The sequence below is a fragment of the Bacillus sp. cl95 genome, assembly GCF_900115925.1.
GTDB lineage: Bacteria > Bacillota > Bacilli > Bacillales > Cytobacillaceae > Neobacillus_A.
In genome coordinates this window covers 1-57,671 of sequence record NZ_FOYF01000008.1, presented here as the reverse complement: position 1 = coordinate 57,671, position 57,671 = coordinate 1, and the positions used below count along the sequence as shown (strand labels likewise).

The window sequence follows — 57,671 nt, the reverse complement described above, 5'->3', positions numbered from 1 at the left end:
ATGGGCTAGAAAAACGGGCTGTCCCATTTGTCGGCAGTACATGGTTTGGTCCAGCGAAATAATCGCCGACAGGTTCTGAACTGTATCTCCCGATAAAAATCGCTCCTGCATGGCGAATACTCCCAAGCAGCTCCATCGCGTTTTCGGTGATGACCTCCAAATGTTCAGGTGCGAGCTTGTTGATGGTATCGATTGCTTCTTCTATGGTTGAAGTCACATAAATGATGCCGTAATCGCGTATGGATTGAGCTGCGATTTCTTGTCGCGGCAAACTCTGCAACTGTTTTTCCACTTCAATCGCAACTTGCTCGGCAAGGGATTGGGACGGGGTAACAAGAACGCTGCATGCTCTTGGATCATGCTCGGCCTGCGACAATAGGTCTGCCGCTATTTCGTCTGCGAATGCAGAATCATCCGCTAAAACCGCTATCTCACTAGGTCCGGCAATCATATCAATGTCGACATCACCAAATACTTCACGCTTCGCGAGTGCCACATAAATATTCCCTGGACCGACAATCTTATCGACCGGCATGACTGTTTCGGTACCATATGCCAACGCTGCGACCGCTTGGGCTCCGCCAACTTTATAGATTTCTTTCACACCTGCCTCTTTCGCAGCTACCAGCACACCTGCCGGCAGTTTCCCTGTTTGATTAGGTGGTGATACCATGGCAATCCGTTCTACGCCGGCGACTTGTGCCGGAATGACATTCATCAGTACCGATGATGGATAAGCTGCCGTTCCACCAGGCACATAAACGCCGACAGAATCAAGAGGAGTCAGTTTTTGACCGAGCATTGTGCCGTTCTCTTCTGTTGTCATCCAAGAAGGGCGAAGCTGTTTCTCATGGAAACGACGGATATTTTGGGCAGATTCACGGATAATAGAGACCGCATTTTCATCGATGCTTTGGTAGGCCTCTTCTATTTCACTTTCGCTTACCAACAGAGTCTCAAGCTGACAACGATCAAATTTTTCCGTGAAATCAAATAAGGCTCTATCCCCTTTTTGGCGGACTTCCGCAATAATGTTCTTAACCGCGCTCTGCTGCACTAACGTCCCTGTTTCAATCGACCTTTTGATCGAAATAGCCTCACTCACTTGCAGTATTTTCACAACATTCATCCTTTCAAGCTTCAGCTACAACTTTGCTCAATCTATCAACCATTAATTCAATTCGTTCGTCCTTTAAACGATAACTGACAGGGTTCCCGATTAACCTTGAGGTAATTTCTACAATATGTTCATACTCAACCAATCCATTTTCACGTAACGTGCGACCCGATGAAACGATATCGACAATTCGATCGGATAGCCCGATTAGTGGCGCAAGTTCAATGGAACCGTTTAGTTTGATAATCTCTACCTGCTCACCCTGTTCTCTAAAAAAAGCAGCCGCCACATTCGGGTATTTCGTCGCAACTTTAGGTGCCACTTCGTTCATTTTCGTATTCGGTAAACCAGCCACAGCAAGATAACAACGGCTGATGTTCAAATCCAACAGTTCATAAACGTCTCGTTCTTCTTCCAGCATGACGTCTTTCCCTGCAATGCCAAGGTCAGCGACACCATGCTCCACATACGTCGGAACATCCATTGGCTTCGCTAAAATAAAACGCAATTTTTCTTCTTCCACATCAATAATCAATTTCCTTGAATCATCGAATTCGGGAGGCAAATCATAACCAGCCTTTCTAAGCAGATCAGCGGCTTCTTCAAAAATGCGCCCTTTTGGCATGGCGATTGTTAACCAGTCATTCATTGTCAAAGCCCCTTTCCTGCTTCCCGACTAAGAAAGTAATCTCATCATATTGGTCTGTGCATGCATCAAGATTGTTCACGCCATTAATGTCTTGCAGAACGACACTCTTGCCTTCTGCCCTCATCTTTTTCGCGTATTGAAACGCTTCTTTGCGCCGCTCTCCACTAAAAAGGATGCAGTATACCGGTTCGTTCGTTGCATCATCGCTTAGTGCTTCAAGCAAGCGGTCCAAACGAATAGCAAATCCGGTTGCACTAGTGTCTTTTCCAAATTTCGCAAGTAACCCGTCATATCTGCCACCATTGGCAATCGGAAATCCAACCTGCCCCGCATACATTTCAAAAAGAATGCCCGTATAATAACTCATATGGCTAACAAGCGTTAAATCAAACTTGATTCGCTGTTCTTCTTCATAATCAGCGAGAATGTCCCATAGCTCTTGTAATTGAACGATGGCTTCCCTGCCCTTTTCGTTCTCCATGATCGCTTGCGCTTTTTCGATGACCTCGACTCCCCCTCTTAAATCCAGGAAATCAAGGAGTCTTTGCTTATCAATGGATGAGAGCTGCAACGACTTTACATGCTCTCTATATCCAACGTAATTTTTTTCATATAAAAATTTTCTTAAGGTATTCGCACGCTCTTCTGTCCCGAGAATCTGCAAAAACAATTCCTGAACGAACGCCATGTGACCTATCGAAAGCTTGAATTCCGATAAACCAGCTTCCTCAACAGATGCAATGAGTAATGAAATGACCTCACCATCGCTCGATACCGTTTTGTCACTAATACATTCAACACCAACCTGTTCAAACTCTGCAGGACGTCCACCTTCTCGCTGTTGCGCCCGATAGACATTAGCTGAATACGCGATGCGTAGCGGAAGGTCTTGATCCATCAATCTTGAGGCCGCAACACGTGCAATCGGCGCTGTCATATCAGGTCTCAACACGAGTGTGTGACCTTGCTGATCGAGCAATTTAAACAATTGTTGATCTAGAATGGCAGATGCTGCTCCGACGGTTTCATAATATTCAAGAGTCGGTGTTTCAATATATTGATATCCCCACTTCCGAATGGCGTTTTCCATTTTCGTACGGATCTTATGTTTTGTTTCATATAATTTCGGCAACGTATCTCTCATCCCGAGAGGCTTTTCGAACATAAATAATCGGCTCACATGATCACCCTTAAATTCAGAATCCTTTAGTTTGCTAATATGGTAGAGAGTTGAAGTTATTAGTAGTTTACCCCTCGGCTATAACTTCGTCAACCGTTAAGCTTGTAAAAGTTAAATTTGCAGGCACAAATTTTTCTTCAAAAAAATGCCCATAAAAACAATATACCCCTCATTCCGAATCAACTATCAGAATGAGGGGTAATTTTCATTTTTAGGGAGAAAATCATAATTTCTATATGAAAATTTTAAATCAATTCTTCCAAGGGAGATGAAAGTTACGATTTTAGGTGAAAAAATGCTTAACTTGGTCTTCATGTAGAATGCTCAGATGTAAATAAACCAATATAGAGAACAATTTTGAGCACTTCTTAAATAAAGGAGGTTATAGGAGAATTTCTATTTGTGTCACTGTATGGTTCATTTGTGTGACTGTACACTTACCCGTTTTCTTTTGTGAATGCGCTTTTCAAACAAAAATACGTTTTTATTTTTACATTCTTATCTTTCAAAAAAGCCTGGTTCTACATGAACCAGGCCTACTTTAATCCATATATCGGGTCATCTGCCCATCTTTGCTGCAATTCTTCTTTTGTATAAATGACCCTCATTGGATTGCCTCCAACAAAAGAACCCGCGGGCACATCCTTATGAACCAGTGTACCTGCTGAAACGATTGCGCCGTCTCCAATCGTTATTCCTGGCAGGATCGTTGTGTTCGCTCCGATCATGACTTCGCTCCCGATTTTAACATCTCCGAGCCTGTATTCACGGATGAGATACTCATGCGCGAGAATCGTCGTGTTATATCCGATGACCGTATTGCGGCCAACGCTTATTTTTTCAGGGAACATGACATCAAGCATGACCATGAGCGCAAACGATGTTTGCTCCCCTACCTTCATTCTTAAAAAATTGCGATAAAGCCAATTTTTCATCCCTAAAAATGGCGTGTAGCGTGCCATTTGAATGACGACGAAATTTTTAACGACCTTCCAAAAAGGAACCGTCTTATAGACGTGCCAAAGCGAGTTGGCACCCTCAACCGGAAACCGGCTAGTTTTTCTCATCAAACCCCACTCCAACAATATCAAGTAAATCAGCCATATTCTCCAGGATATAATCCGGCTCGTAGCTGGCGATATGCTGGCGACCTTTTATGCTCCACGATACACCTGCTGTCTTCGTACCGGCATTCTTGCCGCCGAGGATATCATGATGATTGTCGCCAACCATAATCGCTTCTTCCGGATTCGAACCAAGCAACTTCAATGCCGCAAGTATCGGCTCGGGATCCGGTTTCGGCTTTTCCACATGGTCAAGAGCAACAACGACATCGAAGAATTCATCGAGTTTCGTCAATTTTAATCCCTTCAAAGCGACTGGCAAAATTTTCGTTGTAACAATCGCTAACTTAAAGCCGTTCTCTTTTAACGTACGCACTGTCTCGTAAACACCATTAAATTCGGTTACAAGCATATCGTGATTTTCTAGATTGTAAGCCCTGTATGTCGTAATCATGTCTTGAACCATGTTCGGGTCAATCGCAGAAAATGTCTCCGTTAAGGTAGGACCGAGGAATGGCAGCACATCTTGACGCTGGTATTCCCCAGGACGATAATGCTCAAGCGTATGTAAAAACGAGCGGATAATTAATTCATTTGTATCAATTAAAGTTCCATCAAGGTCGAACAGAACTGTTGTTATGTTATTATTCATAGATGACATCCTCTCTTATCAGAAAAGCACAAGCGCAGTCATTTGCGCTTGAGCTAAACGGTTAACTATGCTTTCATTTTGCCATTAAATTAAGCACTTTTATTCAGCGGGACAACCTGACGATTCCAGATGGTCGCTACGACTAACGTCAGCACGATGGCTGTGACAAGCCTGATCAGAAATAACGGCCAGACTGGAATGCCCAGCGGGATGAAAATCAACGTATCTTCAACCGCAGCGTGGCAGGCTACCAAGAAGATAAAAGCGAGTGTCACATCTTTCTTGCTGACTCCGTCCTCTTTCACCGCTTGAATCATAACTCCCGCTCCATACGCAAGACCAAACAGCAGACCGGCAGCGAGAGTCGTCGAGGTATTTTCTTTCATGCCCAACGACCTTGTCACAGGAGCCATCCATCTTGAGAAGACAGCGAGCCATTGCAGGTCTTTCAGAATCTGAATCACGATCATGAGCGGAATGACGATAATCGCCAACTGCAAAATGCCCAAGCCAGCTTTCTCAAAGGCATCGAGTAAAATGGGACCAACACCGCCGAGCTCTTTATCATCTGCTGAAATGAGTCCATAAACCGCCTTTTCACTTCCGCCCTTCCATACTAAGTGAATGACAGCTGCCGAAAAGATAGCAAGTCCAAATCTGACGGCAAGGACAACCCAAAGTTTAACGCCCACCTTTAATGCGACACTTGTTTCAATCAGCACGTTATGAGAAAAGGAAAGCATGATGGCAATGATAAAAACTTCTTTAACCGAAAAATCAAGCGATAATATCGCACCGATGGCCGCATACAAATTAAGAAAATTACCTATGACCAAAGGGATTGCCGCGTCACCACGCAAACCGATTACATTCATGGCAGGCGAAATGAAATCCATCAACCATGGTAACACAGGAGTGTACTTCAAAAGTGCCACGATGAGTGTCACCGGAAAAATGATTTTCCCGAGCGACCAAGTCGTTTTCAGACCATTTCTAAATCCACTTTTAACTGATTTCCCCCAGTTGATCTTTTCCATTAAGCGCCCGCAACCGGTTGATCTAAATATCTATTTTCAGCCAAACCTTTTTTCCTGCGGAAGAACAGGATCATAAGTGCGCCGACAACCAACACGATCGAAATCATTTGCGCCATTCTTAATGATTCTGTCAACATCAGGCTATCTGTACGCATTCCTTCAACGAAGAAGCGGCCGATTGAGTACCAAATGACATAGGATAGGAACATTTCTCCGCGACGTAAATTCGCTCTTCTTAATAGAACTAACAATCCAAAGCCGACGATGTTCCAAACGGATTCATATAAGAATGTTGGATGATAATAAACGCCATTGATGTACATTTGATTGATGATAAACTCAGGTAGATGAAGGTTTTCTAAAAAGCTTCGCGTCACTTCGCCGCCGTGTGCTTCCTGATTCATGAAATTTCCCCAACGGCCAATGGCCTGTCCGAGGATGATGCTAGGTGCAGCAATGTCAGCAAGCTTCCAAAAAGATAATCCTTTTGATTTTGCAAAAAAGTAAGTGGTAAGAACGGAACCAATTAAAGCACCGTGTATCGCGATTCCACCATTCCAAATCTTAAAGGCCTCACCAATATTGTTTGCATAGTAGTCCCATTCAAAAATGACATAATAAATGCGGGCAGAAATAATGGCAATAGGGATTGCCCAGATCAATAGATCAGGGAATACCTCACTCGACAATCCTCTCTTAACACCTTCTCGGACAGCAAGCCAAAGCGCCAAAGCTAAACCGCATCCAATGATTACTCCGTACCAGTGAACATCGATTGGCCCCAAAGAAAACGCTATCGGGTCCAGCGGTTGAATATTTTCTTCCATTCCCATTCTCCTTCACAAGTTTATCTCTGTATAAGTAATGCTAAATTCCCCAAACAAACATCTAATTGATGTCGTGGTCGCCATCTTCAATGACATCAGAAAGGCGCTCAGTAAACTGTTGAGCCGCATTTACACCCATTCGTTTCAAACGGAAGTTCATTGCCGCCACTTCAATGATAACAGCCAAGTTTCGTCCTGGTCTTACTGGAACTGTCATCCTTGTGATTTCCGTATCGATAATCTTCATTTTTTCTTCATCAAGACCTAGTCTGTCATATTGCTTGTTCTGATCCCATAACTCAAGATTCATAATCAGTGAAATCCTTTTATAACTTCTGACCGCACCCGCACCGAATAGCGTCATGACATTTATGATGCCTAGACCGCGAATTTCCAGGAGATGCTCAATCAATTCAGGAGAAGTACCAACAAGTGTGTCTTCATCTTCCTGGCGAATTTCTACACAGTCGTCGGCCACAAGGCGATGCCCTCTTTTTACAAGTTCGAGTGCTGTTTCACTTTTACCAACACCACTCTTACCTGTGATTAATACACCAATTCCGTAAATATCTACTAAAACACCATGAACGGCAGTTGTTGGAGCTAGTTTTCCTTCCAAGTAATTCGTCAGACGGCTCGAAAACTTAGTCGTTTTCTGTTTTGTGCGCATCAATGGTACAGATTGACGTTCGGCTGCTTCCACTAATTCGATCGGTGTTTCCAATTCTCTTGTGATAATGATTGCAGGTGTAATATCCTTACATAATCGATCAGCACGGTCCTTACGTTCTAATGGCGTCAATTTTTCAAAAAAAGAAAGCTCGGTTTTACCTAATAGTTGGATTCGCTCAGCAGGATAATATTCAAAATAACCGGCAATTTCCATACCCGGACGTGAAATGTCACTCGTCGTAATCGGACGATTTACACCTTCTTCACCGCTTATTAATTCCAGTTCAAACTTCTCTAGTATGTCTTTCGTGCGAACTTTAGCCAAACGAGGCCCTCCTTTAATGAATCGCTAATAATTGATTTGTTTCTATTTTAGCATTTTTTGACTGAGAACCAAATGAACAAGATTTTTATTATATAAACATGTATAGACAACCATACTTAAATCGGTAAAAAAACCTGATATTATCATCATTAAGTTTTAATTTTTTATAAATTCCGCGAAGTGGTATAGACAAGTTTGTGATTCCGTTTTAAAATAATTATATTGAGTAAAGTCAGAACGGAGATGAGACTTTTGAAACTCTTAGTTTTAGCATATGGAAAAGTTGTATTGGAAAATGAAACTGTCCAATCAACCTACATTTATATAGAAGATGAGAAAATTATTCACATCGGACCACTAGAAACAGCAAGTGTCCTATATCCCACCCTTTCTCCAATAGTCATTCCAGCCGAACAAACGGTCGTTCCTGGTTTTATCGATATTCACATTCACGGGGCTGGCGGCGCGGACACAATGGATGCGAATCTTCAAGCGCTTGAAACAATGGCCATTGTCCTTCCTGCAGAAGGTACGACCAGCTTTTTAGCGACTACCATGACCCAAAGCAAAGAAAAAATTGAGCATGCGCTGGTGAACACTGCGGATTATGCCGAACATCACAACATGCCTGGTAAAGCAGAAATGCTTGGCGTTCACCTTGAGGGACCTTTTATTAATGAAGAACGGGCAGGAGCTCAGCCTAAAGGTCATATCCTTGACCCTGACATTGAGCTTTTCAAACGCTGGCAACAACTTTCCAACGGAGGAATCAAACTCGTAACCGTCGCACCTGAAAAAGAGCATGGAATGAGTTTGATTCGCTACTTCCGACAAAATGGGGTTATTGCCTCAATCGGGCACTCTAATGCTGTATATGATGAAGTAAAAGCTGCGGTTGAAGCAGGTGCAACTCAAGTCACCCACCTCTTTAATGGAATGAGAGGTATGCATCACCGTGAACCAGGAGTAGCGGGCGCCGCATTGTTGTTTAAAGAACTCATGGTCGAACTGATTGCCGACGGCATCCATATCAATCCGGAAATGCTGAAACTCTCCCTCAATGCGAAAGGAACAGACGGCATGCTTTTGATTACCGATTCCATGCGTGCGAAATGTCTGAAGAATGGTCTATACGATTTGAGTGGACAAGAAGTGACGGTCGCAGATGGGAAAGCACTTTTAGCAGATGGCACACTGGCAGGAAGCATTCTTAAAATGAATGATGCCATAAAGAACATGGTGGAGTTTAGTGATCGCAGTCTTCGCGAAGTCGTAAAAATGGCCAGCGAAAATCCTGCGAAACAACTTCAAATTTTCGATAGAAAAGGCAGCATTGCAGTAAACAAGGATGCCGATTTCACTGTACTAGACGAAAATTTTCAGGTTGTAATGACATTCTGCCGAGGGCAATTAGCATATAGACGAGGTGACAACTAATATGAGAATCATACGCACCCAGAACTACACCGAAATGAGCAATACCGCTGGTCAAATGATTGCGGAGAAGGTACGCACTCATCCGAAAATCACATTAGGACTAGCTACAGGCAGCACCCCAAGTGGCATGTATGACTTTCTAAAAAAGGATTATCAAGAAAACAAAACATCTTACAGAGCAGTGTCGACTGTTAATCTCGATGAATATATTGGACTTTCTAAAGACAACCCGAACAGTTATCATGATTTTATGAAGAAAATCTTGTTCGATCATATCGATATCCCGCTGGATCAGACCCATATTTCGAACGGAATGGCCGCTGACCTGCAAAGAGAATGTGATCAGTACGACCGCCTAATCCAATCACTAGGCGGGGTGGACGTTCAAATTCTAGGAATTGGTCAGAACGGACACATCGGATTTAATGAACCCGGCACGTCTTTTGAGAGCAACACTCATATCGTCTCATTAACTGAAAACACCAGAATTGCAAATTCACGCTTCTTCCCTTCAATTGAAGATGTACCAACAAACGCGATTACAATGGGAATTAGCTCAATTTTAAAAAGCAAAGAAATCATTTTGCTCGCATCTGGGGTCAAAAAGGCGGAAGCTATTTCAAAGCTATTGAATGGAGAAATAGACGAAAGCTTTCCGGCGTCTGCACTAAAGCTTCACCATAACGTGATCATCATTGCGGACAACGATGCCTTATCATTGATATAGAATAAGGGGAATTTAAAATGATTGATAAAAACTCACCTGTTCCAATTTATCATCAGCTTGAAGAATATATTAAAAATCAAATTGAAAGCGGTACATTAGAACCGGAGGCGACCATTCCCTCTGAACGTGAACTTTCAGAGCGCTATCAAATTAGCAGGATGACAGTCAGACAAGCATTGAACAATCTTGTGACAGAGGGTTTCCTATACAGACAAAAAGGTCGCGGAACCTTTGTCAGCAAACGCAAGGTGGAACAACAGCTACAAGGACTGACGAGCTTTACCGAAGATATGCTTGCGCGTGGATTTAAGCCAAGCAATACGCTTATTTCATTCGAAATCATTCCAGTAGATGTTCATGTGGCCCAGCGCTTGAAGGTTGCTGAACACACACCCGTCTACGAAATTAAGCGCGTGAGGATGGCTGACGATGTACCAATGGCATTGGAAACGACATATGTTCCTGCCAACCTAGTCAAAGGCTTGACTGAAGAAATCATCAACCATTCATTATACCGTTACGTCGAAGAAAAACTTTCTCTGATCATTAGTGAAGCCTCACAAGAAATTGAATCTGCAGTCGCAAAGGATTCAGAGGTATTGCACCTCCAAATTCAAAAAGGTGCTCCGGTACTTTTGATTCAGCGTACATCCTATTTGGAAGACGGTACACCATTCGAATTCGTAAAATCTGCATACCGTGCCGACCGCTATAAATTTGTACATTCCATGAAACGAACTGTAAAATAAATAACGTGAGTGAAAAAGGATAGCATCAGTCTATCCTTTTTTGATTAGACTCTGTTAAAGACCACTGTTGATTTATTAGCTTTGTTGATTGTAGCGTAAGGGTGCGAGACTCCTCGAAAATGCTATCGCATTTCCTTCGTGCGTGGGATTATTCGAGGAAGCCTATTCAAAGTCCTGCGGGAAAAGCGGTTCAGGGGAGACCCCGCAGGAGTGAAGCGACGAGGAGGCTCCCGAACCGCCCGAGACGAATTTGCCCTTGAAAAATCCGGCACTAGGGCTTTTTCATAATTCGGCCGCGGAAAGCGAGTGCCCTAGAGCGAAAATCAACAACCCAGTTTAACAGAGCCTTTCATTAAAAAGGAGGAACGGAACATGAGCAATAAAATGAAGATTTCCAAAGAAATGAAAGAAAGCATGATGAATAGCATTAAACATTTTTATGCTACTGAAAAGAATGAAGAGATTGGCGATTTGAAGGCAATGCTCCTGCTCGATTTTTTCACAGATAAACTGGCACCTCATTTTTACAATCAAGGCGTAAGCGATTCACATGCCTACCTGAGCGAAAAATTGGAAGACCTTTTCGAAATACAAAAATAATGATAATCCCCTCGTGGGATTTTTTTCATTTCCGGGGCTTTTGTCCCTATTCTATAAAATTCAGACAACCTTTATTGTATTTCTTCACGTTTAACCATGTCCTTTTAGTCGATAACTACATATGATAAAAGTGAATTTTGAAATGAAAGGAGTGGTAAGATGAAGATTATGCTTGATGCTGGCCACGGTTTCAACACTCCAGGGAAACGAAGTCCAGATGGAATGGCAGAATATGAATTTAATAGAGTTGTTGCCAATTATGCCAAACAACTCTTGGAAACATATCAAAATACTACAGTGTATTTCGCCCATTCAGATAGTCGAGATGTCCCATTACAGGAACGAACGAATTCAGCTAACAAACTCAAGGTGGATTTGTATGTGTCCATTCATGCCAATGCCTATGGTTCAACCTGGAATGATGCAAGCGGCATTGAAACATACGTCTATCCTTCTCGTCCTAAGATTGCTGTAGAGGTGGCTCAAAAAATTCAAAAACACTTAATAGCCGATACGGGGCGTAAAAATCGAGGTGTAAAAACAGCTGACTTCCATGTGCTTCGTGAGACAGACATGGATGCAATACTGATTGAAAGCGGGTTTATGACGAACAGAGAAGAAGCAACCCTCCTCCGAACTGACTCGTATCGTCAGAAAGTTGCGGGTGCGATCGTAAAAGGAATTGCCGAGCAATTTAATTTAGTGAAAAAACCTGTTGCCACGCCCCCTCCTCCACCAACAACTCCGCCGCTAACAAATGGTTTGTACAAAGTTCAAGTAGGTGCTTTTAGTGATCGAAAGAATGCTGATGAGCTCGTTGAACGCCTGAAGAAAGATGGTTACGATGCTTACGTTGATTTCGAACAAAAAAAATAGCGCAGAAATATTCTGCTCTACACGCTTGTGTAGAAAGGTACTATCCTTCTACACAAGCTTTTTTTTATAGAATGGAACCAACTGTTTCCGCTTTTTTGATATGAACCGAACCTGTTTTTGTATCGGCAAAAATCTTCAATTGTCTTTCTGAAGGCATGACAGATTGGAAACGAAGTGCTTTTTGCACAACCTCGCTTTTCTCTTCTGTAATTTGTACACCTTCCACCAAAACATTCAAGCCGCCAAGATTGGTTTTCAAATCTCCATGAAGCGCGACTCCTACAGGTACATAAAGATCAATATTGCCTGTAGCCCCTTTGGCTACGATTGACTCACAACGGTCAGAATTTAAATGACACGTTAAATTCCCATTGAACGTTTGAAGCTCAGCAAACTTAAAGTCGCCATCTAACTTGATTGCGCCGTTAATGGACTCTGCTTCGAGCTTATCGATTTTGCTTCGCTTAATCAGAATTTGGCCATTGGCCGTCTCCGCCTCGAGTCTCTTTCCTGAAATACCCGCAAGCTCGATTTTACCGTTTGCCGTCTTCACACGATAATCGTTCACTGCCAGTTCTTCACCGCTAACAGGACCATTAAACATACGAATACGTACCCGGTCGTATTGAGTTTGAGGAATGTAAAGTACGGCATCTAATTTCATCCATTTTTGCGAAGTATGGAAACGTAGCTTATCACCATCTAAGGCGAAAGAAACATCCTTCATAAAATGATCGCGCGCTTCTTGAGGCGTTTCAACACGATACACCTTGGCATGACACTCGATTCTTACATCCTTTTGATCCCAAGGAATCAGTTTGACTGAACCGTTCGCGACTTCAACATCTAAATCTTTGAAAACCGCATCTGAATGTTGAAAAACATGAGAAACCTCAATGGAGTGACCGAAGTTCAAATCCAAATCTATGTCTTTGATCTTTTTTAACGCTGTATCCACAAAATCAAATATCTTATCTTTGGCCGTCTGGAACTTATGATTAACGGACTCTTCTTTTTTTGCTTCTTCAAACTTTACCGAATCTTGCTCCTTTTTTTCAAAAAAAGAAGCTGGTGCGCCAGTTGGCTTCGATTCCAAACTTTCTAATAATGTAAGAGCCTCATCAACCGACAACTTTCCATCCTCAACCATTTTCAAAATCCTTAATCGTTCTGCCTTCATGTTTCATCCCCCCATCTGAATTTCAGTTAGCATCATGCTGTAAGTCCCTACTATATTAGTTCTCTTTTAAAACCTTAACACCTTTGACGATATTCCAAATTAATACACCAAAGTTCAGAATTACTGCTGCAATTATGGCAACTACAAAAAATATCTGCATCCAACCTACGTCCCAGAATCCATCAATGGCAGCAGCCAAACATACGATTGGAATCGAGATTAACGGTAGTAGATGCGACAAAAATGCCTTTTTCGCGTGATACTTTACCCTTTTATCATCCGTTACAAAAAACACAACGAGAGGAAAAAGAAATCCCGCAAAGAAAATACTAAAATAGCTCAATGACGATAGAATCTTGTTTGTATCCAAAATAAGCAACTCCTTTATTCTACATATGATATTTACGCATCTTAAAGACGAAAGTTTCATCTAATTTTTAAAATAAGCTAGTCTCAGCAACTTATATATTTGTGGACAACTTGATTATACTCAGAACGCAGTTGTTTGGAACTGTGTATAAGTAGTGATTTGTGGATAGCTTGCACTTTATTTGTGCATATCTTATGAATTTTCTGCATCCCACCACGAAATTTGTGAATAGTTTGAGATTTTCAGAAACCCGTTCCCCACAATTGTGCATAGCTTGGGGATTGTTTGCTAACAATTTGGTAGCTTCAGGAGTGATTTGGACTGTTTTTGAAGTTCGGATGCCTGAATTTTGCTTGTGTTGTGAATAGTTTGGGAGTTTTAGCATTAATTCGAGCTGAATATGAAATTTTGCAACTCGAATACTGTCCACGCTGTGAATAGTTTGGGGGTATTTCATTTAAAAGAGGTATTTTCAGAATCGCCGTCTCTAGGCGTGAGTGTATTTTTGCATTTCCACTCAGCCATGGTCGGGATATCGATACGAAAACTCCGTTTATCGATATGAAAAGGTCATTTATCTATATGGTTTTATCATATATCATTCCGAAAATCTGATATCGATATGTCGACACATTACGACTCCAAGATTACCCACAAGGGTACCCACCTATTCAACCTATCCTCTCATCAAAAATAAAAAAGCTGAAACCCCATCCTTGAGGTTTCAGCTTCCTTATATTATGCCTTGCTTGTACTTTTTTCTCTCTCTTCGATTTGTTGGTTCATGCGATCACGATCCCGTTCAAGTACTGGTTTCAAGTACTTACCGGTATAAGAGCCTTCGACCTTAATGACCTCTTCAGGTGTTCCGCTCGCCACAATCGTACCGCCTTTGTCTCCACCTTCTGGACCGAGGTCGATAATATAATCGGCAGCCTTGATAACATCAAGATTATGCTCGATGACAAGGACAGTGTCTCCATTTTCAACAAGTCGTTGCAGTACGACAAGTAGTCTTGAAATATCGTCGACATGCAATCCAGTCGTCGGTTCGTCGAGAATATAGAGAGAACGTCCTGTTGAACGGCGGTGCAGTTCCGACGCCAATTTCACACGTTGCGCTTCCCCGCCCGATAGCGTAGTCGCAGGTTGCCCTAATGTGATATAACCTAGACCCACATCGTAAATGGTTTGCAACTTGCGACTGATTTTAGGAATGTTCTCGAAAAATTCAACAGCCTTTTCAACCGTCATATCTAATATCTCAGAGATGTTTTTCCCTTTATAGCGGACTTCCAATGTTTCACGGTTGTATCGTTTACCATGACATACTTCACATGGAACATAAACGTCCGGTAAGAAGTGCATCTCGATTTTGATGATACCATCGCCACGACAAGCCTCACAGCGTCCGCCTTTTACGTTGAAACTGAAGCGACCTTTTTTATAGCCGCGTACTTTCGCTTCGTTCGTTGAGGCGTAAACATCACGGATATCATCAAATACCCCCGTATAAGTTGCCGGATTAGACCTAGGCGTTCTGCCGATTGGTGATTGGTCAATATCGATAACTTTATCTAGGTATTCAATACCCTTTATCGCCTTATGCTCACCAGGTTTGCTTTTTGCATGATGAAGCTTTTGTGCCAATGTTTTATGAAGGATTTCGTTGATCAATGTACTCTTACCTGAACCGGAAACTCCGGTTACAGCTAGGAACATTCCTAACGGAAATTTCACACTGACATTCTTTAGGTTGTTCTCATAGGCACCCTTGATTTCAATGAAGCGGCCATCTGGCTTGCGTCGTTCCAGCGGAAGCGGAATGAATTTTTTACCGGACAGATATTGACCTGTTAAAGAATTAGGATCATTCATCACTTCTTCAGGTGTGCCGGCAGAGACAATCTGCCCACCGTGGACTCCTGCGCCTGGTCCAACGTCAATCAAATAATCTGCAGCCAGCATCGTATCCTCATCATGTTCGACAACAATCAAAGTATTCCCAATGTCGCGCATGTTTTGAAGCGTACCAATCAAGCGGTCATTATCGCGCTGATGCAGTCCAATGGAAGGTTCATCAAGGATATAAAGGACACCCGTCAGCCTTGAACCAATTTGCGTGGCAAGTCTGATACGTTGCGCCTCACCACCAGATAAAGTTCCTGCTGCACGGCTCAACGTCAAGTAGTCAAGACCAACATTGATTAAGAACCCAAGACGTTCCCTGATTTCACGGAATATCAATTTAGCAATCTGCATTTCTTTTTCCGTCAATGTTAAACCAGCGAAAAATTGGTCTGCTTCTTCAATGCTAAGGGCGGTAATTTCACCGGCATGTCGGCCAGCAATCAACACAGCGAGGCTTTCTTTTTTCAAACGATAGCCTTTACAAGTGGGACATGGATGCTGCGCCATATATTTCTCCATTTGTTCCCGAATATAATCCGAACTCGTTTCCTTATAACGACGTTCAATATTACGGAGAACTCCTTCGAATTGAATATAATTTTCACGGATCTGACCAAAATCATTCTCGTATCGGAAATAAACCTTCTTGCTGTCCGATCCATTTAAAATGATATCAATCTGCGCTTGCGGCAAATCCTTTACCGGCGTATCCATATCGATACCGAAATGATTGCAAACTGCTTCAAGAAGCTGTGGATAATATTGCGAGCTCGTTGGTTCCCATGGTGCAATCGCGTGTTTTCTCAACGTCAAGTCTTTATTCGGAATCACCAAATCGGCGTCAACCTCAAGGGTTGATCCAAGTCCATCACAATCAGGACAAGCACCGAATGGGCTGTTAAAAGAAAACATCCTCGGTTCAAGTTCACCAATGCTAAAACCACAATGTGGACAAGCATGCGTTTCATTGAAAAGAAGTTCTTCTTCTCCCATCACGTCAATAATAACCTTACCGTCGCTCAAGCGAAGAGCTGTTTCAAGCGAGTCGGCGAGACGAGCTGCGACTCCTTCTTTTACGACAATACGGTCAATAACTACCTCAATGTTATGTTTCTTATTTTTTTCTAAAGTAATTTCATCACCGATGTCCTGCATTTCTCCATTTACACGGACACGGACAAAGCCTTGTTTCTTGATATCCTCGAATACTTTCACATGCGTGCCTTTACGTCCGGAAACGATTGGTGCAAGAATTTGCAGCTTCGTACGCTCCGGATATTCAAGGATTCGATCGACCATCTGTTCAATCGTTTGTGAAGTAATTTCGATTTTGTGAATAGGACAAATCGGACGTCCGATTCGTGCATACAAAAGACGCAAATAATCATAAATCTCTGTTACTGTTCCGACTGTAGAACGCGGGTTGCGGCTTGTTGTCTTTTGGTCAATCGAAATCGCCGGAGACAATCCTTCAATCGCATCCACATCCGGTTTATCCATTTGGCCAAGAAATTGGCGCGCGTATGCCGAAAGCGATTCGACATAGCGGCGCTGCCCCTCTGCATAAATCGTATCAAATGCCAGCGAGGACTTACCGGATCCGGAAAGCCCCGTCAAAACCACAAGCTTATCTCTCGGAATGGTGACATCGATATTCTTTAAATTATGAGCTCTGGCACCTTTGACAATCAGTTTATCCATCGCCATGGTTACGTCATCCTTCCGCTTTCAACTCTAGTATTAAATCACGAAGCTCAGCTGCACGCTCAAAGTTAAGCGCTTTGGCCGCTTCTTTCATTTCTTTTTCCATATCGCCTAGCAAGCGTTCCTTTTCTTTCTTTGATAGCTTGCCAATCTTCGCTGCTGGTGTATATTCTTCCTGATCCTCGGCCGCATGCGTGGCACGAATGGAATCACGAATCGCTTTTTGTATCGTCGTTGGTGTAATGCCATGCTTCGCATTGTACTCTTCCTGGATGGCACGGCGACGCTTAGTTTCTTCTATTGCTACAGTCATTGAATTCGTCATTTTATCAGCATACATAATGACATGACCATTTGAATTTCGCGCTGCACGGCCAATCGTCTGGATCAATGAACGCTCTGAACGAAGGAAGCCTTCTTTATCGGCATCCAAAATCGTCACAAGCGATACTTCCGGAATATCAATTCCTTCTCTTAACAAGTTAATTCCGACAAGTACATCGTATTTACCCATCCGCAATTCACGAATAATCTCAATCCGCTCAAGCGTCTTTACTTCTGAATGAAGATACTGAACTTTGATACCAATTTCCTTCAAATAATCAGTCAAGTCCTCGGACATTTTCTTCGTCAGGGTCGTAATCAGCACACGCTCATTCTTTTTCACGCGTTCCTGGATTTCTCCAATCAAATCATCAATCTGACCTTCAATTGGTCGTACTTCAATCGTCGGATCAAGCAATCCAGTCGGACGAATGATTTGCTGAACCATTTCTGGTGTATGTTCAAGTTCATACGGACCAGGTGTCGCGGAAACATAGATATTTTGCGACATATAGCGTTCAAATTCCTGGAATGTCAATGGACGGTTATCCATTGCCGAAGGCAGACGGAATCCATGATCAACGAGAACCTGCTTACGTGCTTGGTCACCATTAAACATACCCCTGATTTGCGGCAATGTAACATGTGACTCATCGACGACAATCATGAAATCATCTGGAAAATAATCAAGCAATGTATAAGGAGTCGCTCCCGCCGGTCTTAATGTCAAATGGCGCGAGTAGTTTTCGATTCCGGAACAAAAGCCCATTTCCCGCATCATTTCGAGATCATAACGTGTACGCTGTTCAAGACGCTGCGCTTCAAGGAGTTTGTTCTGCTCCTTCAGTTCAACGAGGCGTTCTTCCAGCTCTTTTTCAATATTTTCAATGGCAACATTAAGCTTCTCTTCACGGGTTACGAAGTGGGAAGCCGGGAAAATGGCCACATGATCACGTTCACCGATAATTTCGCCCGTTAAGGCGTCTACTTCTCGGATACGATCAATTTCATCTCCGAAAAATTCGACGCGCATGCAATGCTCATCGCGTGAAACGGGGAAAATCTCGACCACATCACCGCGAACACGGAACGTACCACGCTTAAAATCTATATCATTACGCTCATATTGAATATCAACAAGACGATGCAACAACTTATTGCGCTCAATCTCCATACCCGTTCTGAGCGACAGCACCATTTCACGATACTCTTCAGGAGAACCTAAACCGTAAATGCACGAAACACTGGCAATGATAATGACATCTTTCCGCTCAAAAAGAGAGGATGTCGCTGAGTGACGAAGTTTATCAATTTCATCGTTGATGCTCGCATCTTTTTCGATAAAAGTATCTGTTTGCGGCACATACGCTTCCGGTTGATAATAATCGTAGTAGCTTACGAAATACTCGACAGCGTTATTCGGAAAAAATTCTTTAAACTCACTATATAGCTGACCAGCCAGCGTTTTATTATGGGCGATGACAAGCGTCGGCTTTGTCACTTCTTTTATGACATTGGAAACCGTGAATGTCTTACCCGTCCCTGTTGCTCCAAGCAATGTTTGATGGCGCTTGCCTTGACGAATGCCTTCAACAAGCTGACGGATCGCCTCGGGCTGATCTCCTTGCGGCGTATACTTTGACACTAATTCAAATTGTTCCTTCACAAAACAGCCTCCAGTTTTCCAAAACTAATGTTTTTTTGTGGATATGTACATGCTGCCGGACGTAGATGTTTCATTATTCTTATATTTACCATTCTACCACAAACCTCTTAAAACAAACCAACAATATACGAACGTTTATTCTATATATTTTATTCAATACGATTAAAACAGCTAGATTCTCATCTCATATTAGCTAGCACAGGCACCAACTGGAAAATTTAGGATAAAATATTTCTATCTTGCGAAACACGCAGACATTCTTGCGAAAAAAAACCTAATCTTGCGAAAACACCACACATTCTTGCGAAACACCACACATTCTTGCGAAACCATTCTCCGACACTTTCCCTCCATAAAAAAACCTGCCGAATCTCATTCAGCAGGCCACAAGAAAAATCATTCAGTTACATTACCACTAACAGGTTTCGGTTTCCATCTTGCCGCATACCAGAAGCCACCTGTGAGTGAAATAGCATCGAGGATGATCAACATCCACGTATTTGTATATCCTTTATAAGCCGAGGCCGCAATTAAAGCGACCGTCAAAATTAAGCCGATGAAACGATTGTATGTCACCCTTGTAAAAAGGAGGACGAGCAAGCCAGGCAAAAAAAGGGCAGATAAAATTTGAATCATACTTAGCACCCCGCCAAATTCTTATCAGTATATTTTTTCCTTACTCCCTATTTTATGAAACCAGGCCAAGTAAATCAAGGCAGTTCTCCTTTTTGCCTTACTCACCTCTAATTACAGGTACCGTGAGGACTAGGACAGCCGCTCTCTTTCCGTTCCACTTGAATCGTGCTGTGCTCGATTGAAAAATCATCATGCAGCAGTTTTTGAGCTTCATGAAGCACTTCATCATGATCAGCATCCGATATGACCACATGACAGCTAAGAACCGGATAACCTGAAGTAATCGTCCATACATGCAAATCATGTACATCACACACACCAGGCAGATTGGTTAAAGCCGTTTTCACCTTTTCTATTTCAACCTGTTCAGGTGTCCCTTCCATCAACACGTGGAAGGAATCCTTCGTCACCCTCCAGCCGCTGATGATGATTAAGACAGCTACAATCACACTTGCGATGGGATCCGCAATCGTCCATCCGAAAAGTAAGATTAAGAGTCCGGCAACAATCGCGCCAACCGATCCTAGCAAATCACCAAGCACATGCAGGAACGCACTGCGTACGTTCAAATTGTCATCCTTGTCGCCCTTCATCAAAATCCAGGCAGCTACGATATTCACAATCAATCCAATCGTAGAGATGGTTACCATGCCCATACTCTGAACTTCTTGAGGTTCAAAGAATCGATGAATGGCTTCGTAAAAAATATAAGCAGAAATCAAAATGAGCGTAATTCCATTTAAAGCAGCCGCAATGATTTCAAACCGTTTATAACCAAACGTCTTACTTTTCGACCCTTGTTTTTCCCCAAGCTTTAGTGCAAAGAAACTCAAGCCGAGCGCCGCTGCGTCACTTAACATATGTCCCGCATCAGAAAGCAATGCTAAGCTGTTCGTCAAGAATCCGCCAATTACTTCAACAACCATGAAACCGGCAATTAGAAGAAAGGACAGAAACAGCGCTTTTTTATTGCCGCTATGATGATGCCCATGCCCGTGATGGTGGCCATGCGAATGACCATGATGATGGTGATGTCCCATAACACTTCTCCTCCGTGTAAGGTCTATCTATTTTTTCTCAAAAGGATACGGCGATACATTCCTCGAAAAATCACATCTTTATCTTCAAGCAGTTCGAGATTGTTCCGCTGACCTTTAAACAAATTCTCGAAACTGACTCCGATGTCGGTACCTAACAAACCGACAACTGGACGAATCAGCTTCTTACCGATAGATAACCTTTCGCCGCGTTTAGCAAACTTATCAAAAATGATAATCTGTCCACCGGGCTTTACAACCCTCTGCATTTCCGCAAATGCCCTTTCACTATCAGGCACAACGGACACAATCAAACTGGCAATCACATAATCAAACGAATCTGATGCCAATTCCAGCTGCTGCGCATCCATCACGTTGTAAGTAATCGACGCATGTGAAAACCTTTGTCTAGCCCGTTCGAGCATCTCAGGAGAATAATCAATAGCAGTAATGTCTAAATCCTCGACAGGAATATAATCCAAGTCAGCACCAGTGCCAACCCCAACAAACAGAACCTTTTGCCCTTTTTGAAAAGAAAGCGACTGAAAGACATTTTTACGCGCCTTAGCAAATGGCCCTTTGTTGAAAAAATGATCGTAAACCGGCGCCCAACCTTTATACACAAGTCGATTCCATTGATTATTCATCCCCCATGCCCCCCTTACACAATCATCTTGCATGTATTCGCATTGATTGTTGCTTTTACGCAAAAATCAACAACACGTATAGATTCTTATTTCGTTCTCTTTTCCTCAATATAAAATTCTAAACTCTAGAGTACTTATTGTTTTGGCTCTGTTAACAATGTACTTTAACATGCCCATTGTTTTAAAAGCGGCTTCATAACTACAAAGTTACGAATAGGGACTTAATCTTTTACCCTTAACAACCTCAATCCATTTAACGTAACAATCAAGGTTGCGCCCATATCGGCGAAAATCGCTATCCATAAAGTAAGCCAACCTGGTACAACAAGTAGAAGGGCAATGATTTTAATAGCCAAAGAGAAGGTAATATTCTGTTTGATGATCCTCATCGCTTTCCTGCTCAATTTCAACATGAACGGAAGCTTCTGCAAATCATCACCCATCAGCGCGATATCCGCTGTTTCCAGAGCCGTATCCGTCCCGGCACCACCCATCGCAATCCCTACCGTTGCCGACGCCAGTGCAGGCGCATCATTGATCCCATCACCAACCATCGCCACCATACCGTACTCATTACGCAAAACTTTAATTGCCTCTAGTTTATCGGCAGGAAGTAGTTCCGCTCGGATATCCGTAACGCCCACCTGAGTACCAATTGCTTTAGCCGTTCCTTCATTATCACCAGTCAGCATAATCGTCTTCTCAATACCGAGCTGATGCAGCTTCTGAATGACGTCCTTACTGCTCTCACGTACCTCATCAGCCACCGCCACCAAAGCAAGAACGTCCTTCTCTGTACCGAAAATCATCACGGTATTTCCCATATCTTGAAGCTCTGCCACCCTAGTCTTAAGTTCAGTTGAAATCCCCTCAAACAACCTCAAATTACCGACCAAATACTGCACACCATCGATTTTTCCCGTTAACCCTTTTCCAGTAATAGAAGTGAACTCTTCCACTTCCATGCTTTTAAAATCAACGTTATTTTGCTCCGCTCTCTTTGTGATCGCTGATGCAAGCGGATGCTGTGACCGAGACTCGAGAGCTGCCAATCGGGCCAAGACTTCCGCTTCGTTTTTATTTCCATCAACCAAAACGAAGTCAGTAACGGCTGGAACCCCGCGTGTAAGCGTGCCTGTTTTATCGAAAGCAACTGCCTTTAAACTTCCGGCTTCTTCTAAATAAATCCCACCTTTGATCAATACACCATGTCGGGCAGCATTCCCAATTGCCGTCACAATCGCAACAGGGGTAGAAACTACCAACGCACATGGACATCCAACAACCAGAACGGATAATCCTTGGTAAATCCACAAATGCCACTCCGCTCCGAATATTAGCGGCGGAACGATAGCCACAAGAGCCGCCACAACGATGATGACCGGCGTGTAGTACTTGGCAAACTTATCAACAAACGCCTGAGAAGGAGCACGTTCTGCCTGAGCCTCCTCAACAAGGTGTATAATTTTGCTAATCGTTGTATCTTCCGTTCGTTTCGTCACTTCGATTTCAAGTAACCCTTCTTCGTTCAGGGTTCCTGCAAACACCTCATCACCCGTTGACTTCTCAGCCGGAACGGATTCACCCGTAATCGCCGCCTGATTGACAGCAGAAGAACCTTTGAAGACCACACCGTCCATGGCGATTTTTTGCCCTGGCTTCACAATCATCACATCGCCGATTTCGATATCAGTGACACCTACCAAGATTTCATGGCCATTACGACGAACGAGAGCTTCCTTCGGGGCAATATCCATCAAGGACCGAATGGACGCTCGCGCTCGGTCCATTGAATATTTTTCAAGCGCTTCGCTAATCGCGAACAGGATGACGACAACGGCGCCTTCACTCCACTCTCCGATAAAAGCAGCCCCAACAATCGCGATCGTCATCAGAGTCCGCATGTCAAATTCGAAACGGAACAAGTTTTGCAGTCCTGTCTTAAACAGAGAGTACCCGCCAATCAAGATGGCCACCAAGAATCCGGCAATCGTCGGAATCGCACTTTCTCCATTTAGTGAGGAAGAGATATATGCCAGCAGCATGAATAGTAATGAAGCAACCAATCTGCCATGCTTTTTCATAAATGGAACTCTCTTTTCAGGTAATTGCTCGCCATTTTCAGGTGTCAGAACCAGATTTTCAAAGGCACCCGCCTTTTCCAGCTTCTCAACTGTTGTCTGGCCATAAACCGTTAGCTTCGCAGCTCCGAAATTAACTTTTGCATCTATTACACCATCCAGGTGTTTGACATTCTTTTCGAATGTCTTTGCACAGCCTGCTCAGGAAAAACCTTGCACACGGTACACATGCTTTTCAGCACTTAAGCTATTGCTCTCCGTCACGATTCCTCACCTCTTCCTGATGCTCAAACGCAATGCTAATAAGTTGTTTAACATGATCATCATCAAGGGAATAATAGACAAGCTTGCCCTCTTTACGGTACTTAGCCAAACCAAGGCTCTTAAGTGACCGAAGATGATGTGAAGCCGTTGCTGTTGAAGCACCTACTAAATGAGCAACGTCGCACACGCACAGTTCCTCTTCAAGCGTCAGTGCATATGCTATCTTTACCCGGGTTTCATCGGCAAGCGCCTTAAATAACTTTGCCACTTCAAATGTATTCTTATTAGAAAGCTGTTCCTGAACGCGTCCTACTTTATCGCGTTCCACACAGGAGATTTCACAAACGTCATGTTCCTTCATACACCCACCGCCTAACATTCAAATATTCGTTTGAATATATCATATTCAAAAGTTCGTTTGAATGTCAACGAATAGCATAAAAAATTTTCCGAATTTTAACTCATGATGTTTCACTTTTCGGATTTGAATGAGAGTTACCTAGTTTTCAATACTTTTGGATGCCATTTTATGAACTTAGCGATTAGATATTTGAAAACAGAGATTAGGCTCAGAAAACAGGCGATTACATTTTTGAAATTGGCGATAAGCCTCAAAAAACAAGCTTAAAAAATCCGAAACTTCCTTCCTAAGTTCCTCCGAATCTTAAATGATCAGCTTTTTTAATCCAAAGAGAGCAAATTTAAGCCTTAATTTTCTGCCAATCTTTATATAACGAGTAAGGAATAAAAAAAGGTCACATTTTCCCTATATTTTTGGATAATCGATCCCAAAACATGCACCATGCTACTTTATTTGAAGCACAAAAAAACAAGAACCCTCACAGGCTCTTGCTTTTAATCGTCTCATTTATAGTGCTCTTTTAAAACTTCGCTTAACGAATGGTCAAAATCCACAAACTCATCTATTTTATAATGGTGAAGGATTTTAACAAGATTCGGTTTCAAGCCAATAACCTTGATAACTCCGCCCGTCATGAAAAATAACGTCTTTAAAAGCCTCGTTAATTTCTCGATACCGGATGTGTGAACCTCTCCAACCGCCGTGAAATCAAAAAAGATTTCTTCATACTCACCGGCAAAAACGGACTGAAGACAATTATCCGAAATGACATGGATCTTTTCTTCGGTAATATCACCGAAAATAGGAATAAAACACATCGAATCGGAAAGCGGGATGAACGGACCTGATAGTTCGTTTAATCGAATGAGGATGTGTTCAATTTCTTCCTTCTTCTCAAACAACTCAAAATCGGTTGTCGCAATCCTTTGCTGAAGAAACATCACTTTCTGGATTAACTCCAGATTGGAACTGTCCTTTGCAATAAAGAGAATATGGCCATATCCTGATATATCCCAATTGATATGGATTTCAAACAAAGCAAGCGGATTCAGCTTTGTTTTCATATTCAATTCCATTTTAGTTACCGTGGATGTTAGCAAACTGTGTTTAACTAGCTTGTCCACACTTTCTTCATCCACGATGCTTGTAAGTATCGCGTCACTTAAATCAAAAGTTTCGCGGGCTAGATATGAGTAACTAATGATGTTACCTTGTTTATCTATTTTTATATATGGGAGTGGTAGTTGATGTTCAAAATATTGCATCTAGCTTTTCCTCAGATGGGTATTCATGAAGCCACTGCTTCATTTCCGGTAGATTTTTCATGATGATCGTTTGTGGAGAACAGTATGGACGAAGGTCATAGTTTTCTGTTAAGCGGCCGCCAAGAAGAACGACAGGCTGATTGGAAAGCTTACTAAATTCGTTTGTATAATTTCTTAATTTCGGTAAGTGATAGACAATGGAAACGGACAGGCCTATGACATGAGGCTTCCATTCCTTCGCTGACTTTAAAGCATATTCGAGCGGAAGATTAGGGCCAAAATACTTCGTATCCCAATCATTTTCCTTAAACAGGCTGTTGGCCATCTTTAAACCTAGATAATGTTGCTCTTCTTCAAGACAAAGAAACATGGCTTTGAATCGAGTATCTCTCTTGGCAGGTTTTACGGATGGCTCGTAAGCGAGTCTTGAAAGAACAAAATCGCATGTAGCTGTAGCGAGGTGCTCATCGGCGACAGTGATTTTATTATTTTCCCAAAGGTATCCAATATGATGCATGGCAGGTGTGATCATATTTTGATAGATTTCCAGTTGCGATAAATCCCCATGATTCTTGATATAATCCCAAACTTTTTGATGGTCACCATCTAGCAAAAAATTGGAGAGTTGAGAGTAATCATACATCATGACCCCTCCTTCACACTCTTGCCTTCCAGAACACCGATAGCAGCAGTTAAATATGTTGTATAACTTTGCTTTTGTTGTGGAGTTAAGGAATCCTCATTTTCATCTAATACATCTAGGATAAAATTGAAATTATCTATTAAAAGCTTAGAAGTCATTCCATGTTTCGTAAGAATACCATCAAGCCATATTGCATAATCCGTGAAAAAAGTTTGATTATCTAATTCAAAAGCAGTCTGAAGGTGCTTCATGTGATGATGATTATCTTCACGGCACTTTTCTTTACCTCTTTCGCCGTAACGCTCTAATAGGGACGGCTCCCGCTCATAAATCATTTCAGTCACTTTATCAACAATGGAGTTGAAAGCATTCATCGGGCCACCACCTTATACTGCGTCACTTTTGGAATGACAGCAGCCAATTCCTGATCTGGATATTTCTTTTCCAAATCATGTAATCGTTTAAAATCTTCACTTCTTACCCAATTCAGGTAGTCATTCTTTGTTTCAAAAATGAGTTGTACCGTCAATTCTCCGGGGCGCTTATCGTTTTGCAATAATAGAAAATCAACAAATCCATCGGCCTCATCAACCGATCGAGAACGATTTTTGTATATAGAAATTACTTCCTCGGATTTCTCATCGGGAACGTCAAATGTTGAAAAAACGGTATACACCCAATTCCTCCTTCAACAAACTAAAATGAAATGATAGATTCTTACCTATCATAAAAGTATAACATAATACCAGTTTATATACTTTTTAGACTCAAGTCAGATCCCTCATCTGCATTTTGTTGATTGGAGCGGAAATCAACAGGCAAGTTTAACAGAGCCTAAGAAAAAAAAACTCCCAAGTGACACAGGTATTCCCACCCTGCATTACTTGGGTATATTTCATATCATTACATTCTAGTTGATTGGATAGCCTTCGAAAGTGTCGATTGAATGCTAACTTTCTCAAATTTGAGACCTAACTGAACAGCCGTCTGAGCAATTTCAGGTCTTAAACCGGAAAGAGTTGTTTTCACTCCAATTAAATTCAACGCGTCGAAAAGTTGAAAAAGCTTATGAGCCACCATCGTGTCAATTATTACAACACCGGATAAATCCACACATAGTTGGTTGACTCCTAGTTTTGCACATTGTTCTAATGTATTTTCAAGAATAATCTTTGCACGGGTAGTATCAATGTCGCCAACGAGCGGCAACAATGCGATATCTTTGCTTAAAGAAATGACTGGAGAACTTAACTCCAAAATCAACTCCTGTTGAGCCTTCAATCTTCTTTGAGAGTGATCATTATATTCCTGTGTAAACCATAACATAATCTTTCCAAATGTCTTGATGACAATCTGATACCAAGAATTAACCTCACTTTTCGGATATTCTCCGTCATGCAATTCCTGAAATTGATTAATCAATTCAATATACTGATCTTGTGTTCGAAAGAATTCACGAAGTATGAGATGAATGGGCGTGTTAACATGCCCTTCATCGCGCGCAACATCCAAAATCCACTCTTCGAAATCTTTAAAGAAAACAGCTTCTTCCATATTAAAAACTTCGCAGAATTTTTTGTGAAAGGCATAATTTTGTTGCTTCACAGTGTTAATTACTTTCGGATCTTGTGAAGCATATACACCAGCAGAATCACTCTTATCTAGATTTTCGTACCAAGCTTCGGTTAAACCCCAGGTTTTATCTAAAAGGAAATCGTACAACTCCTTATTTCTATGCATATAGATCTCTCCCTACCAACCAACTATAATTCCAGTGTTTTATTAGTCCCATTTTATCTCATAAGCTGTGGGAGTGTCGATTATTAAGAACACTAGAAATGAAAAACCACCGCAAAAAATGCAGTGGTTTTGACTTTATTTTTTCAAGTGATATGGGACCGTGGTCACAATGACATCACGGCGATAAAGCAGAAACGCCCTGATTAAGAAACTGGATTGATTATGAAGGATATTGTGCCAACCTTCTTTAGGAATAAATTGTGGAATCACAACCGTCACCCGATAATTGGTTTCACTTGCTTTATGTTGGACGATATCGACAAACTTGGTAAGCGGTTGAATGATACTTCTGTAATGAGAGTGAAGCGTAACGAGCCTTACATCCGGCTGCCACTTCTCCCATTTCTCCTCGAACTTTTTTTCCTCTTCTCTATCAAAAGCCACATAAACAGCAATAATTTGCTCGGCTCCTAAAGACTTTGCATAGTTGATTGAATTCTCAACGACATGTGTGATTCCCGCAACAGGAACGATGAACACATTTCCTTCAATCGGAACTGGAGGTTCACATGTCGCTACTCTTAGTTGGTCCCCTACCGCATCATAATGCTTTTTAATTCTGTGAAAAATAAAGATGATGATTGGCAGGAACACTAACACAGACCAAACCTGCTGGAATTTAGTAAAAAAGAACATCAAAGTTACAACTAGGCTAATCAAAGCTCCGGTTGTATTGATAATGAATTTCGGTACCCAACCCTCTGGCTTTTCGCGAAGCCATTTGAGCATCATGCCGGACTGAGACATTGTAAAGGGAATGAATACCCCTACAGCATATAAAGGAATCAAGTGTTCAGTATGACCTCCAAAAGCAACAATGAGGAGAATAGATGAAATTCCAAGAATAATGATCCCATTTGAATAACCTAAGCGATCCCCTCTTAGCGTAAACATTCTAGGAATAAACTTATCTTTTGCCAGATTCACTGCCAGCAATGGAAAAGCCGTATATCCCGTATTAGCAGCTAAAATGAGAATCAAAGCGGTTGTACCTTGAATAAAGAAGTACATGAAATTCCGGCCAAACGTCTCTTCGGCAATCTGGGAAACGACCGTCTCCTCGGCGATTGGTGTAATTCCATAATAGTAAGCAAGAAAAACGATTCCTGAAAACAAGACTGCCAGCAAGGAACCCATTGCCACTAATGTTTTAGCCGCATTCTTTGGTGCGGGATCCTTGAAGTTCGGGATGGCATTTGAAATGGCTTCAACCCCTGTTAAGGCAGAACTTCCAGATGCAAAAGCTCTTAAAAGTAAAAACAAGCTGACTCCCGCCACAGGAGTACCGATCGGTGTGTGCAACTCCGCTGAAACGTCGCCTGTTAGTACTTTGTAAATCCCCACACCAATCAAGATGAATAAGGCCAAAACAAACAAGTATACAGGATATGCAAGGAAAGAAGCAGACTCTGTGACGCCCCTCAAATTCAATATTGTGATCAGTATTACAAAGATAATCGAAATCCCTACATTATGTGTATGCAATTCTGGGAAAGCAGAGGTAATCGCATCGGTTCCAGCAGAAACACTTACTGCAACAGTTAAAATATAGTCAACCAAAAGAGATCCACCGGCAATTAATCCAGGATTAACACCAAGATTTTCTTTTGATACGACATAGGCTCCCCCACCATGAGGGTAAGCAAAAATGATTTGTCTATAAGATAGAATAAGAGCCAGTAACAGAACCAATACTCCCACTGCAATCGGAATGCTATACCAAAACGCAGCTGCGCTTATCGTAAGTAAAACGATTAATATTTGTTCGGGGCCATATGCCACGGATGATAATGCATCGGAAGACAGAATGGCCAATGCTTTCTTTTTATTAAGTTTCTGTTCTCCTAATGCATTTGATTTTAACGGTCTTCCTATTAAAAATCTTTTGAATGAATTTAGCACTGATGTTGCACCTTCCTAGTAATCTTAAAAGTATGAGTCTATTTTCCTTTGATATTTCCTTTAATAAACAAAAAAATGCCCGCAAGTCCTTAGTAAATAGACCTGCCGACATAGAAATTTTGTCTAACAAGTTCCACCTTCCTTCTCAATATGACGCTTACGAGGTTAGCTGTCGGATTTGGGCCCTTGAGTAGCCCTACCTATTTAAGGATTCACCCCACGGATTAATTTCATCCAAATGGTTCCCCCGTACCGAATGGTTTCAGCGATTTAGAAATACGAAACTATTGCATATGATACTCCTGAAATCACAAAAAGGAAATAGAATTCTTTATGCTTACAAAAATATTTTCCTAATCCGTTTTGCCTATCTCAAAAGTGACAAGTTTGAATAAAGCCCATCTCCCTAATAAAACTTTTGAAAGTGTAACATTTGGCTCATTTTGTCGTTTTTAGTAGCAAACTAAATTGATAGGTTGCTATAATTGTAAGCGGCAAAAAAACTAATCATAGGGAGACATCAATTAATGAAGAAACTAGCAGTATCGGTACTATTGTGTAATTCGTTGTTGTATCCTTTGAATGCGTTTGCGGAAGGCACTTCCTCTACTGCAGAGACGAATCAGGGTAATGTGACCTCGCAGCCACAACAACAAGTAACTCAGTCGACAAATGAGGGCTGGGTAAAAGAAGGCGAATTTTGGTATTACTACATCAATAATGAAAAAGCCAAAGGATGGCAAGAGATTGAGTCAAAATGGTATTTTTTCGATGAGGAAACTGGAGCTCGACAAAACGGTTGGTTAGAAGATGAAGGCTCTTCCTATTATCTTGACCCTGAAACTGGAGCAATGGTAACGGGTTGGCTAAACGTTGAAAACAAGTGGTACTACCTTGATATTGAAACAGGTAAAAAGCAATTCGGACACGTTCAAATCGAGGGGAAATGGTATTACTTAAATGAAACGACTGGTGTTCGCCTCCAAAATGGTTGGACTCAGTTCGACAGCAAGTGGTATTACTTCAATCCCCAAACAGGTGAAAGACACGCCGGATGGCTACAAGAAGGTACGAAATGGTATTACCTTTTACCTGAAACAGGGATCATGCAAACAAAATGGGCCAATATTGAAGGTAAGTGGTACTATTTCGACGCTAAAACCGGTGTAAGAAAAACGGGATGGTTGCAGGACGGAACGAAATGGTACTATCTCAATAATGACGGTTCAATGAGAACAGGCTGGGTTTACAGCAAGTATAAGTGGTATTATTTAGCCGATACTGGTGCTTTACAGACCGGTTGGGTAAAAGATCAAGGTAAATGGTATTTCCTAGATCCAGCAGCTGATGGCGCCATGGATACTGGCTGGTTGAAATGGAATAATAAGTGGTATTTCCTAAACAAGGATGGCACGATGAAGATCGGCTGGCATTGGGAAGATAACAAATGGTACTACCTTCAGTCATCTGGCGTGATGGCAACTGGATGGTATCAAGTTGATTCGAAATGGTACTATTCATATAAAAATGGGGTTCTTGCACAGGACACTTATGTAGATGGATTTTACCTAGGAAGAAGCGGTGTTTGGATTCCTGACATCGTAAATCCTCGTAAAGTATACACATATGAGGAAATGGTTTCAGATATCGGATTGTTCCAAAAGTATTATCCTGACTTAGTGAAGGTTCAAATTATCGGGAAATCTGTAGATGGAAGAAATATTTATGCTTTTAAATTGGGGAAAGGTGAAAAAGAGATTTTCTTGAATGGTTCTCACCATGCCCGCGAGCATATGACTACGAATCTATTAATGGAAATGGCCGATCAATACATCCATTCCTATACAAATGGGACAACTCTTTCAGGCTACAGTGTAAAAAACTTATTAAATAAAACTTCCATGTGGTTTGTGCCAATGGTCAATCCTGATGGAGTGACGCTTGTACAAAAAGGTGCTTATAGCGCGCAGAATCCATCGTATCTATTGATGTTGAATAAAAACAGCCACGATTTTTCAGAATGGAAAGCAAATATCCGCGGTGTCGATCTTAACCGCCAATACCCTGCTGACTGGGCGACCATCTCAGGGAATACTGGAAAACCTGCTCCATCCAACTTTAAAGGTACAAAACCTCTAAGCGAACCTGAAGCATTGGCAGTTTACAACTTTACAAAAGCACATAACTTCAAAATCGCTACTGCATACCACTCTTCTGGTGAAATCCTTTACTGGTATTTCAAACAAGGAAGCGGGACTTATAATCGCGATTATAATATTGCCATGAAATACAAAAATATGACTGGATACAGCCTTGTTAAGCCTACTACGAATCCTAGTGGTGGCGGATATACGGACTGGTTCATCCAAGATATGAAGATGCCAGGCTTCACACCTGAAATCTCACCTTTCACATACGGAAAGCCTGTTCCAGTAAGTTATTTCGACTCCATTTGGAATGAAAATAAGGCAGCCGGATTAATGCTCGCTAACGAAGCACTTGGGCTATAAATAGTTAAAAAAAGCAGCTGCGGCTGCTTTTTCTTTTTTCGTTAGGCTCTTTTCGTAAACTTTGTTGTTTTCACAAGCAAGAGTAAAAATCGGCTTTTGGATTTTTACGATTTGTTATGAAACCTCGGTTCAGAAACTTCTCGAAAAGAGCCACGAAGCCACAAAAAGAGCGAGATGAGTGAACCATACGAAAAGCTACAATCAATGCGAAAACAGCCTTTCGTTAAAAAGAAAAGACAGTCTCCATAAATGAAGACTGCCTTTAACTTTTCAGATAATGTAATGTTCCACTAGTTAAACATTAGTTGAGTTGTAATCATTTGAAACTAACTCAATCTCTTTCTCTTGCCCTCTGTCCATCTCTAATATTCTTTTGAACCGTTATGGCTGCAAATAAACTGAGAACAAATGCCATACCATAAAACCCTTTTTCACTTAAAACGATACTTCCTGCATTGTATAATCCGATGACCATTAAAGAAATAGATATAATAAGTGCAAACCAACTAATCCCGTAATAAATATTAGTAACGGGTATTCCCTCATCTTTATCTCTTACGGCTTTTTGTAAAGATACCGCTGAATAGAGTCCGAATACTAAAACGGCAAAGTAATATCCTTTTTCGTTTAGTTGCATCGTTGCGTTATACAAGCCTATAAGATAAGCCGTAACACCTACTATCAACGCTGCCCAAGATGCTCCTATGTAAGCTGGAGTCGGTTCTCCCTCTTTCCGTTCTACTTTTCTTTCTAATTTCATTTTTGAATCATTTTGTTTTCCTTTATCTAATACAACCTCAGTATCATTAGACATTGAATGTTTCCCCCTCCATCTATTTATCTAATAAAAATAGAGCACCGCAGATCCCCTATGATACCCTAATTCTATTATATAGAATTTTCTTACAAATTATAGATATTTTATTCTTAATTCCCAATTAAGATTCTTTATTATACAATCAACGAATTTCTCGTCTCATCATAAAAATCAGCTTCCATAATAGAGAAAAACCATATAAAAAGCGAGAGACAGATGTGTCCCTCTCTTAACATTTTATTTTTTCAGGGAAATGTAAAGTTCCTATGATTTCATTCAGTTATTAAGGAATAATTGGACCACTGGATCTTAAACTACTCATCCGTTAATGAAAAATTATGTTTGCTTTACAAATATTTTTGATATGCACAAATTTTTGTTAGTTGCTAATGATTGAATAAGAAAGTGGATTGCTTTGTTGCCGCTACTACCCAAATCAAAATAAAAAATATACCTATTTCTTGATTTCCTTATATACCTCATAGATTTTATCAATTGGCCAGATATGTTTTTTGCTTCAATGTTCCAATCTTTATAAGCTTGCTTTAATGTATGATCTATCTGTTGTTTATCGTCGTCGTTTCCTTTTTTACATAAAGCTACTTCAATTAGTATATCTGATTCAATAAAACCCGAATACTCAACATCAAATGGAAATGATACTGAGTCTACAATAACAGTTTTTTTCTTGGTTTTTATCCTTAATTCCTCTATCGGAAAATCTGCACACCAGCTAAATGTTATATTTAACTCAGCAACATTACTTATTGGGGAGACTCTCTTTTTCATTGGAGAGCTCCATTTTATTCCAACATCTTTCCCCATACTTCTCCAATCCACAATAGATAACAATGTATAACCATTTCCCTCTTCATCAAATACCACATCAACTCCGTCAATAGTGAAGCCCCAAATGCAATTTACAAGCGGTTCTCCTAATAATTCACTGCCGCTTTCATCGAGTTGATTTATCATTTTTTCTATGAATGACGGGTGAAACTCATTACAACTAGGAAAAGCTACCTCTAATCTTTTCTTTTTTCTTACCATGAAAAGTCTCCCTTATCTTTAGGTAAATAATCGTAAGACCAACCGACCAAAACCATTACTAAGGTAAATCATTCCACAATAATATTAAAATTCCTTCTTCAAGTAACCTGACCCATTACTTGAAGAAGGAAAAAGCGATTCCTCGTTTTTGAAGCATCGCCCCTGTTAGTTTAAGTATATTTGTTCACAATGTAAGAATCACTGGCTCGTTTTTTTAAAATGAAAAAGCTGCACAGAAATGCAGCTATTTCGAAAATCATGTTTTAGATATCATCTGAGACATATACTATTCGTTTGATCCAGAAGCTTCGAGATGCTTATTTCTGGCATTTATCCAAAATTGCAAATTGATTCCAAAATCAAACCTATGATTGTCTATAGAAACCTGTTATTTTTTCAGATGATAAGGAACAGTAGTGACAATTACGTTTCTGCGAAACAGCAAGAAGGAACGAATCAGTAAGCTCGATTGATTATGAAGAATGTTCTCCCAGCTACGTTTCGGAATAAATTGCGGGATGACAACGGTAACTCGGTAGTTGGCTTCACTCGCTTTATGTTCAACTGTATCAACAAACTTCGTTAACGGTTGAATGATGCTTCTGTAATGAGAGTGCAGGGTCACGAGTCTGACATCAGGCTGCCACTTCTTCCATTTTTCTTCAAATATATGTTCATTCTGCCTTTCAAAAGCAACGTAAACCGCAATAATTTGATTTGGCGAAAGAGATTTTGCATAATTTATTGAATTCTCTACCACATGTGTGATGCCTGCCACTGGTACAATGATGACATTTCCTTCAATCGGCACTGCGGGCTCACAAGTCGTAATCCTCAGTTGATCTCCTACTGCGTCATAATGATTCTTTATTCGGTAGAAAATAAAAATTATGATAGGCAGAAAAACTAAGATCGACCATACTTGAGTAAATTTCGTTAAGAAGAACATGATTGTGACAATGAAACTAATCAAAGCACCTATCGAATTTATCACTAGTTTGGGAAGCCATCCTTGTGGCTTCTCCCGAATCCATTTTAGTATCATTCCCGTCTGGGACAACGTAAATGGAATGAACACTCCTACTGCGTAAAGTGGAATGAGATGCTCGGTTTCAGCATGAAAAGCTACTATTAAAAGGATTGAGGTGATTCCAAGTATGATGATACCATTCGAGTAACCTAATCGGTCTCCTCTACTAAGAAACATCCTTGGGATAAATTTATCTTTCGCAAGATTAACTGCTAGTAATGGAAAAGCTGAATAACCTGTGTTTGCTGCGAGTATTAATATTAGAGCTGTAGTTCCTTGTATGAAAAAGTACATGAAATTCCGTCCGAAAGTTTCCTCTGCAATTTGCGATACAACAGTAACTTCTGCCCTAGGAGAAATTCCATAATAGTAAGCTAAATAAACAATCCCTGAGAATAAGATGGCTAATAAGGCTCCCATCGCCATTAATGTTTTTGAAGCATTATTAGGTGCTGGATCTTTAAAGTTTGGAATTGCATTTGAAATGGCTTCTACCCCAGTTAAGGCAGAACTTCCCGAAGCAAACGCCCTTAAAAGAATAAACAAACTAATCCCAGCCACAGGGGTGCCTATTGGTGTGTGTAATTCAGGCGCAACTCCTCCTGTTAGAATCTTGTAAAGACCCACACCAATTAAAATGAATAAGGCTAAAACGAATAAGTAGACGGGGTAAGCTAATACCGATGCAGACTCCGTTACTCCTCTTAGGTTTAATATAGTGATGAAAACCACAAAAATAATGGCAATCTCCACATTGAAATCATGTAAATTCGGAAAGGCAGATGTAATAGCATCAGTTCCCGCAGACACACTTACCGCAACCGTTAAGATGTAGTCCACCAAAAGAGAGCCTCCAGCGATTAAGCCAGCATTCACTCCTAGGTTGTTTTTTGAAACAACGTAGGCTCCCCCTCCATGAGGATAGGCAAAGATAATTTGTCTATAAGACAATATGAGAGCTGTTAAAAGAATTAATACACCGATCGCGATAGGTATGGAGTACCAAAATGCTGCTGCTCCTATCGTAACCAAAACGATCAATATTTGTTCAGGACCATATGCCACTGATGAAAGAGCATCGGAAGAAAGGATCGCTAGTGCTTTTGTTTTGTTAAGTTTCTGTTCTCCTAATTCGTTGGACTTCAGTGGTCGCCCAATTAAAAACCTTTTTATGGATGAAATCATTTATTACTCACCGCCTAATCATGTTGATACCTTTTATATTACCCACTTAAACGGAGTTTTTCGCAATAAAAGAAAAAAAGTACAAAAAACGATTCTTATGGAAATAGATAAAAACCCTAAAAAAGGGTAAATATACGTAATGTAGATCGTATTCCCTGCCATAGAAGAAATGAACACGAAACGCTTTTCAAAAGGAGGATTAACATGTTTAAAGAAAATAATCCATTACTATCTGATGAAGTATTAGATGCTTTGGCAGAAGAAATTAATCAACAATATGGGTCTCCTACAAGAGAACAAATTGTAGAACCAATAAACAATGATTAGCATATTAGCCCACTAAAACAGCCTCCCTAAGTAATGAACTTCAAACCGCGACTTGTGCGGTTTTTTGTTGTCCTCAATTATCCAATAAGCCTCCCCATTAGCTCATTAAGGAAATTCAATAAAAAGGGCATTAACCCTTCCCTGGATCAATGCCACTGTTAATTAACTAACTATTCTGTTTTCTTCATCGAATATTGTAACCACCGTTCAGTGATTCACCTTCAACCGTCATTTTGATTTCTAATTCCTCTTCTGAAATGGAAACTATTCCATCAAAGATACATAAAACTTTCGAAGAAGTATCAACTTGTACTTGCTCGATTACTTTGAATAGTACCTCTTTACCTTCAAAACTAGTCCTTCATGTTGTACTGCTTTTGGATCTAATCATTTTATTTATTTTATTAGATAAACTCAAATTCACAAAGATGGCAAATAAATAGAAACAAAAAGAAAGCAATATATGCCAGTGATTATACTGAAAGACATTGAAGAATCTTTCTGATATCCATTCTAAGACACTTAGGATACCGGCCCACAAGATAACGTAAACCACTTTATTCGGCTTGAATTTCCTATAGAAATGTATTGAAATCAAGATAGGAATAGGATAAACCAAAACTTGTAAAATAGAATCAAAAAATTCACCATGTGCATAATCTACCGTGTCATAAAAATCAAGTGGAGGTTCAGCTAAAATTCTATCACCAACTGTGGCAAAAAAAACATTGAAAGTGATAATAGCAATGATTTCAGTGTGAAGTAAGAGACGTTCTTTTTTATGCAAAAGAAAAAATATGCCCCAGACTAATAACATTATTGTAATGACGAAATATTCATTTACATCAAAAGTTTTGGGTGATAATGGCCTCAATAAACTTAAGATATTATTCAATAGCAACCCTCTCTTTTTTTAATATAGAAATGAATTTAATCATAAATTTAAAAGAAACAAGGAGAACGAAAATCGAAACAATTATATCGATAACAGGGTACCATGACGTTGTCTTAGATTCTAAAATATTTGTCATCAAAAAGAGTTGTTTAGAAAACAAATCAAAACCCACCCATATCAGTGAAAAAAGGAGCGAATAAATAAGAGGATTTTTAGAACGATAAACGTAAAACACCCAAATCAAGAGAATGGGTAATATCAATCCGAAATGAAGAAAACTTATGATTTTAGGGATAATTCCTTTCGCCACAGATAGTCGTTCATACGCTGAAAAAAGCTTGAAGTTGATATGTTGGCACAAAAAAGAAGTGAATAAGTAAAAGACTATGAGCTCAAGCATTTCAAATCTATTTAGAATAATAACAAACGAAAATAACAGAAGCACTGAAAGAATCAGAACTAGTATAAAGACAATAATCATATCCAAGCTCACCTACTTGATTATTATTTAAATCAAATTATCTGTTGATTTAAAATTGTTCCTAATTTCATTACTCAACGAGATTGGTTTGTGAAAGATCCAAAATTACAATAGGTACTTTTTTCCATTTTAATTCTCGTTATTTTTAACCCTTTTGAAGAAATACTCCTAAAGACATAGCAATAGCTATCGTAGGTGATGTATTTGAAAATGCCATTTTCCCCTTAAATTCCCATCATTTTAGAAATATTTCTTTTAATGCTGGAATGACAAGTTTATTCCTTTGACGTCCAATTCATATGGGTTAGTATTAGTTTCTTTTTAATAATTTATCTACTCTTTTATTCGAAATTTAGACAAAAGAAAATATACATTGGTCAATCAATTTTTTAACATGTTTGAAGAAGCATTTAATTCTTATAATCGGGGGAGAAAAATGAATCATCCACTTGATAAAGAATTTCTTGAAATCTAAATTTCTATATTTATAGAAGCATTAGTCAAAGTCATAATCGATCACGGCGCCCCCGCATAGCACAGAGGTCGTGCGATTCAGTGAATGAAAGGAAAATAATAGCTGTTATGTTTCTTTTTCTTTTTGTGAAAATCTATGTTAATGATAATCACTTATTGAACTGACCCCTTTAGTCCAAAAAGAAAAGCTGTCGCAATGACAGCTCGAATCTTAAAGGAAAGCCTCGAATAGTTGAACAACCAACTTTATAAAACACAAATATAGATTAAAAATATCCTTTCATTAAATCATCCATCCATTGAGGTAGTTTTGCATTTTCTCTAATATCAAAATCTGGAATATATGGTTTAATGTCTAACACTTTTGTATTATCATTGGCATCTAATCCCCTTACAGAAATAACATTACCGTGATTGAAAGTATTGCTACCTTTGATATGCCAATAGGGTTTGGACGAGTCTTCTTCACTTCTAATGAATAATATCATCGAACTACATAACAGAGTAAGACCTCTCACTATTTCATTATTTTGAGAATATTTTTTGAGTTTTTTATCAAACCCAGTATACCAAGTGCTTTTTTTGCAGCTTTTGATAATTTCTTCTCGGCAATTTTTATGATTTTTTCATCTGCATTTGAATAATTTCCAGAATAAAATAGTGGTTGAGGGTCGTATTCTATTGTTAGTTGAATAGCTTTAGCTTCATCTTCTCCGACAATTTTATTAGCTAAAAAAAGAGCCATATCTATACCTGCAGATACACCAGCAGCAGTGATATATTTCCCTTGTTCCACAACTCTTTCTCTTGTAGGTATAGCTCCGTAATCACTTAATAGATTGATTGGCTTCCAATGTGAAGTTGCTTTTAATCCATCGAGTAAACCTGCTGAAGCGAGTAACAAAGAACCTGAACAAACAGATGTAGTCCATTTTGTAGATTTATCTACTTCCTTTATCCACTTTAATATTTTCTCATTTTTCATTTCATTTATAAATCCTATGGTTGAACCTGGTATTACTAAAATATCAGCCTCTTTCATTTCATAAATACTATGTTTCACATTAACATTTATGAACCCAGAATCAGCCTTTATTTCACCAATTCTTTCTGCAACAAAAAAAACTTCAGCATCAGTCATATTCCTTAAAACCTCATATGGTCCAATAGCATCGAGCATTGTTATTCCGTCATACAAATAAATGATTATTTTCATAATTCACCCTAAATATCAATTATTTTTTCAAGAATGGCTTAACCCTTTATTTTACTATAAAACCCAAACTCTATCTTCTACTAAACTGCTTCGTTTGTTCAGGTGTAAAGCTTCACAATCAATAATAAAAAGTCCTTTGAGATTATTATCTCAAAGGACTATCCAGAATTCCAAAGAATTTTGAAAATTTTTCCAACTAGTTTTGACAAATTTCCAATTAATTTGAAACCCTACATTATACGACGACTTCATCCCACTTTTTCTCATCTTGTACAAAAAGGATTCCAAGTTGATAATGATCGCCTTCATAAAGGGCACGCTGTACGAAACGGACTTGTCCATTATTATCTAACACCTCAAGCTTGCAATGTGCTCGATTACGTTGAAGGGCTTCATAAAGCTCCTTCTCTTCTCGAACGATGATGCCATTCACCTTCGTAACAAGTTCTCCTACTTCAAGTCCCATCTTGCTAGCGGGTGATTCTGGAATGATGCCAAGAATCATCAACCCATGATTCTTTTTCGAAAAATAGAAAGGCATGCTATCCTCAGCCAAAAGTTGTCTGAAAGTAATCACTTCGCGCCCTATCATTGCAAAAGCCACCGTCACAATCGCCAAAACTGGCATCCAATAACCGCCTGCACCTACAAGAACAGCCAATAACCCTAAAGTCATGACTCTTTTCCCGATTAGGGCTACTGCCTCTTTAGGTAGCATACCTTGAACCTGTTGATGGAAACCAACTGCAAAAGGCACAAACCAGAGTGAGAAGCTCTCGTTTCCAAGATTGAAAACAGGCCACCAATCCAAAGGAGGGGTCAAAGCATCGCCAGGAACTAGCAAGAATAATGGTAAAAACCATAGTCGCTTCACTTCATGAACTCCTACACGCTGCCCACGCTTACTTTTGATAAGTTTCGGCGAAGTTCCCTTCGTTGCATTCCTTACAATCAGCAAGCCTTCTCCAATAATTAATATCCCTAGTAAAATGGCTACGGATGGATATACCTTCTCATCTACCGCGGAGAGTGCATTTGAGAACAATGGGATATCAAACGATTTGTCAGCGATAAAAATCAATGCAAAGAAAGCTGCACCAACCGTGTAAGCAGGTGCCAGTAATCGCGTTCTTCCCGTTAAACTGACCAAAAAAGTGATCACGGTAACAAGGATAATCGTCGCAACTGGCACTGTGATTCCGACTCCCACCATTACAATGGAAAGGAGAAGGCCGATGAGAGTTCCAGCCGGCAGTTGGCGCATTTCAAACCATGCATCCATCGCCCTTATATGAAAATGTTTACGTTCCTGTTTAACACGAAGCACTCCAAGAATTCCCGAAAGAAATACAAGGTAATAAAATACTGGATGTAAAAAGAATCTGCCCAATCCTTTGAGCAACTCCATAAGCCATATTTGCGCCAAGCTTTGCCACCTACCTTTATGTAAAAATGAAAGATTTTAGTATGTATTAATACTATTCTATCAAATTAGCGACATAAAACCTATCGATTGTTTGAAGTTAAGAAGAGAAATTGGAAGAAATTCTATTATGATTGTTAAAGGAAGATTTGATTTTTTATATTTTCTACCGAGTGCTAGATATTTTCGTCTATCCACGAAATATTCTCTCCTTGGAACCAGAATATTTCCCCTCTTTCCAGATTAATTTCTACCGTTTCCGAATTTATTTCTACTTTCAAATTGGTCGGCTTTGGAAACAACAAAAAAGCAGGAGTTTCCCCCTGCTTTCCCCTACTATTTTGCAAGTAGCCTTAGCGCCGTTTGCAATTGAAGATCATTTTTCTCTTTCTTCATAGCAGCAATTGCCGCACTCTCAAGCTCTGCTGCCGTCTTGACATCAATTTTACCAGTAGCTTGAAGTTCGTTTTGCTGTTGGAAGGCCTTGACTGCCCTCTCCGTATCATCGCTGAAATACCCATCATTTCGTCCAGGGGAGTAGCCTAACCCTTTTAGAATATCTTGGGCATTTTTCACTTGTTCATTATTCATATCACGCTCAAGTGCTTTTTCAACTTGCAACGGATGCGTCTCGAAAATGATCGGCTGCTTTACTTCCACACTTGGCTTGATGCCTTTTTTATGAATCCAGTTTCCTTCAGGTGTCAGCCATTTGAAAAGCGTCAGTTTAATATTGCTGCCATCACCCATTGGAACAGCCTGCTGAACCGTACCTTTACCGAATGTCTTTTCACCAACGAGTTCATACCCTGCCGCTTCCTTTAAAGCACCAGCTAGAATTTCTGAAGCTGATGCACTTCCTTTGTCAATCAGGACGGCAACAGGATATTCTTTTTCATTGGATAACGAAGAGAAATAACGCTTCTTTTCCCCATCACGTTTTTCGATTTGTACATAGGGTTTATCCTTTGTAACAAACTCTTTTAAAATCTCCTCGACGCTCGACAGCAGTCCTCCAGGATTTCCACGCACGTCAATGAGCAGACCTTCGATATCCTGATTCTCAAGATTTTTCAATTCCTTCTTAAAATCCTTGGCTGTATCTTCTGAAAAAGATGTAATTTCGATATAACCCAATTTTTTATCGTTCTGTTTTTTCACATCCGCATGAACCGTTTCAAGGGGAATCTCGTCACGCTTCACCTTTATTTCAATTGGTTCCTTTAATCCCTTACGAATAATTCCGAGTTTCACGCTTGTTCCTTTTTTACCACGGATTTTCAAAGTTGCTTCGTATAGGTCAAGTCCTTCCACACTTTCCCCATTCACCTTCACGATTTCATCATTGGGCTTAATTCCTGCTTTTTCAGCCGGTGAATCTTTAAAAGGTGACACAATGACGATTTTGCCATCTACCTTGCTCACCTCTGCTCCAATACCTTCAAAGGAGGAATCAAGTGACTGATTAAATTGAGTAGCTGTTTCCTGATCCATATAGACCGAATACGGATCCTTCAACACACCCAACATTCCTTGAATCGCACCCTCCACCAGCTTTTCTTGATCGACTTTCTCTACGTATCTACTTAAAATCAGCTCATAGGCTTGACCAACTTTCTCAAGTTGGTTACTTTCATTTGTACCTGTTTCCCCAACCTTAACATTGCCGCTTAGCTGCTCTTCCAATTTGGATCTCTCTTTTACCTCGTACCATTGCATGCCGGCGTAGGTACTGCCAGCCCCAGTTACAAGACTCCCTGTCATGAGAAGTATTAGCCACTTTCGATTCATATCTATCCTCCTCCGATATGCTAATGCACACGTAATGAACACACATCAATTGGACATCCTATTTTTTAACTATATGTAAGTCGTGGACGAGTTATGATTATCACTCACTGCTCTTTCTTTTACGTGCCGATTCTTACCAGTCAAAACATCCGCTAAAAAAAGTAAATTCTCGTTTAAAAAGGTTTAATCCTTCAATATTGGTGAAATAAAAAAGAGAAGAAGCATTTAGCTTCCTCTCATCATCTTTCAAGTATTAAAGATAACCCATTGGGTCTACAGCATTCGATTTCGCAGCATTCCATGGACCTTTATGGATTTCAAAGTGTAAATGCTTACCAGTCGATTGACCTGTATTACCCATGTATCCGATTTGTTGACCTTTGCTTACTGTTGCCCCTGAACCAACTCCACGGCTTTCTAAGTGAGCATAAACAGTTGTATAAACTTGTCCATTAATAGAGTGGGCAATAAAGATACAGTTTCCGTAACTGCTAGAGTAGTATGAACGGATAACAACACCGTCAGCAGCCGCAACTACAGGAACATTAGCTGCACTGTTAGCAATATCTACACCAGCGTGCAATTCTCCCCAACGTTGGCCAAAGCCGGAAGTGAATCGTCCATTAGCAGGTTTAGTAAAAGCACCACTTGAAACTGGAGGGGCTGGTACTGCTGCAGAAGAAGATCCTCCAGAATTTTGAGCAGCACGTCTTGCCGCTTCTTGACGTTGTCTTTCTGCTTCAGCTTGGCGTTGTGCTTCCATATTGATTGCTTTTTGGATTGCAGCAGACTGAGCCGCAAGAAGTTCAGTTTCTTCTTGTAAACCTAGTTTATGTGCTTCCATTTCTTCTTCTTTTTCATGAAGTGAAGCCATCAATGTGTTCTTTTCCTTAATCTGTGCATCTAATTTTACTTTCATGCCTTCTAGATCAGCACGCATTTTCTTAAGACCTTCTAATTCAGCCTCAACCTTTGCTTGCGTTTTTTCAAGCATTTCTTTATCTAACTGATGTTGCTTAAGGATATCTTGGTCAGCTTCCATAATCGTTGCCACCGCGCTTGCGCGATCCACAAAATCTCCGAAACTCTTAGAACCCATTAGTACATCGACATAGCTTACCATCCCACCAGTTTCCTGGAAGTTACGGGCACGATCTTTTAACATTTCATTACGTTTTTGGATACGATCCTTCAGAACTTTCACTTCAGCTTGAAGCTTTTCAATTTCAACATTCTTATCATCTATTTGTTGTGTTTTTTCACGAATTTTACCATTTGTATCTTCCATAGCTAAATCAAGACGTTGAATTTCAGATTCTACCGTTTTTTGTTCCCCTTGCAATCTACCAATCTCTTGTTCAGCTTTATCAATACCAGATTCTACTTGAGAACGCTCTGACTCGACTTGCGCTTTTTCTTTCTTTAATTCTTGCATTTTTGTAGCTGCCAAGATTTCAGTAGGCGCAGCTCCAAATAAACTGCCAAAACTAACCGTTGAAGCGACAGTAAGGATCATTAGTGATTTTTTCAATTGCACATTCTCCCCTTCCAAAGTAAGCGTATGTAGCTCGTAAACATTTCTGTCTATTAAGAGTGAAGCTTTATTTTTCTGAAAATCGCCTATTAAAAGACATGGGTGGAAGGACCTTTAAAGGTCCTCCTTATACTTTCAAGAATTTTCTCACGGACATCATACTTCCCCATACACCGATCAAAGCACCCATTAAGATAAGCAATCCTGATAATTGATAAACGAATGGGCTATATTCAATCAACTGCATGAAATTGCCTCTAAGTTTCGGTTCTAGGTAGTCATAAGCATAGTAATATGCGGTTGAAACCAGGAGAATCGGAACGACGGAACCTAAGATTCCAAGCCAAAGTCCTTCGAGGAAAAACGGCCAGCGAATGAAAGCGTTTGTTGCACCAACGAGTCGCATGATCTCGATTTCTTTTCGTCTTGCAATAATCGTAATTTTGATTGTATTTGAGATAAGGAAGATTGCCGTAAACAAGAGACCAAGGATGAGCGCCACTCCAACGTTGCGGCTAGCATCAATAAACTTAAATAGCTTTTCAACCTGACCCTGTCCATATTTTACTTTAGCAGCAAAGTTCATTTTCTCAATTTGTTTTGCAGTTGTCATTGTATCTGTCGGTTTTTTCGTTTTTACGATAAATACATCGTTCAACGGATTGTCCTGTTCAAAAAGTTTGAAGGCTTGTCCTTCATCACCAAGGCTATTAATGAGCGTGTCTAACTCTTTTTCCTTTGATGAGAATTTGACGCTTTTCACTTCTGGTATTCGTTCAATCTGTTGTTGTAGGTTCTGTTGATCCTGCTCGTTCGCAGCAACATCGATGTGAACGCGGATTTCCACGTCCTCTTCAATGGTTTTTGCCACTTTATTGAGATTCATCATAATAACGAAAAATACGCCGACTAGGAGTAGCGTCACCGTAACCGCACTAACGGAAGCAAACGTCATCCAACCATTTCTGCCTAAGCTTTTTAAACTCTGTCGAGCGTGACGGCTTAAAGTTCTAACCTTCATAACCGTATTCACCTCTTTGCTCATCACGGGCGATTTTGCCATTTTCGATCGCAATTACACGATGTTTGATTGTGTTAACAATCTCTCGGTTATGCGTAGCCATGACGATCGTCGTGCCTCTAGTATTAATTTCATCAAATATATTCATAATTTCCCATGATGTTTCTGGGTCAAGGTTTCCTGTTGGTTCATCAGCGATTACAATTTTAGGTGCATTCACTATCGATCTTGCGATAGACACCCTTTGCTGCTCTCCACCAGATAGTTCTGTCGGTAGCATTCTCGCTTTATGTTTTAAGTTTACAAGATCAAGTGTCTCCATTACTCGCTTCTTAATATATTTCGGCGTTTCTTCGATAACTTCAAGCGCAAAAGCAACATTTTCATAAACTGTCAGCGTTGGCAATAGTTTGAAGTCTTGAAAAACGACACCTATATTACGGCGAAACAGAGGAACTTTTTTATTTTTTAAACGGGCAATGTTGACTCCGTTAATCAATATGGTTCCTTGCGTTGGCACTTCTTCACGGTACATCATCTTGATAAATGTCGATTTACCCGCACCACTTGGTCCTACTACGTAAACAAACTCACCTTGATCTATTTTAACATCTATACCGTTAACAGCAGTTACGCCATTAGGATACTTTTTATATACTTCTTGTAGTTCAATCATTAATTATCACCTAAGATTTTAGATTTTCGAAGATTATTCGACAATCCACAAATTTATTCCTGTAAATATGACAAAAACTTTGTGCTTTTAAACACAAACTTATTATAACATCTATCTGGATAAAAAAATGGGTAAAAATATTACAGTTTCTTTTCAAGAAGATTGTCAAATAGGAAATGTTTCCTATATTACTTATTTTATCTATTATGCCATAGTTCGACAATATTTATCTGATAACTTATTTAATAAATTTATCGACAATTCAGTTTATTTATGGTTGGTTTGCTTATTTCCTCTTAAATTCCCGAGTAGCATGCTCCCTAAACACAAAAAGAACGTTTCGCTAAAAGCTGAAACGTTCTTTCTTCATTATTGATTCGAAACCCACTCAGCCACTTTTGAAGCATCTTCGCCTTCTAGTAGACCTTTAGGCATCGCGCCTCTTCCATTGTGGATGATATTTTCGATTTCTTCTTTAGACAATGAAGTTCCTTTTAACTTTGGTCCTACTCCACCCGCAAGATCAACACCATGACAAGCTGAACACTTTTGTTCAAAAAGCTTTTGTCCGTCTCCACCTGCTGCAGTATCCGTGCTTTTAGAATCGTTGTCACCGCCGCCGCATGCTGCTAAAACAAGCGATGTACCCATAAGTAATGCAATTAGCTTCTTTTTCATCGTCAATCCCCCTCGGAAATTTACCAATTCACACATATTATACCAAGTCTAGCTCCGTTTGAAACCCTCGCCAAGCACCTCTGCCGCGTCCATAACAACGACAAACGCAGTCGGGTCAATGCTTTCAACCAATTGTTTCAATTTAGTGAACTCTGTTTGGTCAACGACACACATGAGAACTGGCCTTTCATGATCGGTAAAACCACCATATGCTGATAGTTTTGTCACACCCCGGTCAATTTTATTCAGTATTCCTTCACGAACCTCTTCCTGCTTATTCGTGATAATCATTGCCATCTTGGATCTACCAAAGCCGACTTGCACCAAATCGATCGTCTTACTCGTTACGTATAGGGCAATCATGGCATATAAACCTCGTTCAATATCAAAAATAATCGCAGCTGATAGAACGATTAAGCCATCAATAAGCGCTACACATGTACCTAAAGTAAATCCTGTATATTTATTGATAATTTGAGCCGCTAAGTCTGTCCCACCAGTAGACGCTTTTCCACGAAAGACAATTCCTAGACCTAGTCCAACACCAATTCCTCCGAATAAAGCTCCAAGCAACGGATCGGTTGTCCAAGGCTCCAAATCATTTGAGAGGAAAACAACAAAAGGCAACAATATAGTCCCAGCGAGCGTTTTTATTCCAAATTGCTTACCCAGCAGTAAAAGTCCCGCGATAAAAAGCGGAATATTGAATGCCCATTGGACATAAGCCGGCTCCCAGCCGATTGTCGCATCCAAAATCGTACTAATCCCGCTAACGCCTCCTGAGGCAATACGATTAGGAAGCAAGAATAAGTTAAAAGTTAACGCTACGATGGCGGAACCAATTAAAACATATAAGTACTCTATCGCCTTATCAACCATCGGATGTGCAGCCTTTATTTGACGCCTTTTTTTCATAGATGTATGACTCCTTTAATATGTAATGATATTATGTCACCAAGACAAATTTTTAGTAATGCTCTTTTCGTAAAAATTGTTGTTATTGGAACAAGAAAAAGCCGGCTATAGGGCTTTTTATATATTGAAACCATTGGGCAACAATCAATGCGAAAACAGCCTTTAGTAAAAATTAATTTTTCCGAAAGTGAGTATAGCATGGCCTAGTAAGAATCGTAAATGGCATCCATTTGCCGTGGTAAAGGGATAAATAGATTGGACCTTATTTTAGGTAGTCTCTTTTATCGTATACGGTGTTATAATACATTCAAAAGGAGGTGAAAATGATGGAACAAATGCTTTCTCAAATCATGGAACAAATGAAGCAAGGATTTGATAACGTAAATCAACGGTTGGACAAAGTGGATGTCCGTTTGGATGGAATTGATGCTCGACTTGACGGGATGGATGCGCGGTTTGACGCAATTGACACTCGCCTGGATAAGGTTGAATATGGACTTTCTTCATTAAAAGAAACAGTAGAAAATAACGCCTCTGAGTTTCGAAGTCATTTTAAGCATATTGAATCAAAGTTGGACAGACAGGAAAAGACTTTTGAAGCTATCATTGAAAAACTACGAAGTACATAATGTTTATCATGTTACTTTGTAAAGAACCAATCAACCAACTCAAAACCCGCTTTTACCTCTAAAGACAACTGCGAACGAAACTTCTAATCACTTCAGATTTTCGGCAAATTAAATTTCATACAAAAAAGCCTTTGCCGACTGGATGGCAAAGGCTTCTATATTTTATAGCTTAGAACGCAAGTATGCGTCGATAAATTGATCGAGATCGCCGTCCATCACAGCTTGCACATTACCAGACTCTGTGTTGGTACGATGGTCTTTAACCATTGAGTACGGATGGAATACATACGAACGGATTTGGCTTCCCCAGCCAATTTCCTTTTGCTCGCCACGAATTTCAAGCATTTCTTTTTCTTGCTCTTCGATTCGACGTTGATACAATTTCGATTTAAGCATTTTCATCGCTTGCTCACGGTTCTTGATTTGTGAACGTTCCGTTTGGCAGGTTACCACTACGTTTGTAGGTAAATGCGTAATCCTTACGGCGGAGTCGGTCGTATTGATATGCTGACCGCCGGCCCCGCTTGCACGGTACGTATCGATCTTCAAATCTTCCGTACGGATATCAATTTCGATTTCATCATTGAATTCCGGCATAACCTCACAAGATACAAACGAAGTATGGCGGCGACCTGATGAATCGAACGGTGAAATACGAACGAGACGGTGTACTCCTTTTTCTGCTTTCAAGTAACCGTAGGCATTGTGCCCCTTGATTGCCAAAGTGACACTTTTGATTCCCGCTTCATCTCCAGGAAGGTAATCCAATGTTTCCACCTTGAAACCGCGTTTCTCTGCCCAACGCGTATACATGCGCAGCAACATCGAACCCCAGTCTTGCGATTCCGTACCGCCAGCACCAGGATGAAGTTCCAAAATGGCATTATTTTTATCATATGGCTCGCTTAAAAGTTGAAGCAATTCGTAGTCATTCAAACGATTCGTCAAAGCGACAAGCTCCGATTCAAGCTCTGCGCGCAACTCATCATCATTTTCTTCCTTAACTAACTCGTATGTGAGTTCAAGGTTTTCAAATGACTCATTTAATTCATGAAACTCATGAACTTGATCCTTCAAGCCGTTTGATTCAGAAATGACCGTTTGAGCGCTTTGCTGGTCATTCCAGAAATCTGGATGAAGCATGACATCATCAAGCTCTGCAATTCTTGCTTCCTTATTTTCGAGGTCAAAGAGACCCCCTAAAACCCGCTAAACGTTTAGCTGTTTTTTCAAGCTCATTTCTTATTTCTGATAATTCCATTACGGTCACCTCTAATTTTTTATCTAAAAGGCTCTGTTAAACATGCCTGTAGATTTCCGCTCCATTCGCTTGCTTTCCTGGGGGCGTTCGCCGAGCCTCCTCGTCGCTATCGCTCCTGCGGGGTCTCGCCTGTAACGCTAATCCCCTAGGAGTCAAGCGCCTTCCGCTACAATCAACAAGTGCAGAAAATCAACAATGTTCTTTAACATAGCTTTCTAAAAAGTACAGTTATCCTATATTATACCGTTTAACTCATACAAAGACACTTATCAATACAAAAAGAGAGCCGGCCGGAGCTTGGGCTCTCTCGTATGTGTCTTACTTCTCTAACATCCCGTGGCAATTCTTGTATTTCTTGCCGCTTCCGCAGATACAAGGATCATTACGGCCTATTTCCACTTGTTTAACGGTAGGCTTCTTTTTTACAGGGCCGCCTTCGTCTTTTGGATTTACCGCTTGACCTTTAGCTACTTCCTGACGCTCAAGGTTGTTGCGGATTTCAGCTTTCATGACATATTTTGAAGCGTCTTCTTCGATTGATGTGATCATGTCCTCAAACATCGCAAAGCCTTCATGTTGATATTCACGAAGCGGATCAATTTGTCCGTATGCACGAAGGTGGATACCTTGACGAAGCTGATCCATTGTATCGATATGATCGATCCATTTTTGGTCAACCGCACGAAGAAGAACAACCTTTTCAAATTCACGCATTTGTTCAGGTGAAAGCATTTCTTCTTTTTCATCATAACGAACTATCACTTTTGCAAAAATAAGCTCTTTCATCTCTTCAGGAGACTTGCCTTCAAGTTCGCTAACAACTAGGTCGCCTTCAGGAAGCAGGTTACCGTGAACATAATCCACGATTCCTTGTAAGCCCCACTCCGCTTCCTCACCTTTTGGCGTATGGACTTCAACCGTACGCTCAATGACTGATTGGATCATGCTTTCAACAATGCTACGAAGGTTTTCGGAATCCAGCACTTCGTTACGTTGCTTGTAGATGATCTCACGTTGTTGACGAAGCACATCATCATATGACAATAGTTGCTTACGAGCGTCGAAGTTGTTTCCTTCCACTCGTTTTTGGGCAGACTCAACGGCACGAGATACCATTTTACTTTGGATTGGCTGGGAATCATCCATGCCAAGGCGCTCCATCATTGACTTCATGTTATCAGAACCAAATCGGCGCATTAGTTCATCTTCCATAGAAAGATAGAATTGCGTTACACCTGGATCTCCTTGACGTCCAGAACGTCCACGAAGCTGGTTATCAATACGTCGGCTTTCATGACGCTCTGTACCAACTACAGCCAAACCGCCAAGTTCAATAACACCTTCACCAAGCTTAATGTCCGTACCACGACCGGCCATGTTTGTCGCAATCGTAACGGCACCCTTTTGACCAGCGTTAAGGATGATTTCCGCTTCACGCTCATGGTTCTTCGCATTTAGGACATTGTGCTTAATGCCTTTTTTCGTTAAATAACGAGAAATCAATTCTGATGTTTCAATCGCAACCGTACCAACAAGCACTGGTTGTCCTTTTTCATTACGCTCAGCAATATCTTCACAAACAGCACGGAACTTCCCGTCCATTGATGCATAAATCAAATCGGCACGGTCATCACGGAGGATCGGCTTGTTCGTAGGAATAACGATAACATTCATATTATAAATGTTGCGGAATTCCTCTTCTTCCGTCTTCGCTGTACCCGTCATACCAGAAAGCTTTTCATACATACGGAAGTAGTTCTGGAACGTGATCGTCGCAAGCGTCATGCTCTCATTTTGCACTTCAAGGCCTTCTTTTGCCTCAATTGCCTGATGCAATCCGTCACTATAACGACGCCCCTTCATGAGACGGCCCGTAAATTGGTCAACGATGACAATCTCGCCATCTTGAACAACATAATCAATATCAAGATGCATGCTCACATGCGCCTTTAAAGCTTGGTTAATATGATGATTCAACGAAACATGCGTAATATCGAAAAGGTTATCGATGCCAAAGCCGCGCTCCGCCTTCGTAATCCCTTCCTCAGTCAGCTGTACGCCTTTTGTTTTTTCATCGTACGTATAGTCTTCTTCCTGCTTCAATGTACGTACAAACGCATTTGCTTGGATATACAATGAAGTAGATTTTTGAGCAGACCCGGAAATGATTAACGGAGTACGTGCTTCGTCAATTAAGATCGAGTCAACTTCATCGATTACTGCGTAAAATAATGGTCTCTGAACTTTTTGGTTATTATAAAGGACCATGTTATCGCGCAAATAATCGAATCCAAATTCATTATTTGTACCATATGTAATGTCCGCAGCGTACGCAGCCTGCTTTTCTTCCTTGTTCATGCTGTTTAAGTTCAAACCAACAGTCAAGCCAAGGAACTCATATAGACGACCCATTTCAGTCGCATCACGGCTCGCCAAGTATTCGTTGACTGTGATTACGTGAACACCTTTTCCTGAAATAGCATTCAAATAAACCGGCATAGTCGCAGTAAGTGTTTTACCTTCCCCTGTCTTCATCTCAGAGATATTACCCTCATGAAGAGAGATACCACCCATAAGCTGAACCGGGTATGGATACAAGCCAAGCACACGTTTTGCCCCTTCACGGACAACCGCAAATGCTTCTACAAGTAAATCATCAAGCGTTTCGCCTTTTTGGAAACGAGCTTTAAATTCTTCCGTCTTTTGACGAAGTTCATCATCACTCAACTTTTCCGTTGAAGCAGCCAATGCATCTATTTCTTCGGCAAGCTTAGTTAATTTTTTCAGCTCGCGCTTATTTGGATCAAATACTTTATTCAAAATCCCAAGCATTCAAAACGCTCCTTTTATGTAGGCTTTTTTCAAATCGCATTGTTAATTGGAATGTTGATTTCCACTACAGGCATTCGCTTTCCGCGGGCGGTCCGGAAGCCTCCTCGGCGCAATGCGCCTGCGGGGTCTTCCCTGTCCCTTTCATCCCGCAGGAGTCTTCTGACTTTCGTTCCAATCAACTAGGTGCAAATTGAAAAAGCCATAGAGTAAATTGGTGTCTGTTAACTTAAAAAGATTCGCTTCAAACACGCAAAATCCTTCTATTTATATTCGTCTTTTTCCCTCTTCATCTTACCATTTCCTCAATAGCGTGACAACTTATGTAAATCGGACAGCTAATTATCTTGTTTAAAGAATTCACAGACGTTGGTGTTTAAACAAACGTTTGATTAATAGTTCTTTCTCTCATGTTAAAAGAAAAACGCAGCCCTGAAACCAAGGCTGCGTCAACATTCATTATTGAGCTTCGATTAAGCCATAGCGGCCATCGTTACGCTTGTAAACAACGTTTGTGCGGTTAGATTCAGCGTTAGTGAACACGTAGAAGTTGTGACCAAGCATGTTCATTTGCAGGATCGCTTCTTCACTGTCCATCGGCTTCAAATCAAAACGCTTCGTACGAACGACTTCTAAATCTTCTTCGTCATCTAGATCTGGAAGTTCAGAAACCTCTTGTGTCTTAAACATAGCAACGAAGTCGCCTTTTTCGCGGAACTTGCGGTTAACCTTCGTTTTGTGCTTACGGATTTGACGTTCCAACTTATCGGTAATCAAATCAACAGCAGCATACATATCTTCATGAGATTCCTCTGCACGTAACACTAGGTTCGGCATTGGAATGGTCACTTCAACTTTAGACGTTTTATCTTGGAACACCTTTAAGTTAACATTTACGTTAGCCTCAGGTGTTTCTGTGAAATAACGCTCCAATTTTGAAATCTTCTTCTCAACGTACTCTCTAATTGCTGGAGTTACTTCTAAGTTTTCACCACGAATGTTGTAATTCATGTGAACTCCTCCTTTATGTTAAGACTATGTAAATACATTTCTATTTTACCCTATCATAATCCTGCTAAAACTTTTGATTAATTTTGTCGATTTAATGACACACTTGAAAACCTTATCGTGATAGGGTTTGAACATGGATTAAAACATTTTAGAAATGGTGCAAAAAACCGCCAAATCGTATTAAAATGGCGGTTTCGATTTCAAACAAACGTTTGATTAATATTTATTTTTTCTTATCGTAAAACATTCCGTCTGTGGAAAGATTTTGATAAGGATTCACATATTTTGTGTTGGAAGCTTTTTTCACTTTAAGATCCTTAATATTCTTCTGAATCTCCAACTTCTCTTTTGCTAAAAGACTCGCAAGCGTTTCTTCCAGTTGAAGAAGCTGTTTACCCAATTCCTTTTCTTCATCTGAATAAGGGCCTTGGATATCTTTAATCAATTCAGAACGTTTTTCAAGCGCCTTTTCGACCTGATCGGTTTTCTCGTCACGGTCTATATTAGATTGAAGCAACGTAACGAGTTCAACTGTGCACTCATAATATTGCTTAAGAGCACTCATTACGCTTGTCCACCTTGTGTGTATTGCTTCTGGCGGTTAAGCTGAATTGCTTGCTTCCAAGTATCACGGAATTCAGTTACGAGTTCTTCGACTTCATTGAGGATCGCAATATCATTCTTGATGTTCGCTTCAATCAGACGACGATTCATATAATCGTACAAAGAAAGCAAATCCTTAGAAATCTCAACATTATGGTTAAGAGTAACCATCAGTTCAGAAACAATCTTCTGAGCCTTTTGGATATTAGTATTCTTCTCTTGTATATTCTTATTTTCAATCGCCTTCTTGGCAATATGAATGAACTTTAAGCACCCATTGTATAACATCAACGTTAACTCACCAGGAGTTGCTGTATTTACAGAGTTTTGTTGATACGATTGGTACGGATTGGTGATAGCCATTTTGACACTCCTTTTGTATTACATGCCTCCGCTGAACTGCTGCGTTAGATATGATGATTGGGAATTAGCCTTTTGCAGGGCTTTCTCCATTGCTGTAAATTGACGCCAGTAGCGATTTTCAACTTTTACGAGCCTATCCTCAAAAGAGTTGATTTGTTTATCAACAGAAAGAATATTTTTCCCTATAGTGTATTGACTACTTACTCTAGAAGGATTTCCAGCCCGTTCTTCAACTTTTTCAATCGTATTCTTTATTGTTGCTCGAAGCCTTCTTGCCACTCCTTGTGAATCAAAAGTAGGTCCATCATTATTAAAAAGTTTATATACAGCATTTGGATCTTTAGAAATAGCATCACGTAACTTGGATTCATCAATGATTAATTTCCCTCTATCAGAATAAGTAGATGTCTTAATTCCAATCTCAGACAGTTGATCATAACTATCATTAATATCATCAGTATCATTACCTAACCTTGCATATAGATCAGAGCGCATTTGATTCAAGCTTCCTACAAGGATGGAATCATTCTTAAGCATACCGCTTTTGGATTTTTCTTCCCATAATTCAACTTGCTTTTCACTCATCGCTTCTTTTTCTTTATCTGTAAGCGGATGATACTTCCGATATCGTTCTTCATGTACTTTTTTATTAAGGGTGTCAATTGTTTCATTGTATTTGTTAACAAATTCTTTTACGGAATTGAATATTGTATCCGTATCAGTTGAAGATGAGATCCGGATGTCTGTATTTGAGGCTGCTTTTATATTGTATTCAAAACCATTAATCTGAAAAGTATTAGATGAACGAGTTGTACTTAGACCATTAATCATAAATTTCGCATCTGTCCCAACTCGTGAATTAGCTGGCCCTGCAGTTGAAAAATCAGTTGGTAATTTCAAAGACCCAGTTAAGAAATCCCCTGAAATAATAATTTCATCAGAATTTTTCACATCTCCAGTATTCTTGGCAGTCAGTGAAAATCGTCCAGTTTGATTATCATAAAACGCAGTAACTCCTGCTTCAGAGTCATTAATTCTGTTTATAATAGAGTTTAGTGAATCCTTTGAGGGATCGATTGTAAAAGTTATCGCCGTTCCCATTGTTCCATCCGGTCCGATAGACTGAATGGTAAAAGTATCAGAAACGAAGTTAGCACCAAGTTTTGTTCGCTGGTCAATTAGCAAACCATTGGGGTCAAAACTTACATCTCCACGAACGTCGCCGGTACCAGTCAAATAGGCAGACTGTGCTAAACTTTCGACTTTAATGGTTGAAGTTTGATTTGAGGTTGAATTGATATTCTTAATAGCCACTTCTGCTTCATTTGAAGAAGCTATATTCTTTTTAGTAAAAGTAGATTGTTTAAAAACTCCATCAAAAATAAAATTATCGTAATCAGCGAGAGTTTTATTCATGCTCCTATAATCATCACGCTGCCATTCAAACAACTGTTTCTTTTGGTGAAGTTTATCTAAAGGAATTCTTTCTGCTTTCATTAAGTCACTGATTATTTGTTCAGTGTCCATTCCGCTGGCTAGTCCACCTATTCTCATTTACAGTCTTCACTCCTTTATATTTTCTTGTCAACAAATAATCCTACAAACTCAGTCATAGCTGCATACATGTCAAGTAGCTTCTTTGGGGGAATTTCTCTAACTATTTCCTCAGTTTTATCATCAACGATAGTTACGTAATATTCATTCAACTTTTCATGAAACTGAAATTTCAGAGAAGTATGGGTCGGCTCAAGAAACTTATTCATCCCTTGAACGACTTCTTCAATCTTTGCTTTAGGAAAGGTAATATCCCTTTCTTTCATTAATTCAATTGGTACTTCACCGATTTTTATTTCTTGCCCACCAGTTGTATTTTCTATTTGGTTGCTTGTTCTTTGCGGTGAGGGAAAATGACCTGTTGAAACTCTTTCAATCATTCTCATTTCCTCCATAATCTTTGTCTTAATATTAATATCGGATTTTCCGGATGGATTTTTAGGAAACATACTAACTTTTTTTAGAAACCATTAAGGATTAAGGAAAGAGTCGATAAAAATCCACAGTAAAAAAGCATGTGTTCCATCAATAATTAAATGGCTCACATGCTTTCATAAATTAGATTGAAAATCGAGTAATTATCTTTTTACTAAAGCATTTGTTTTTCCAACAAACACGTAGCCATTGCTTAGTTTGCCACGCAATTCTAGTTCAACATAGCCAGGATTCCATTCAAAATCTTCTCTTTCGAATTTGAATAAGCCGAATTCGCCAAGTTTTTGAAGTCCCCAATTTTTTGATGTGAACTGAATTCCGTTTAATGTAACTGTAGAGATATCGAAAGTTGAGCAATATCCTTTAGGTAATGTTGCTAAAACGCCGAAAATCCCTTTATTACCGTGAATAACTTTAGGTAAAACATCTAACTGAATAAGGATGTAAACGACAAAAGTCTTTTCAATAATTGTAGTTAATCCAGCTGCATCAGTCGTTTTGATCGAAAGTGTGTATTCACCTGGTTGATAGAATGTAACTGTATCTCCGTTCTTGTATTTCTTACCATTGAAAATGACTTCTTCCTTTACAATCCCTGAAAGGTTATCTTGTGCAGAATAAGTTAGATTCAAAGTTGATCCAAGTTCATACTCCGCATTAAAATTAGCAAAAATAGTTGGAGCTGTTTTATCAATCTTCACCTGAGCTGTCTTAGTTGCTTCAATATTACCGGCCTTATCGACAGTGTAATAAGTAATGTCATGAATTCCCTCTTGTGAAAGGGTAAAGCTAGTGCCGTCTATTAAGTCAGACCCATCAATAGTGTAATACGTTTTAGCAATCCCGCTTTGAGAATCAGAAGGTGTTAATTTCACAGTAACATCTTCTTTCACCCACGATGCAGGAACGTCTGATTTTGTTTCTGGTACTGTCTTGTCTACTTTTATTTCAACTATCTGAGTTTCTTCTTTATTGCCAGCGTTATCTACTGAATAGAAAGAAACGTGATTTATACCTTCTTCACCTACCGATAGAGTCGTTCCTTCTTTGAACTCTGATCCGTTTAGTGAATAGAATGTTTTTGCTACTCCACTTTGTGCATCAGTAGCCGTTAGAGTTACATCAGCTTCTTTTACCCATGTAGTCGGTGCGTCTGACTTTGTTTCTGGTGCTGTCTTGTCTACTTTCACTTCAACATTCTGAACTTCTTCCTTGTTTCCAGCGTTATCTACTGAATAGAAGGAAACTGAATTTACTCCC

50 protein-coding genes, 2 pseudogenes and 1 riboswitch (1 of these 53 running past the window's edge) are annotated in these 57,671 nt (G+C 40.2%); of the genes and pseudogenes, 8 read left to right on the top strand and 44 right to left on the bottom strand.

Annotation, left to right across the window (positions count from 1 at the left end; all coding sequences use genetic code 11):
- The 8 genes from hisD to hprK all read right to left on the bottom strand — a co-directional run.
- Positions 1 to 1,120 carry the 5' portion of a histidinol dehydrogenase gene (gene hisD / locus BMZ31_RS18235; RefSeq protein ID WP_090833373.1) on the bottom strand. The gene continues 152 nt to the left of window position 1, outside the view, so 1,120 of the gene's 1,272 nt are visible here — the first part of the coding sequence; it begins with the start codon at positions 1,118 to 1,120; its stop codon lies off the left edge, out of view.
- 13 nt (positions 1,121 to 1,133) lie between these two features.
- Positions 1,134 to 1,766 carry an ATP phosphoribosyltransferase gene (hisG, locus tag BMZ31_RS18230; RefSeq protein WP_090833372.1) on the bottom strand — a complete coding sequence of 211 codons (633 nt, stop codon included), beginning with the start codon at positions 1,764 to 1,766 and terminating at the stop codon, positions 1,134 to 1,136.
- Positions 1,759 to 2,931, bottom strand: a complete 1,173-nt coding sequence (locus BMZ31_RS18225; protein ID WP_175478177.1) for an ATP phosphoribosyltransferase regulatory subunit — start codon at positions 2,929 to 2,931, stop codon at positions 1,759 to 1,761. Before BMZ31_RS18225 ends, hisG begins: the two co-directional genes overlap by 8 nt.
- Before the next feature lie 551 nt (positions 2,932 to 3,482).
- A complete protein-coding gene (locus BMZ31_RS18220) occupies positions 3,483 to 4,013 on the bottom strand; it encodes an acyltransferase (RefSeq protein ID WP_090833370.1) in 531 nt (176 codons plus the stop codon).
- Complete coding sequence (gene ppaX / locus BMZ31_RS18215; RefSeq protein WP_090833369.1) at positions 4,000 to 4,662, bottom strand: pyrophosphatase PpaX; 663 nt, start codon at positions 4,660 to 4,662, stop codon at positions 4,000 to 4,002. Before ppaX ends, BMZ31_RS18220 begins: the two co-directional genes overlap by 14 nt.
- 89 nt (positions 4,663 to 4,751) lie before the next feature.
- A complete protein-coding gene (locus BMZ31_RS18210) occupies positions 4,752 to 5,699 on the bottom strand; it encodes a nucleoside recognition domain-containing protein (protein ID WP_090833368.1) in 948 nt (315 codons plus the stop codon).
- Positions 5,699 to 6,526, bottom strand: a complete 828-nt coding sequence (lgt, locus tag BMZ31_RS18205; RefSeq protein ID WP_090833367.1) for a prolipoprotein diacylglyceryl transferase — start codon at positions 6,524 to 6,526, stop codon at positions 5,699 to 5,701. Before lgt ends, BMZ31_RS18210 begins: the two co-directional genes overlap by 1 nt.
- A 61-nt stretch (positions 6,527 to 6,587) precedes the next feature.
- Positions 6,588 to 7,523 (bottom strand): HPr(Ser) kinase/phosphatase, encoded by a 936-nt coding sequence (gene hprK, locus BMZ31_RS18200; protein ID WP_090833366.1) that lies wholly within the window; start codon positions 7,521 to 7,523, stop codon positions 6,588 to 6,590.
- A gap of 252 nt (positions 7,524 to 7,775) precedes the next feature.
- Between hprK and nagA the strand changes: the two genes are divergently transcribed.
- From nagA to BMZ31_RS18175, 5 genes are all read left to right on the top strand, one after another.
- Entirely contained in the window at positions 7,776 to 8,960 is a 1,185-nt protein-coding gene (gene nagA, locus BMZ31_RS18195; RefSeq protein WP_090833365.1) for an N-acetylglucosamine-6-phosphate deacetylase, read from the top strand.
- 1 nt (position 8,961) lies between these two features.
- A complete protein-coding gene (gene nagB, locus BMZ31_RS18190) occupies positions 8,962 to 9,687 on the top strand; it encodes a glucosamine-6-phosphate deaminase (protein ID WP_090833364.1) in 726 nt (241 codons plus the stop codon).
- Positions 9,688 to 9,704: 17 nt separating this feature from the next.
- Positions 9,705 to 10,436, top strand: coding sequence for a GntR family transcriptional regulator (locus tag BMZ31_RS18185; protein ID WP_090833363.1), 732 nt, complete (start codon positions 9,705 to 9,707; stop codon positions 10,434 to 10,436).
- A 372-nt stretch (positions 10,437 to 10,808) separates the two neighbouring features.
- Entirely contained in the window at positions 10,809 to 11,036 is a 228-nt protein-coding gene (locus BMZ31_RS18180; protein ID WP_090833362.1) for a DUF2164 domain-containing protein, read from the top strand.
- 159 nt (positions 11,037 to 11,195) lie between these two features.
- Positions 11,196 to 11,912: an N-acetylmuramoyl-L-alanine amidase gene (locus tag BMZ31_RS18175; RefSeq protein WP_090833361.1), complete on the top strand. Its 717-nt coding sequence runs from the start codon at positions 11,196 to 11,198 to the stop codon at positions 11,910 to 11,912.
- Positions 11,913 to 11,976: 64 nt separating this feature from the next.
- Here the strand turns inward: BMZ31_RS18175 and BMZ31_RS18170 are convergent, their stop codons facing one another.
- From BMZ31_RS18170 to BMZ31_RS18100, 15 genes are all read right to left on the bottom strand, one after another.
- On the bottom strand, positions 11,977 to 13,092 hold the full coding sequence (locus tag BMZ31_RS18170) for a DUF4097 family beta strand repeat-containing protein (RefSeq protein ID WP_090833360.1): 1,116 nt from the start codon (positions 13,090 to 13,092) through the stop codon (positions 11,977 to 11,979).
- 55 nt (positions 13,093 to 13,147) lie between these two features.
- Complete coding sequence (locus tag BMZ31_RS18165; RefSeq protein ID WP_090833359.1) at positions 13,148 to 13,462, bottom strand: magnetosome magnetite crystal formation protein family; 315 nt, start codon at positions 13,460 to 13,462, stop codon at positions 13,148 to 13,150.
- Between the two features lie 738 nt (positions 13,463 to 14,200).
- Entirely contained in the window at positions 14,201 to 17,080 is a 2,880-nt protein-coding gene (uvrA, locus tag BMZ31_RS18160; RefSeq protein ID WP_090833358.1) for an excinuclease ABC subunit UvrA, read from the bottom strand.
- Positions 17,081 to 17,087: 7 nt separating this feature from the next.
- Positions 17,088 to 19,067 (bottom strand): excinuclease ABC subunit UvrB, encoded by a 1,980-nt coding sequence (gene uvrB / locus BMZ31_RS18155; RefSeq protein WP_090833357.1) that lies wholly within the window; start codon positions 19,065 to 19,067, stop codon positions 17,088 to 17,090.
- 396 nt (positions 19,068 to 19,463) lie between these two features.
- Positions 19,464 to 19,703 (bottom strand): CsbA family protein, encoded by a 240-nt coding sequence (locus BMZ31_RS18150; RefSeq protein WP_090833356.1) that lies wholly within the window; start codon positions 19,701 to 19,703, stop codon positions 19,464 to 19,466.
- A gap of 107 nt (positions 19,704 to 19,810) precedes the next feature.
- Complete coding sequence (locus BMZ31_RS18145; protein ID WP_090833355.1) at positions 19,811 to 20,743, bottom strand: cation diffusion facilitator family transporter; 933 nt, start codon at positions 20,741 to 20,743, stop codon at positions 19,811 to 19,813.
- A 23-nt stretch (positions 20,744 to 20,766) separates the two neighbouring features.
- Positions 20,767 to 21,387, bottom strand: a complete 621-nt coding sequence (locus BMZ31_RS18140) for a class I SAM-dependent methyltransferase (RefSeq protein WP_090833354.1) — start codon at positions 21,385 to 21,387, stop codon at positions 20,767 to 20,769.
- 221 nt (positions 21,388 to 21,608) lie between these two features.
- Positions 21,609 to 23,732: a heavy metal translocating P-type ATPase gene (locus tag BMZ31_RS18135; protein WP_090833353.1), complete on the bottom strand. Its 2,124-nt coding sequence runs from the start codon at positions 23,730 to 23,732 to the stop codon at positions 21,609 to 21,611.
- Positions 23,716 to 24,093 carry an ArsR/SmtB family transcription factor gene (locus BMZ31_RS18130; protein ID WP_090833352.1) on the bottom strand — a complete coding sequence of 126 codons (378 nt, stop codon included), beginning with the start codon at positions 24,091 to 24,093 and terminating at the stop codon, positions 23,716 to 23,718. The genes BMZ31_RS18135 and BMZ31_RS18130 overlap by 17 nt, the downstream gene beginning before the upstream one ends.
- Before the next feature lie 503 nt (positions 24,094 to 24,596).
- A complete protein-coding gene (locus BMZ31_RS18125) occupies positions 24,597 to 25,358 on the bottom strand; it encodes an STAS domain-containing protein (protein ID WP_090833351.1) in 762 nt (253 codons plus the stop codon).
- Positions 25,345 to 26,004: a cobalamin B12-binding domain-containing protein gene (locus tag BMZ31_RS18120; protein ID WP_254778915.1), complete on the bottom strand. Its 660-nt coding sequence runs from the start codon at positions 26,002 to 26,004 to the stop codon at positions 25,345 to 25,347. The genes BMZ31_RS18125 and BMZ31_RS18120 overlap by 14 nt, the downstream gene beginning before the upstream one ends.
- Positions 26,001 to 26,375, bottom strand: a complete 375-nt coding sequence (locus BMZ31_RS18115; protein WP_090833349.1) for a globin family protein — start codon at positions 26,373 to 26,375, stop codon at positions 26,001 to 26,003. Before BMZ31_RS18115 ends, BMZ31_RS18120 begins: the two co-directional genes overlap by 4 nt.
- A complete protein-coding gene (locus BMZ31_RS18110; RefSeq protein WP_090833348.1) occupies positions 26,372 to 26,677 on the bottom strand; it encodes an antibiotic biosynthesis monooxygenase family protein in 306 nt (101 codons plus the stop codon). The genes BMZ31_RS18115 and BMZ31_RS18110 overlap by 4 nt, the downstream gene beginning before the upstream one ends.
- Before the next feature lie 227 nt (positions 26,678 to 26,904).
- Positions 26,905 to 27,741 carry an STAS domain-containing protein gene (locus BMZ31_RS18105; RefSeq protein WP_090833347.1) on the bottom strand — a complete coding sequence of 279 codons (837 nt, stop codon included), beginning with the start codon at positions 27,739 to 27,741 and terminating at the stop codon, positions 26,905 to 26,907.
- A gap of 135 nt (positions 27,742 to 27,876) precedes the next feature.
- Positions 27,877 to 29,703, bottom strand: a complete 1,827-nt coding sequence (locus BMZ31_RS18100; protein WP_090833346.1) for an APC family permease — start codon at positions 29,701 to 29,703, stop codon at positions 27,877 to 27,879.
- A 139-nt stretch (positions 29,704 to 29,842) separates the two neighbouring features.
- Positions 29,843 to 29,981, bottom strand: a riboswitch (cyclic di-AMP (ydaO/yuaA leader).
- Between the two features lie 249 nt (positions 29,982 to 30,230).
- Between BMZ31_RS18100 and BMZ31_RS18095 the strand changes: the two genes are divergently transcribed.
- The gene (locus BMZ31_RS18095) at positions 30,231 to 32,213 is read left to right on the top strand and encodes a M14 family zinc carboxypeptidase (protein ID WP_090833345.1); all 1,983 of its coding nucleotides are present in this window, start codon (positions 30,231 to 30,233) and stop codon (positions 32,211 to 32,213) included.
- A gap of 331 nt (positions 32,214 to 32,544) precedes the next feature.
- Here BMZ31_RS18095 and yiaA read toward each other — a convergent pair whose 3' ends face one another.
- The 3 genes from yiaA to BMZ31_RS18080 all read right to left on the bottom strand — a co-directional run bounded on the left by yiaA (position 32,545) and on the right by BMZ31_RS18080 (position 36,295).
- A complete protein-coding gene (yiaA, locus tag BMZ31_RS18090) occupies positions 32,545 to 33,027 on the bottom strand; it encodes an inner membrane protein YiaA (RefSeq protein ID WP_090833344.1) in 483 nt (160 codons plus the stop codon).
- Between the two features lie 339 nt (positions 33,028 to 33,366).
- A complete protein-coding gene (locus tag BMZ31_RS18085) occupies positions 33,367 to 34,080 on the bottom strand; it encodes a hypothetical protein (RefSeq protein ID WP_090833343.1) in 714 nt (237 codons plus the stop codon).
- Between the two features lie 388 nt (positions 34,081 to 34,468).
- A complete protein-coding gene (locus BMZ31_RS18080; protein ID WP_090833342.1) occupies positions 34,469 to 36,295 on the bottom strand; it encodes an APC family permease in 1,827 nt (608 codons plus the stop codon).
- Between the two features lie 204 nt (positions 36,296 to 36,499).
- Here BMZ31_RS18080 and BMZ31_RS18075 point away from each other — a divergent pair, with 204 nt between their 5' ends.
- Positions 36,500 to 36,622 carry a hypothetical protein gene (locus tag BMZ31_RS18075; RefSeq protein ID WP_090833341.1) on the top strand — a complete coding sequence of 41 codons (123 nt, stop codon included), beginning with the start codon at positions 36,500 to 36,502 and terminating at the stop codon, positions 36,620 to 36,622.
- Between the two features lie 361 nt (positions 36,623 to 36,983).
- Here BMZ31_RS18075 and BMZ31_RS18070 read toward each other — a convergent pair whose 3' ends face one another.
- From BMZ31_RS18070 to BMZ31_RS18020, 10 genes and pseudogenes are all read right to left on the bottom strand, one after another.
- Positions 36,984 to 37,517: a hypothetical protein gene (locus BMZ31_RS18070; protein WP_090833340.1), complete on the bottom strand. Its 534-nt coding sequence runs from the start codon at positions 37,515 to 37,517 to the stop codon at positions 36,984 to 36,986.
- Positions 37,518 to 38,738: 1,221 nt separating this feature from the next.
- A pseudogene (locus BMZ31_RS18060) lies at positions 38,739 to 38,935 on the bottom strand (TrmO family methyltransferase); the annotation flags it as partial.
- Between the two features lie 54 nt (positions 38,936 to 38,989).
- Positions 38,990 to 39,688 (bottom strand): DJ-1/PfpI family protein, encoded by a 699-nt coding sequence (locus tag BMZ31_RS18055; protein ID WP_090833338.1) that lies wholly within the window; start codon positions 39,686 to 39,688, stop codon positions 38,990 to 38,992.
- Between the two features lie 235 nt (positions 39,689 to 39,923).
- Positions 39,924 to 41,114, bottom strand: a complete 1,191-nt coding sequence (locus tag BMZ31_RS18050) for a PDZ domain-containing protein (RefSeq protein ID WP_090833337.1) — start codon at positions 41,112 to 41,114, stop codon at positions 39,924 to 39,926.
- Positions 41,115 to 41,447: 333 nt separating this feature from the next.
- Positions 41,448 to 42,902, bottom strand: a complete 1,455-nt coding sequence (locus tag BMZ31_RS18045) for a S41 family peptidase (protein WP_090833336.1) — start codon at positions 42,900 to 42,902, stop codon at positions 41,448 to 41,450.
- 253 nt (positions 42,903 to 43,155) lie between these two features.
- Entirely contained in the window at positions 43,156 to 44,433 is a 1,278-nt protein-coding gene (locus BMZ31_RS18040) for a murein hydrolase activator EnvC family protein (RefSeq protein WP_254778914.1), read from the bottom strand.
- 130 nt (positions 44,434 to 44,563) lie between these two features.
- The gene (gene ftsX, locus BMZ31_RS18035; RefSeq protein ID WP_090833335.1) at positions 44,564 to 45,457 is read right to left on the bottom strand and encodes a permease-like cell division protein FtsX; all 894 of its coding nucleotides are present in this window, start codon (positions 45,455 to 45,457) and stop codon (positions 44,564 to 44,566) included.
- The gene (gene ftsE / locus BMZ31_RS18030) at positions 45,447 to 46,133 is read right to left on the bottom strand and encodes a cell division ATP-binding protein FtsE (protein ID WP_090833334.1); all 687 of its coding nucleotides are present in this window, start codon (positions 46,131 to 46,133) and stop codon (positions 45,447 to 45,449) included. The genes ftsX and ftsE overlap by 11 nt, the downstream gene beginning before the upstream one ends.
- A gap of 369 nt (positions 46,134 to 46,502) precedes the next feature.
- Complete coding sequence (gene cccB, locus BMZ31_RS18025; RefSeq protein WP_090833333.1) at positions 46,503 to 46,811, bottom strand: cytochrome c551; 309 nt, start codon at positions 46,809 to 46,811, stop codon at positions 46,503 to 46,505.
- Positions 46,812 to 46,859: 48 nt separating this feature from the next.
- Positions 46,860 to 47,726: a YitT family protein gene (locus tag BMZ31_RS18020; RefSeq protein WP_090833332.1), complete on the bottom strand. Its 867-nt coding sequence runs from the start codon at positions 47,724 to 47,726 to the stop codon at positions 46,860 to 46,862.
- A gap of 323 nt (positions 47,727 to 48,049) precedes the next feature.
- Between BMZ31_RS18020 and BMZ31_RS18015 the strand changes: the two genes are divergently transcribed.
- Positions 48,050 to 48,355, top strand: a complete 306-nt coding sequence (locus BMZ31_RS18015; protein WP_139206632.1) for a hypothetical protein — start codon at positions 48,050 to 48,052, stop codon at positions 48,353 to 48,355.
- 162 nt (positions 48,356 to 48,517) lie between these two features.
- On the opposite strand, the gene prfB is transcribed toward BMZ31_RS18015, so the two are convergent.
- From prfB to BMZ31_RS20510, 8 genes and pseudogenes are all read right to left on the bottom strand, one after another.
- Positions 48,518 to 49,616, bottom strand: a protein-coding gene (prfB, locus tag BMZ31_RS18010) for a peptide chain release factor 2 (RefSeq protein ID WP_254778913.1) whose coding sequence is annotated in 2 segments (ribosomal slippage) — positions 48,518 to 49,552 and positions 49,554 to 49,616 — 1,098 coding nt in all. Because the reading frame shifts where the segments join, the coding sequence is not laid out codon by codon here.
- 318 nt (positions 49,617 to 49,934) lie between these two features.
- A complete protein-coding gene (gene secA, locus BMZ31_RS18005) occupies positions 49,935 to 52,448 on the bottom strand; it encodes a preprotein translocase subunit SecA (protein ID WP_090833330.1) in 2,514 nt (837 codons plus the stop codon).
- A 456-nt stretch (positions 52,449 to 52,904) separates the two neighbouring features.
- Positions 52,905 to 53,456, bottom strand: coding sequence for a ribosome hibernation-promoting factor, HPF/YfiA family (gene raiA, locus BMZ31_RS18000; RefSeq protein ID WP_090833329.1), 552 nt, complete (start codon positions 53,454 to 53,456; stop codon positions 52,905 to 52,907).
- A gap of 223 nt (positions 53,457 to 53,679) precedes the next feature.
- The gene (locus tag BMZ31_RS17995; protein WP_090833328.1) at positions 53,680 to 54,021 is read right to left on the bottom strand and encodes a flagellar protein FliT; all 342 of its coding nucleotides are present in this window, start codon (positions 54,019 to 54,021) and stop codon (positions 53,680 to 53,682) included.
- Positions 54,021 to 54,422: a flagellar export chaperone FliS gene (fliS, locus tag BMZ31_RS17990; RefSeq protein ID WP_090833327.1), complete on the bottom strand. Its 402-nt coding sequence runs from the start codon at positions 54,420 to 54,422 to the stop codon at positions 54,021 to 54,023. The genes BMZ31_RS17995 and fliS overlap by 1 nt, the downstream gene beginning before the upstream one ends.
- 18 nt (positions 54,423 to 54,440) lie before the next feature.
- Complete coding sequence (locus BMZ31_RS17985; protein WP_090833326.1) at positions 54,441 to 55,976, bottom strand: flagellar hook-associated protein 2; 1,536 nt, start codon at positions 55,974 to 55,976, stop codon at positions 54,441 to 54,443.
- Positions 55,977 to 55,993: 17 nt separating this feature from the next.
- Complete coding sequence (gene flaG / locus BMZ31_RS17980; protein ID WP_090833325.1) at positions 55,994 to 56,356, bottom strand: flagellar protein FlaG; 363 nt, start codon at positions 56,354 to 56,356, stop codon at positions 55,994 to 55,996.
- Between the two features lie 198 nt (positions 56,357 to 56,554).
- Positions 56,555 to 57,671: pseudogene (locus tag BMZ31_RS20510) on the bottom strand (hypothetical protein); the annotation flags it as partial.

Bases quoted from the DNA above. Each gene is read 5' to 3' on its own strand.
- hisG (WP_090833372.1), bottom strand. From the start codon at position 1,766: ATGAATGACTGGTTAACAATCGCCATGCCAAAAGGGCGCATTTTTGAA.
- BMZ31_RS18225 (WP_175478177.1), bottom strand. From the start codon at position 2,931: ATGTTCGAAAAGCCTCTCGGGATGAGAGATACGTTGCCGAAATTATAT.
- BMZ31_RS18220 (WP_090833370.1), bottom strand. From the start codon at position 4,013: ATGAGAAAAACTAGCCGGTTTCCGGTTGAGGGTGCCAACTCGCTTTGG.
- ppaX (WP_090833369.1), bottom strand. From the start codon at position 4,662: ATGAATAATAACATAACAACAGTTCTGTTCGACCTTGATGGAACTTTA.
- BMZ31_RS18210 (WP_090833368.1), bottom strand. From the start codon at position 5,699: ATGGAAAAGATCAACTGGGGGAAATCAGTTAAAAGTGGATTTAGAAAT.
- lgt (WP_090833367.1), bottom strand. From the start codon at position 6,526: ATGGAAGAAAATATTCAACCGCTGGACCCGATAGCGTTTTCTTTGGGG.
- nagB (WP_090833364.1), top strand. From the start codon at position 8,962: ATGAGAATCATACGCACCCAGAACTACACCGAAATGAGCAATACCGCT.
- BMZ31_RS18185 (WP_090833363.1), top strand. From the start codon at position 9,705: ATGATTGATAAAAACTCACCTGTTCCAATTTATCATCAGCTTGAAGAA.
- BMZ31_RS18180 (WP_090833362.1), top strand. From the start codon at position 10,809: ATGAGCAATAAAATGAAGATTTCCAAAGAAATGAAAGAAAGCATGATG.
- BMZ31_RS18175 (WP_090833361.1), top strand. From the start codon at position 11,196: ATGAAGATTATGCTTGATGCTGGCCACGGTTTCAACACTCCAGGGAAA.
- BMZ31_RS18170 (WP_090833360.1), bottom strand. From the start codon at position 13,092: ATGAAGGCAGAACGATTAAGGATTTTGAAAATGGTTGAGGATGGAAAG.
- uvrA (WP_090833358.1), bottom strand. From the start codon at position 17,080: ATGGCGATGGATAAACTGATTGTCAAAGGTGCCAGAGCTCATAATTTA.
- BMZ31_RS18150 (WP_090833356.1), bottom strand. From the start codon at position 19,703: ATGATTCAAATTTTATCTGCCCTTTTTTTGCCTGGCTTGCTCGTCCTC.
- BMZ31_RS18145 (WP_090833355.1), bottom strand. From the start codon at position 20,743: ATGGGACATCACCATCATCATGGTCATTCGCATGGCCACCATCACGGG.
- BMZ31_RS18140 (WP_090833354.1), bottom strand. From the start codon at position 21,387: ATGAATAATCAATGGAATCGACTTGTGTATAAAGGTTGGGCGCCGGTT.
- BMZ31_RS18130 (WP_090833352.1), bottom strand. From the start codon at position 24,093: ATGAAGGAACATGACGTTTGTGAAATCTCCTGTGTGGAACGCGATAAA.
- BMZ31_RS18125 (WP_090833351.1), bottom strand. From the start codon at position 25,358: ATGCAATATTTTGAACATCAACTACCACTCCCATATATAAAAATAGAT.
- BMZ31_RS18120 (WP_254778915.1), bottom strand. From the start codon at position 26,004: ATGATGTATGATTACTCTCAACTCTCCAATTTTTTGCTAGATGGTGAC.
- BMZ31_RS18115 (WP_090833349.1), bottom strand. From the start codon at position 26,375: ATGAATGCTTTCAACTCCATTGTTGATAAAGTGACTGAAATGATTTAT.
- BMZ31_RS18105 (WP_090833347.1), bottom strand. From the start codon at position 27,741: ATGCATAGAAATAAGGAGTTGTACGATTTCCTTTTAGATAAAACCTGG.
- BMZ31_RS18095 (WP_090833345.1), top strand. From the start codon at position 30,231: ATGAAGAAACTAGCAGTATCGGTACTATTGTGTAATTCGTTGTTGTAT.
- yiaA (WP_090833344.1), bottom strand. From the start codon at position 33,027: ATGTCTAATGATACTGAGGTTGTATTAGATAAAGGAAAACAAAATGAT.
- BMZ31_RS18085 (WP_090833343.1), bottom strand. From the start codon at position 34,080: ATGGTAAGAAAAAAGAAAAGATTAGAGGTAGCTTTTCCTAGTTGTAAT.
- BMZ31_RS18080 (WP_090833342.1), bottom strand. From the start codon at position 36,295: ATGATTTCATCCATAAAAAGGTTTTTAATTGGGCGACCACTGAAGTCC.
- BMZ31_RS18075 (WP_090833341.1), top strand. From the start codon at position 36,500: ATGTTTAAAGAAAATAATCCATTACTATCTGATGAAGTATTAGATGCT.
- BMZ31_RS18055 (WP_090833338.1), bottom strand. From the start codon at position 39,688: ATGAAAATAATCATTTATTTGTATGACGGAATAACAATGCTCGATGCT.
- BMZ31_RS18045 (WP_090833336.1), bottom strand. From the start codon at position 42,902: ATGAATCGAAAGTGGCTAATACTTCTCATGACAGGGAGTCTTGTAACT.
- ftsX (WP_090833335.1), bottom strand. From the start codon at position 45,457: ATGAAGGTTAGAACTTTAAGCCGTCACGCTCGACAGAGTTTAAAAAGC.
- ftsE (WP_090833334.1), bottom strand. From the start codon at position 46,133: ATGATTGAACTACAAGAAGTATATAAAAAGTATCCTAATGGCGTAACT.
- cccB (WP_090833333.1), bottom strand. From the start codon at position 46,811: ATGAAAAAGAAGCTAATTGCATTACTTATGGGTACATCGCTTGTTTTA.
- BMZ31_RS18020 (WP_090833332.1), bottom strand. From the start codon at position 47,726: ATGAAAAAAAGGCGTCAAATAAAGGCTGCACATCCGATGGTTGATAAG.
- BMZ31_RS18015 (WP_139206632.1), top strand. From the start codon at position 48,050: ATGATGGAACAAATGCTTTCTCAAATCATGGAACAAATGAAGCAAGGA.
- secA (WP_090833330.1), bottom strand. From the start codon at position 52,448: ATGCTTGGGATTTTGAATAAAGTATTTGATCCAAATAAGCGCGAGCTG.
- raiA (WP_090833329.1), bottom strand. From the start codon at position 53,456: ATGAATTACAACATTCGTGGTGAAAACTTAGAAGTAACTCCAGCAATT.
- BMZ31_RS17995 (WP_090833328.1), bottom strand. From the start codon at position 54,021: ATGAGTGCTCTTAAGCAATATTATGAGTGCACAGTTGAACTCGTTACG.
- fliS (WP_090833327.1), bottom strand. From the start codon at position 54,422: ATGGCTATCACCAATCCGTACCAATCGTATCAACAAAACTCTGTAAAT.
- BMZ31_RS17985 (WP_090833326.1), bottom strand. From the start codon at position 55,976: ATGAGAATAGGTGGACTAGCCAGCGGAATGGACACTGAACAAATAATC.
- flaG (WP_090833325.1), bottom strand. From the start codon at position 56,356: ATGATTGAAAGAGTTTCAACAGGTCATTTTCCCTCACCGCAAAGAACA.